The following is a 57,671-nucleotide window of genomic DNA, read 5'->3' as shown; positions in this document are numbered from 1 at the left end:
AGCGACAAAAAGATCAGGTAAATCACTGCGGAAAACGCTTGCGCGCCTGGTTTAATGAAAAATGAGATGGTGCAGCACTATAAAGTAGACCAGATGGTCAAAATTTACATTTCAGTAACGTTAAAACGCCAAAAGAGATAGATATTTAGAGACTTAAACAAAAATACGCTATAAAACAGACAAAATAAAAGGGCAATAAAATATTGCCCTATGCAATCAAACAATTACGACTGCAATAACCACATCACGATGGGTAATAATGCTTACAAATTGTTGAGATCGAGCACATCTCGCATATCAAAAAGGCCGTTTTTCTTGTTTTTAAGCCACAAAGCAGAGCGTACGGCGCCGTTGGCAAACGTCATTCGGCTGGAGGCTTTATGCGTAATTTCGACACGTTCACCAATATCGGCGAACATCGCCGTATGTTCGCCGACGATGTCACCCGCTCGCACGGTTGCAAAGCCAATAGTGCCCGGCACGCGTTCGCCGGTGTAACCTTCGCGGGTATAGACCGCGCAGTCTTTTAAGTCTTTATCAAGTGCATGAGCAATCGCTTCGCCCATCGCCAGCGCCGTACCCGATGGCGCATCAACCTTGTAACGGTGGTGAGCTTCTACGATCTCAATATCGGTATAGTTGCCCATCACCTTCGCGGCCTTCTCCAGCAGCTTCAGCATGACGTTAACGCCCACGCTGAAGTTTGCCGCGAAGACAATCGCAATCTCTTTTGATGCATCCTGGATAGCCTGCTTGCCCGCATCGTCAAAACCGGTGGTGCCGATCACCATCCCCTTGCCGTGCTGACGACAAAACGCCAGATGCGTGAGCGTCCCTTCCGGGCGGGTAAAATCGATGAATACATCGAAGTCCTCTTTTACCGCCTCCAGGCTGCTTTGCACGGTAACGCCCGTGTGGCCTGCGCCCGCCAGCTCACCGGCATCGGTTCCCAGAAGCGACGAACCTTCACGCTCCAGTGCCGCGCCAAGCGCGACGCCATCCATCTGAAGTGCCGCCTGAATAAGCTGACGGCCCATACGTCCACCCGCGCCCGCAATGGCGACACGGATCTGTGCATCATGCATAGTTATTCTCTTACGTTAAAATGATGTAAACCGTTTTCAGATTAACCAGCCTTGAGAAGCACTGCCAACTGAAAACACCGATAATTAGAATTTAACGTGAAACCGACTTAAATATCAGTAAAAGACATGATTTTGTCGTCACGATAAAGTAACGGGTAAAAAAAAGGCCAGCACAGGAGGTGCTGGCCTTTCATCAGAAAAAGGTCTATTCGACTTCGCGGGCGTCGATGCGCAGTTCTTTCGGGACTTCGAAAACGATGTTCTCTTCACGTCCTTCCAGCGGCACCGCTTCGCCACCGCCCAGCTCCTGCAGACGGGAAATGACGTTCTGTACCAGAATATCTGGCGCAGACGCCCCGGCCGTCACGCCGACACAGGCCGCGTGTTTAACCCACTCTTCCTGAATATCCGACGCGTCATCAATCAGAAAAGCCATTTTCCCCATACGCTGCGCCAGTTCGGCCAGACGGTTGGAGTTAGACGAGTTTTTGGAGCCGACCACCAGCACCACGTCCGCCTGTTCAGCCAGTGCGCGCACCGCTTCCTGACGGTTAGTGGTCGCGTAGCAGATATCATCCTTACGCGGACCGACGATTTTCGGGAAGCGCTGGCGCAGGGCGTCAATCACGTCTGAGGTATCGTCTACGGAGAGCGTCGTCTGGGTCATAAACGACAGACGGGCTTCATTTTTCACGTTCAGCGTTAACACATCTTCAGGCGACTCAACCAGATACATACCCCCTTCCGGGTTGCTGTACTGGCCCATGGTGCCTTCGACTTCCGGATGCCCGGCATGGCCAATCAGAATCGACTCTTCACCACGACGGCTGGCGCGCGCCACTTCCATATGCACTTTTGTCACCAGCGGACAGGTGGCATCGAATACGGTCAGGTCGCGGCTTTTTGCTTCGTTACGTACCGCCTGAGAGACGCCGTGCGCGGAGAAGATCAGGATCGCACCGTCCGGCACTTCGCTGATTTGTTCAATGAAGATGGCGCCGCGCTCGCGCAGGCTGTCGACCACGTAGCGGTTGTGCACCACTTCGTGACGTACATAAATCGGCGCGCCGTAAATCTCCAGCGCGTTTTCAACAATGCTGATAGCGCGGTCTACACCGGCGCAGAAGCCGCGCGGGTTAGCCAACAGGATCTGCATTTCAGGCCTCCAGTGCAGGATCGATTTCCAGCACTTCAACATCAAAATGAACGGTACGCCCGGCAAGCGGATGGTTGAAGTCAACGGTAATAGAGTCGCCGTTGATCTCGCGGATCACGCCAGGCATTTCGCTGCCGTCCATAGCGGTAAAGAGCATAATCGCTCCGATCTCCGGTTCACCCGCGTCCATAAACTCGCGGCGCGAGAAATACTGGATCAGGTCCGGACTCGGCACGCCAAACGCGGCATCCGGCTCCAGCGAAAAGGCTTTTTTCTCACCCTCTTTCAGGCCCAGAAGCTGCTGCTCAAGACCTTCAGACAGGGAGGTATCGCCAAGACGAAACAGGGCCGGTTTGCCGTTATTGCGGGTGGATTCGGCCGTGGAGCCGTCATCCAGCTTCAGCGTGAAGTGAACGAGAACCGCGCTGTTGCTCTGTACGGATTTAGACATGCAAATTGCTCGCTTGTTTTGCCCGGTAGCATTACGCCACCGGGCGAGTGTGTTACGCCTGCTCTTTCGCGGCCGGTTTAGGCAAGAAGCCTTCCAGCACGATTAACGCCGCGCCGATACAAATTGCCGTATCGGCAAGGTTAAAGGTCGCGAAGTGCCAGTCGCCGACGTAGAAGTCGATCATATCAACCACAAAGCCGTGCCACAGGCGGTCAAACAGGTTGCCCAGCGCGCCGCCAATGATCAGCGCGTAGGCAATGTTATTCAGCTTTTGCGTGGCCTTCGAGCGGTACATCAGCACCGCGAGGATCACGCAGATACCGAGAGCGATACCCGCAAAGAACCAGCGCTGCCAGCCACCGCTGTCGGCAAGGAAACTAAACGCTGCGCCGTAGTTACGCGCGTAGTGCAGGTTAAGCGACGGGAACAGCGGAACCGTCTCCCCCAGAGCAAAATTCTGGAGGATCAGGAACTTGCTGCCCAGATCGATAATCAGCACCACCACAACCAGCCACAGCCAGCGCAGTCCTGTTGAACAGAGAGTTTTACTCATCAGGCAAACTTACGTTTTTCGCCGTCACCGGCGACGTTGCTTACACAGCGTCCGCAGATGTCTGCGTGTTCCGCCACCTGGCCAACATCGGTGGTGTAATGCCAGCAACGCGGGCATTTCTCACCGTCGGCTTTGCTCAGCGCGACTTTCAGTCCTTTGAGCAGCTCGCTCTGCTGAGCATCAGCAGAAGCATCGGCATAATCCGCAACTTTCGCACCGGAGGTCAACAGGACAAATCGTAATTCATCGCCCAGCGCCGTCAGCTTCGCCGCCAGCTCCGGTTCGGCATACAGCGTAACTGCCGCTTCCAGAGAGCCGCCGACTTTCTTGTCCGCGCGCGCCTGCTCGATAACCTTGTTCACTTCGCCACGCACTTTGAGCAGCTCGTCCCAGAAGGCATCGTTCATCGCTTCGGTGCTGGAGAGATCGAACAGACCTTCGTACCACTCGCCCGTGAACACATACTTCTCACGGTCGCCCGGCAGGTAGCCCCAGATTTCATCCGCGGTGAAGGACATGATCGGCGCCATCCAGCGCACCAGCGCTTCTGCGATGTGGAACAGCGCGGTCTGGCAGCTACGACGCGCCACGCTGTCCGCTTTCGCGGTGTACTGGCGGTCTTTGATGATGTCGAGGTAGAACGAGCCCATCTCGATGGAGCAGAAGCGCATCAGGCGCTGCACCACTTCGTGGAAGTCGTAAGACTCATAGGCTTTCAGAATATCTTCCTGCGCCGCTTTCGCGCAGCCTACCGCCCAGCGGTCCAGCACCACCATCTCTTCCGGTTTCACCATGTCTTTTGCCGGATCGAACCCGTTCAGGTTCGCCAGCAGGAAGCGCGCGGTGTTACGGATACGACGATAGCTGTCGGCAGCACGCTTCAGGATCTCGTCAGACACCGCCATTTCGCCGGTGTAATCGGTAGAGGCCACCCACAGACGCAGAATGTCTGCGCCCAGCTTGTTCATCACATCCTGCGGAGAAACGGTGTTACCGATAGATTTGGACATCTTACGGCCCTGACCATCCACGGTGAAGCCGTGAGTCAGTACCTGACGGTAAGGCGCTTTCCCCTTCATGGCGGTGGAGATCATCAGAGATGACATGAACCAGCCGCGGTGTTGGTCAGACCCTTCCAGATACATATCGGCAGCGTGACCGGCAAATTCCGGACGCACGTCAACCACGGAGGAGTGGGTAGACCCGGAGTCGAACCACACGTCCAGGGTATCCGGCACTTTCTCGTAGTTGTCTGCGTCAGTGCCCAGGATGTCGCGGGAGTCGAGATCCCACCACGCCTGAATGCCGTCAACTTCGACGCGCTTCGCCACTTCTTCCATCAGTTCCAGAGTGTTCGGGTGCAGCTCCTGCGTCTCTTTATGTACGAACAGAGACATCGGCACGCCCCAGGTACGCTGACGGGAGATACACCAGTCAGGACGATTAGCCACCATGGATTCGATACGCGCCTGGCCCCAGTCAGGGATCCACTGCACGCCTTTGATCTCTTTCAGAGACTGCTCGCGCAGGCCTTTCTGATCCATGCTGACGAACCACTGCGGGGTCGCACGGAAGATGATCGGCGTCTTATGACGCCAGCAGCACGGATAGCTGTGCTGCATTTTTTCAACGTGCAGCAGCGCGCCGCTGGTGCGCAGCATGTCGACGATGATGTCGTTCGCCTTGAAGACGTTGATACCGTCCAGCGCCGGATAGGTACCTGGCAGGTAAGATCCGTCCGGGCCAACAGGGTTAGCGATTTCCAGACCGTACTTCAGGCTGATGTTGTAGTCATCAGGACCGTGGCCACCGGCGGTATGCACCGCACCGGTACCCGCTTCCAGCGTCACGTGGTCGCCCAGGATCGCCGGAACGTCGAAGTCCAGGAACGGGTGCTTGAAGCGCATCAGCTCCAGCGCGTCGCCTTTCACGGTGCCCAGCACGGTGTAGTCGGTGATATGCGCGCGCTTCAGCACGCTCTCAACCAGATCTTTCGCCAGGATAACCGCCTGACCGTCAATCTGAACCAGCGCGTATTCGAACTCACCGGACAGGGAGATTGCACGGTTCGCTGGCAGGGTCCACGGGGTGGTGGTCCAGATCACCAGAGAGATCGGGCCGTTTACCGAGGAGACGCCAAATTTAGCCTTCACCGCATCCTGATCGACAGCGTTGAACGCCACGTCGATAGACGGAGAGGTTTTGTCGTAATACTCAACTTCCGCTTCTGCCAGCGCAGAGCGGCAGTCCACGCACCAGTGCACCGGCTTAGCGCCTTTGTGCAGGTGGCCGTTACCGATGATTTTACCCAGCGCACGGATGATGTTGGCTTCAGTTTTGAAATCCATGGTCAGGTACGGGTGCGACCAGTCGCCCAGCACGCCCAGACGGATGAAGTCAGCGCGCTGACCGTCAACCTGCGTGGCTGCGTATTCGCGGCACTTCGCACGGAACTCGGCGGCGGTGAACTTCTCACCCGGCTTGCCGAACTCTTGCTCCACTTTCAGCTCGATTGGCAGACCGTGGCAGTCCCAGCCCGGAACATAAGGCGAGTCGTATCCCGTGAGGCCTTTGGACTTCACGATAATGTCTTTCAGAATCTTGTTAACCGAGTGACCAATATGAATGCTGCCATTCGCATATGGAGGGCCATCATGCAGAATGAAGGTTTTTTTGCCTTTTTTGGCTGCACGAATGATGCCGTACAGGTCATCATCGGTCCAACGCGCCAGCATTCCCGGTTCGCGCTTGGCGAGATCGCCGCGCATCGGGAACCCTGTTTCCGGCAAATTCAGGGTTGATTTATAGTCACTCATCAGATTCTCGGTTCCGTATTTATCACGTAGGCAGTTAAGCCGGGTTCAAAGCCCAAAAAACTCGCGGGCCGTCAATTCATCTCGCGCAATTTGCGCTTTTAGTTCATCCAGCGAACCAAATCGCTGCTCGTTGCGTATTTTTTTACGCAGTATCACATCTATATGGCGACCATAGAGGTCCATTACAACGTCCAGCAGGTGCACTTCTAACTGTTGACGCACACCGGCGACGGTCGGACGCGTACCAATGTTGGCGACGCCGTAGAACGGCTTATCGCCCAGTCCTGCCACTTCCACCGCATACACCCCTTTAACCGGGGAAACCTGACGACGCAGCGGTATATTCGCCGTCGGGAAGCCTATCGTGCGGCCCAGCGCATCGCCATGGACCACGCGGCCAGAGATGGTGAACGGATGCCCCAGCAGGGTTTCTGCCGTGTCCAGGTCATCATTAGCCAGCGCCTGACGCACCGCCGTGCTGCTGACGCGCACGCCGCCTTCGCAGAAGGTCATCGCGCTGGTGACGTCAAATCCATACTCCAGACCAGCCTTCTGTAATAGCAAGAAATCGCCCTGACGACCAGCGCCAAAGCGGAAATCATCGCCCACGGCAAGAAACTGTACGCCAAGACGCTTAACCAGCAGGTCGCTGACGAAATTTTGTGCTGTCAGCGCGGCAAAGCGACGATCGAAACGTAAACACAATACATAGTCCACGCCGGACTCCGCCAGATAGCGCAATTTCTCGCGCAGGCGAGTGAGTCGGGCGGGAGATTTATCGCCCGCGAACAATTCCAGCGGCTGCGGCTCGAAAATCATCACTACAACGGGCAGGCCACGGGCCTCCCCTTCTTTCCGCAATCCCTGCAACAGCGCCTGATGACCACGATGCACGCCGTCGAAATTACCAATAGTCAGCACGCACCCGTGTGGCGCGCTGCTGAGATTATGTATGCCGCGTATCAGCTTCATGTCTGGCTCAAAACAGTGAAAATCGCCAAAGTATACCTTGTACAGCGGTTAAGGTTAACCGGCGATTGTTCGCGCAAAACAGAAAGCCGTAATGATTTCATCAGGCTGACCTTTCGCAGCGAAAAAATCTGCTCTTGAACTGCGATTTTTATGCCGAAAGGCTGTATTCAGGGAAGACAAGCTGGTAGAATCCTGCGCCATCACTACGTAACGTAGCGTCGCTAATTAACGGCGCTTATTTGCACAAATCCATTGACAAAAGAAGGCAAAGAGGGCATATTCCTCGGCCTTTGAATTGTCCACATAGAACATATTTGGGAGTTGGACTTGGCTAATATCAAATCAGCTAAGAAACGTGCCGTTCAGTCTGAAAAGGCTCGTAAGCACAACGCAAGCCGTCGCTCTATGATGCGTACTTTCATCAAGAAAGTATACGCAGCAATCGAAGCAGGCGACAAAGCTGCAGCGCAGAACGCATTTAACGAAATGCAACCAATCGTGGATCGTCAGGCTGCTAAAGGTCTGATCCACAAAAACAAAGCAGCGCGTCATAAAGCAAACCTGACCGCGCAGATCAACAAACTGGCTTAATCGCTACTTGTTGTTGCTTGTTTAAAGAACCCGCTTAACGCGGGTTTTTTTATGCCTTCAGATTGCCGGTGGCGTAAACAGCGCCGAGTAGTCACGGTTGCAGATTCGCTGCACCGCCGGGTGCTGAATCATTCTTTCGGCAAATATGGCGTGGTACTCCTCCATCACGTTATCCACTCTGCCTATCTCCGTAATCTTGTCGTCCGAATAGAGATCGTGCGCGTACAGCGTCGGCGCAACGAAGATCGCATTATGCGCTTCGCCAAAGGCTTTCATCAGCGCCGCATCGTCGAACTCACCGAGGATTTCTACCTTAAGCCCCTGCGAATTAAACCAGTTCAGCAGCTTGCGTCCGAGCATTGAGCGTCGCCCAGGCACCAGCAGGCGACGCTCTTCCAGGCAGGCCGGGAAGGGTTTCTCCGGCGGCGGGTTGATACACCAGAAGCTCACGCCACATTCGCCAATCTTCACCGAGAACAGCCCTTCCTGCTGGGTGGAGTCAATCGGGCAGTCCGAGATAATCATATCCAGCTTGTGCTGGCTCAGCTGTTCCAGCAGCATCTCGTGGGTGGATTCAAAGCAGCGCAGGTGAATTTGCTCGTCTTCAACTACCGCCGCATCCAGCACGCCGCTCACCAGCCGCTTGGACAGCGCATCCGCCACGCCAACGTCAAAGAGCAGGTTCGACTCTTTGCGGTAGTTGACGATATCCAGCATCTCCTGGCTCAGGGTGAACATTTTGTCCGCATAGCGGAACACCAGTTCACCCAGTTCGCTGGGTTCAATCCCACGCCCCTTACGCTTGAACAGCTTCCCCTGCAGACGCTCTTCCAGGGCCTTGATTTGCCCGGTGATGGTTTGCGGCGTCAGGTAGAGCGCCTCTGCCGCCCCCACCACCGAGCCCTGTTTGTAGACGTGCCAGAAGTAGTACAGATGGTTGTAATTTAAATGAGACATCGCGTCTTCTCTCCCTGAGTGTGTATCGGGAGAAGGATTACCTCCTCCCGGTGTTCCGTTATGCCTGGACGGCCTGTCCGGATAACTTCACCTTCAACAAGGTATAACCGATTACCGCGGCCAGTAATGACCCGATGAGAATGCCGAGTTTAGCCCAGACGATAAGCTCAGGCGCATGCGTACCAAACGCCAGCGTCGAAATAAAGATCGACATCGTAAACCCAATTCCACACAGCACGCCGACGGCCATAATTTGCGAAAACGTGGTGCCATGCGGCAATGACGCCAGCTTCAGCTTCGTCGCCAGCCAGCAGAAGAGGCTAATGCCCAGCGGCTTACCGATAAACAGCCCGGCAATAATGCCCAGCGGCAGCACTGAGGTCAGCCCGTCCAGCGTCACGCCGCCGAGGGAAACGCCCGCGTTGGCAAACGCAAACAGCGGCAGGATCATAAAGGCAACCCAAGGGTGCAACACGTGCTCCAGCTGTTTGGCAGGCGACTTGCCGTCCTGCGGTTTTAGCGGCACGAAGAAGCCCACAATCACGCCTGCCAGCGTGGCGTGCACGCCGGATTTCAGCACCGCCGTCCACAGCACCATCCCCACCAGGATATAGATACCGATGCGGCGAACATTGAAGATGTTCAGCAGCGCCAGCACCGCAATCGCCCCGGCGGCGACGCTCAGGGACAGGATCGACAGATCGCTGGTGTAGAACAGCGCGATAATCACAATGGCGCCCAGGTCATCGATGATCGCCAGCGCCATCAGAAAGATTTTCAGGGCCACCGGCACGCGGCTACCGAGCAAGGCTAAGACACCGAGCGCAAAGGCGATATCCGTCGCGGCCGGGATCGCCCAGCCGTCACGCGCAACAGGATCCTGCCAGGTGAACGCCAGGAAGAGCAACGCCGGAACGACCATTCCGCCGATGGCTGCGATCACAGGAAACGCCGCGCGCTGGCGGCTGGCAAGCGAGCCCAGAACCAGCTCACGCTTAACCTCAAGACCCACCAGCAGGAAGAACACCGCCATTAGCGCATCGTTGATCCACAGCAGCATGTTCTTGTTAATTTCCAGCGCCCCGACCTTCAGCTCAACGGGCGTTTCCAGAAATGCATGGTAGAGATCCTGCGTGATGCCAAGGTTAGCCAGCACCATCGCGGCCGCTGCGGCAATAATCAGGATCACGCCACCGGACGCCTCACTGCTAAAGAAACGGTGTAGTAATTTCATTTACGTTCTCTCTTTTACAACAATACCTCGATAAAACCATAATACCAAGCCAAATAGCTCGGCAAAAACAGATTAATGTTGAGTATAGACTCAGTTTAACCGAGCTATACGCGCAAATAAAAAAGCCCGGAATCGCTTCCGGGCTTTGAGAAGATGAAAACCAGCTAACAGATTAACGGGTCAAATCATCGAAGAATTTTTTGACGCCATCGAAGAAGCTTTTGGAACGCGGGCTGTTTTTCTCACCCGTCGGACCGCCAAAGCTCTCCTGCAGTTCTTTCAGCAGCTGTTTCTGCTTGTCGTTCAGGCCAACCGGCGTTTCCACGACGACGCGGCACAGCAGGTCGCCCTGGGCGCCACCGCGAACGGATTTAACGCCTTTTCCGCGCATGCGGAACAGCTTGCCGGTCTGGGTTTCCCCAGGCACTTTCAGGTTCACGCGACCGTCCAGCGTTGGCACTTCGATTTCGCCACCGAGTGCCGCCATCGCGAAGTTGATCGGCACTTCGCAGTACAGGTTATTACCTTCACGCTCGAAGATGGCGTGCTGTTTCACCTGCACCTGAACGTACAGATCGCCTGCCGGTGCGCCGTGCTCGCCTGCTTCGCCCTCACCTGCCAGACGGATGCGGTCGCCCGTATCGACGCCAGCCGGGATCTTAACGGACAGAGTTTTGGTTTTCTCAACGCGACCGTGCCCGTGGCATTTGGTGCATGGATCTTTAATCAGCGTGCCGCGACCATGACAGTGAGGACAGGCCTGCTGTACCGCGAAGAAGCCCTGACGCATCTGTACCTGACCAGAGCCGTGACAGGTTGGACAGGTCTGAGGCTGTGTGCCCGCTTTCGCGCCGCTGCCGTGGCAAACGTCACACTCTTCCAGCGTCGGGATACGGATCTCTTTGGTTACGCCGCGAACGGCCTCTTCCAGCGTCAGCTCCATGTTGTAGCGCAGGTCCGCGCCGCGCGCCGCTCGCTGACGACCACGGCCGCCGCCGAAGATGTCGCCAAATACATCGCCAAAGATATCGCTGAAGTCAGCGCCGCCGCTAAAGCCGCCGCCACCGAATCCACCGCCGCCCATGCCGCCCTGTTCAAAGGCTGCATGACCGTACTGGTCATAGGCCGCACGTTTTTGTGCATCGGTCAGGACTTCGTAGGCTTCTTTGATCTCTTTAAATTTGGCTTCAGCCTCTTTGTCACCCTGGTTACGGTCCGGGTGGAATTTCATGGCCAGGCGCTTATACGCCTTTTTGATTTCACGCTCTTCCGCAGTTTTCGGAACGCCTAAAATCTCGTAATAGTCTTGCTTTGCCATTGGTTTTTTTAAGCCCCTTAACATGCGAGCACGGGCGTGGAGAGTTCTCCTACGCCCGTGCCGATTAATTACCCTGCATCAGGGCGATTATTTTTTATCTTTAACTTCTTCGAACTCAGCGTCGACAACGTCGTCGTCTTTCGCGTTGTTCGCCGAAGCGTCAGCGCCCGCCTGCTGTTGAGCGTGCTGCTGCTGAGCGATTTCCATCAGCTTCTGAGAAGCCTGCGCCAGTTCCTGCATCTTCGCTTCGATGTCCGCTTTATCTTCACCTTTCAGTGAGGATTCCAGCGCGCTCAGTGCAGCTTCGATAGCAGTCTTGTCTTCCGCTGGCAGTTTATCGCCTGCTTCTTCAACCTGCTTACGGGTGCTGTGCAGCAGATGGTCACCCTGGTTACGGGTCTGAACCAGCTCTTCGAACTTACGGTCGGATTCCGCGTTAGCTTCGGCATCGCGAACCATTTTTTCGATTTCCGCTTCGTTCAGACCAGAAGATGCCTTGATGGTGATCTTCTGCTCTTTACCGCTGTTTTTGTCTTTCGCAGACACGTGCAGGATACCGTCAGCATCGATGTCGAAGGTGACTTCGATCTGCGGCATGCCGCGCGGTGCCGGGTTAATACCGTCCAGGTTGAACTGACCCAGAGATTTGTTATCCGCCGCACGCTTACGCTCACCCTGAATCACATGGATGGTTACCGCAGACTGGTTGTCTTCAGCGGTAGAGAACACCTGGCTGTGTTTCGTTGGGATGGTGGTGTTTTTGTTGATGAGCGCAGTCATCACACCGCCCATGGTTTCGATACCCAGAGACAGCGGGGTAACGTCCAGCAGCAGTACGTCTTTAACTTCACCGGTCAGTACGCCACCCTGAACCGCAGCGCCGATTGCGACCGCTTCGTCCGGGTTAACGTCTTTACGTGGCTCTTTACCAAAGAACTCAGCCACTTTCTTCTGAACCATTGGCATACGGGTCTGACCACCGACCAGGATAACGTCCTGGATATCGGATACGGACAGGCCAGCGTCCTGCAGGGCAACTTTCAGCGGCTCGATTGAACGGTTCACCAGGTCTTCTACCAGGCTTTCCAGTTTCGCACGGGTCACTTTGATATTCATGTGTTTAGGACCGGTCGCGTCTGCAGTGATGTACGGCAAGTTCACGTCGGTCTGCTGAGCGGAAGAAAGTTCGATCTTCGCTTTCTCAGCGGCTTCTTTCAGGCGCTGCATGGCCAGCGGGTCGTTACGCAGGTCAATGCCCTGATCTTTCTTGAACTCGTCAACGAGGTAGTTGATCAGACGGGTATCGAAGTCTTCACCACCCAGGTGGGTATCACCGTTGGTTGCCAGAACTTCGAAGGTTTTTTCGCCGTCAACTTCGTCGATTTCGATAATAGAGATATCGAAAGTACCACCACCCAGGTCGTAAACCGCGATAGTACGGTTGCCAACTTCTTTATCCAGACCGTAAGCCAGGGCAGCAGCGGTTGGTTCGTTGATGATACGTTTTACTTCCAGACCTGCGATACGGCCAGCATCTTTGGTTGCCTGACGCTGAGCATCGTTGAAGTACGCAGGAACGGTAATAACAGCTTCAGTTACCGGTTCACCCAGATAATCTTCAGCGGTTTTCTTCATTTTTTTCAGCACTTCAGCAGAAATCTGCGGTGGTGCAGTTTTGGTGCCTTTCACATCAAGCCATGCATCGCCGTTATCTGCCGCGATGATTTTGTAAGGCATGATGGAAACGTCACGCTGAACTTCTTCGTCCTGGAAGCGGCGGCCGATCAGGCGTTTAATCGCAAACAGGGTGTTTTGCGGGTTTGTCACTGCCTGACGTTTAGCCGGCTGACCAACCAGAGTTTCACCATCCTGGGTATAAGCAATGATAGAAGGCGTGGTGCGATCGCCCTCGGCGTTCTCCAGCACGCGTGCAGTAGTGCCATCCATAATCGCTACACAAGAGTTGGTAGTACCCAGGTCGATACCAATAATTTTACCCATCTAAACGTCTCCACTAAAAATTCAGTCAACATGTGGTTGTGTACCTGTAATAAGGGCAGAACGTGCTTTTTCAACTGCCCAGATTTGATTTTTTTCAGGTCCACACACTGCGGTTGACTACAAGATGGGGTCGCGACGGCATCCATCAAGGGGCAAGCATAAAAAAAATTTTAATTTCACCCTGATGAGATCATAGACGCCACCGATTGCGCCCATTATGATGCCGCGCCCAGTCAGGGAGAACTGACGCGGGTTTAACCATTTCACCATATTAATGATGATTTTTTTGAGGACTTATGGGCAACACTAAGTTGGCTAATCCGGCTCCGCTGGGCCTGATGGGTTTTGGCATGACTACTATCCTGCTGAACCTGCACAATATCGGGATGTTCCCGATGGATGGCATCATCCTGGCGATGGGCATTTTTTACGGCGGTATCGCGCAAATCTTCGCGGGCCTGCTGGAATATAAGAAAGGCAATACCTTCGGCTTAACCGCCTTCACCTCTTACGGTTCTTTCTGGCTGACCCTGGTTGCCATTCTGCTGCTGCCTAAAATGGGCATGGCAGACGCGGCAAACGCCCACTTCCTGGGCGTTTACCTGGGCCTGTGGGGCGTCTTCACCCTGTTCATGTTCTTCGGTACCCTGAAAGGTAACCGCATGCTGCAGTTCGTTTTCCTGAGCCTGACCGTGCTGTTCGCCCTGCTGGCGATCGGTCACCTGGTGGATAACGAAGGCATCGTTCATGTTGCAGGCTGGATTGGTCTGGTTTGCGGCGCAAGCGCTATCTACCTCGCAATGGGTGAAGTGCTGAACGAGCAGTTTGACCGCACCGTTCTACCGATTGGTGAAAAACACTGATCCCTCTGTCGTGTCCGCTTCGCGGGCACGACATCCCCTCATCTGCCCCAGCCAAATTCCTAATACCAGCCCCATCAGCGAGAGCGCGAGCACATACCAGGCTGGCGCCATCGGCGAAACACCCATCAGCACCGTCACCGCAATCGGCGTCAGCCCGCCGAAAATGGCATACGACACGTTGTAGGAAAATGAGATCCCGGTGAAGCGTACTTCCGGCGGGAAAGCTCGCACCATGACGTAAGGCACAGCACCCACTACGCCCACGCACAGCCCCACCACGCCGTACAGCAGGAACAGCTGTTCAGGATGGCTGCCTGCCAGATGGTAAAACGCCCAGCTTGATGCGGCCAGTAACAGGCTGCCGACGATAAAGGTAACGCTGGCGCCGAAACGATCTGCCGCCAGCCCGGCGGCCAGACAGCCAAAGCAGAGCATGATTGTCGCGATACTGTTCGCCTGTAACGTCACGGCAGGGGCGAAACCGTACTGCTTTTGCAGCCACACCGGGGACATCAATATCACCACCACAATGCCCGCCGAAAGCAGCCAGGTGAGCAGCATCGACACCACCACCGCTTTTTTATGACGTACCACGACCGCCTTCACCGGCAGCTCCTGCGCCAGCGCTTTGCGCTGCTGCATCTCGAGGAAAATCGGCGTCTCCTGCAGCCAGCGGCGCAGGTACATCGCGACCAGACCAAACGCGCCGCCCAGCAGGAACGGAATACGCCAGCCCCAGTCGTGCACGGCCTGCTGCGTCATGCTGGTGTTTACAATTGTCGCGACGACGGAACCGAGCAAAATCCCTACCGTTAAGCCCGCGGTTAAGGTTCCACAGGCGATTCCAATGCGGCGCGCCGGAACATGCTCCGCGACAAACACCCACGCGCCCGGCACTTCACCGCCAATCGCCGCGCCCTGAAGAACGCGCATCAGCAACAGCAGCAACGGAGCGAAAATACCCATCGAGGCATAGGTGGGCAGCAGACCAATAGCCAGCGTCGGCACGGCCATCAGCAGGATGCTAAGGGTAAACATCTTCTTACGCCCGACCAGATCGCCAAAGTGGGCCATGATAATGCCGCCCAGCGGACGCGCCAGATACCCGGCGGCAAAAATGCCGAAGGTTTGCACCTGGCGCAGCCATTCCGGGATATCCGCCGGGAAGAAGAGCTCTCCCACCACGGCGGCGAAGAAGACGAAGATGATAAAGTCGTAAAACTCCAGCGCGCCGCCTAAGGCCGCGAGCGTGAGGGTTTTGTAGTCCTGTCGATTCAGAGGTCGGGTGTTATGTGACATAGCGAACCATTATGCGTGTGTTGTGGATTTATTTTTACAGCAATCGTAAAGAAAAAATTACTATACCGTAAAAGCTTTACCACGCCATCGCCGCTTCAGCTAATGTCACATATTGGTTAATTTCAGGAGATTGTTTCGCGACGTGCGTTTTTCGGGCGAAAAGCTGCTACCACTTTCTCATCGGTTTCCACATACGGACCGTCAAGGAGCTGTATACAATACGGTACACTTGCAAAGATGCCGTGAACGAGGACGCTGCCATCTTCCGCTTTCAGCCCTTCCAGCGTCTCTTTGATCGACTTCGGCTGCCCCGGCAGGTTCAGAATCAATGCCTGTTTGCGGATTACGCCCACCTGACGGGAAAGAATGGCCGTCGGGACAAAGTGTAGACTTATCTGGCGCATCTGCTCGCCAAAGCCCGGCATTTCACGATCGGCAATCGCCAGCGTTGCGTCCGGCGTCACGTCGCGGCGCGCGGGGCCGGTTCCGCCCGTCGTCAGAACAAGGTGGCAGCTCATCTCATCCACCAGCTCGCAGAGCGTCTGCTCGATGATCGGCTGTTCGTCAGGGATCAGGCGGGTCTGAATGTCAAAGGGGGTGGTCAGCGCGCTGCCAAGCCACTCTTCCAGAGCGGGGATGCCTTTATCCTGGTAAACGCCGCTGGAGGCGCGGTCAGAAATCGACACTAGGCCGATGCGTAAGGTATTCATATCCATTCCATTCAAAAAGTACTGATTAAAGGGAATGATACACGCAGAGAGGAGATTCAGACAGGGTACGAAAGAAGTCGCGTGACCGGGAGCCCGGTCACGCAGAATGATTACAGCAGGTCGCCGATCATTTTTTCCAGTTTGCCCTGGTCAACAGCAAACTTACGGATACCGTCCGCCAGCTTATCTACAGCCATTGGATCCTGGTTGTGCTGCCACAGAAACTCGGATTCAGTGATGCGCTCTGGGCGCGCTTTCACTTCACCGGTGTAAGACAGCTTACGCTCGATGGTACCTTCGCTTTCTGCCAGCTCTTTCAGCAGCGCAGGGGCGATGGTCAGGCGGTCACAGCCAGCCAGCTCGATGATTTCACCGACGTTACGGAAGCTTGCGCCCATAACTACAGTCTCATAGCCGTGCTGTTTGTAGTATTCGTAGATTTCAGTAACAGAAACCACGCCTGGATCTTCAGCCGGCGCGTACTCTTTCTTATCGGTGTTGGCTTTGTACCAGTCCAGAATACGGCCCACGAACGGAGAAATCAGGTATACGCCTGCTTCTGCACATGCACGCGCCTGGGCGAAGGAGAACAGCAGGGTCAGGTTACAGTTGATACCGTCTTTTTCCAGCTGCTCTGCCGCGCGGATACCCTGCCAGGTAGAAGCCAGTTTGATCAGGATACGGTCGTTGCTGATGCCTGCATCGTTGTACATTTTGATCAGGCGTTTCGCTTTGGCGATAGACGCTTCGGTGTCGTAGGAGAGACGTGCATCCACTTCGGTAGAGATACGGCCAGGAACCAGCTTCAGGATTTCCAGACCGATGTTCACTGCCAGTTTGTCGGTGGCATCCACAACCTGCTGCGCGCGGTCGTTGCTCTGTGCTTTCGCCCAGGTCACTGCGTCGTCAATCAGTTTGCGATACTCAGGGATCTGTGCGGCGTTAAGGATCAGAGAAGGGTTAGTTGTGGCATCCTGCGGCTGGTACAGCTTCATTGCCGCGATATCTCCGGTGTCAGCTACGACAGTGGTGAACTGACGAAGGGAGGTCAATTTATCCGTCATGATAGTGTTTCTCTTTTAACGTGCCCTGGATAATTCACGCTACCGACAGCATGCCTGCAGCGGAAAAATGACAGGTTTACTTGTTAGGGGGATGTAACCGGTCTGCCCTGATGATAACACGACGGAGGGGTAGCGCAACCGCAGACAGTGCGCTTAGGTAGAGTATGGTAAACTCGGAAGATTAACAGGCTGCTAAGCAACAGCATGCCCAATCAGTGGTAGCGCTTACATATTCACTTTGGCATCAACAAGAGGGACGTTAATGCCTGATTTCTTTTTCTTTATTAACGAAGTCCTGTGGGGTTCGATAATGATTTACCTGCTTCTGGGAGCAGGTATTTGGTTTACGCTACGCAGTGGGTTTATCCAGTTTCGTTATATTCGCAAGTTTGGCAGAAGTCTGAAAAACAGCGTTACGCCCCAGCCGGGCGGATTAACGTCGTTTCAGGCACTGTGTACCAGCCTGGCGGCACGCCTCGGCAGCGGGAATCTGGCGGGCGTTGCGCTGGCAATCAGCGCCGGCGGGCCAGGCGCGGTCTTCTGGATGTGGGTGACGGCGCTACTCGGGATGGCCACCTCCTTTGCCGAAAGTTCGCTCGCCCAGCTGTATAAAGAGAAAGATAAAAACGGCCAGTTTCGCGGCGGTCCCGCGTGGTACATGGCGCGTGGCTTGGGGATGCGCTGGATGGGCGTTCTGTTCTCGCTTTTTTTACTGCTCGCATACGGTCTTATTTTTAATACCGTCCAGGCAAATTCTGTCGCCAATGCCCTGCGCTATGCCTTCTCCTGCCCGGAGTGGGTCGCCGGTATTGCTTTAGCCCTCGTCGTTCTGCTCACCATTTCTGCCGGTTTCAGGGGCGTTGCCCGCCTGATGCAGTGGCTGGTTCCCGTTATGGCGCTGCTTTGGGTTGTCGCGAGCCTGTTCGTCGCCGCCCTGCATATCGACCAGGTGCCTGGCGTGATTGCGACCATCGTCAAAAGCGCTTTTGGCTGGCGCGAGGTGGCCTCCGGGGCGCTGGGCTATACCTTTAGCCAGGCGCTGATGGCGGGTTTTCAGCGGGGCATGTTCTCCAATGAAGCCGGAATGGGGTCAACCCCCAACGCGGCCGCGGCCGCCTCTTCCTGGCCGCCGCACCCGGCCGCACAGGGCATTGTGCAGATGATTGGCGTCTTTACCGATACCATTATCATCTGCTCCGCCAGCGCCATGATTTTGCTGCTGGCAGGCCCCGTCCCGCACTCCTCAGGAACCGCCGGGATACAGCTTCTCCAGCAGGCGCTGGTGAACCTGACCGGCGGCTGGGGAGCAGGATTTGTCTCGCTCGTCCTGGTACTGTTTGCCTTCAGTTCGATTGTGGTGAATTACCTCTACGCCGAAAATAACCTTATTTTCCTGAAGCTCGACTCTCGTACCGCAATCGGAGCCCTGCGGCTCGCGGTCATTCTGATGATCATCGCTGGCTCCTTCCTCAGTATGCCGCTGGTCTGGCAGCTGGCCGATATCATTATGGCGCTAATGGCGATCACGAACCTCACCGCTATCCTGCTGCTCTCGCCCGTTGTGACCCTGATTGCCAGAGACTATCTGCGTCAGCGCAAACTCGGCGTTCCGCCGGTATTTGATCCCGCCCGCTATCCCGATATTAAGGCGCAGCTTGCCCCCGGCACGTGGGATGATTTGCCGCGGCAATAACAGCTATCGATCAATTCAGGGCGATTTTTTGCTAAAGTCGCTCTAAATTTCCTGCAAGGACTGGATATGCTGATTCTGATTTCACCTGCAAAAACGCTCGACTACCAGAGCCCGCTCGCCACCGAGCGCTATACCCAGCCTGAACTGCTGGACTACTCGCAACAGCTGATCCGCGAAGCGCGTAAGCTCTCTGCGCCGCAAATCGCCTCGCTGATGAGCATCAGCGACAAGCTGGCCGATCTTAACGCGACCCGCTTTCACGAGTGGCACCCGGATTTCACCCCGGCTAACGCTCGCCAGGCGATTCTGGCGTTTAAAGGTGATGTCTACACCGGCCTGCAGGCGGAAGATTTTAGCGAAGCCGATTTCGATTTTGCCCAGCAGCATCTGCGCATGCTGTCGGGTCTGTACGGCGTACTGCGCCCGCTGGATCTGATGCAGCCGTATCGTCTGGAGATGGGGATTCGCCTGGAAAATGCCAAAGGCAAAGACCTGTATCATTTCTGGGGCGATATCATTACCGACAAGCTGAACGCGGCGCTGCACGCTCAGGGCGATAACGTGGTGATTAACCTGGCATCCGACGAATACTACAAGTCGGTGAAGCCGAAAAAGCTGGATGCGGAGATTATCAAACCGGTGTTCCTCGACGAGAAGAACGGTAAGTTCAAAGTGATCAGCTTCTACGCCAAGAAAGCGCGAGGCCTGATGAGCCGCTACATCATCCAGAACCGCCTGACGAAGCCGGAGCAGTTAACCAAATTTAACAGCGAAGGCTATTTCTTTGACGAGGCGTCGTCGGGGAAAGGCGAGCTGGTGTTTAAGCGCCACGAGCAATAAAAACAAACCCCGCCAGCTGGCGGGGTTTTGCATTAATGGCGTTTCCAGTCCGGGCCGCGATCGTCGCGGCGGTCATCGTGGTGATGGTCATCGTGACGATCGTCGTGTTTACGATGCTCATCATGTGGACGCCAGTGGTTATCACGCCAGTCTTAATGCGCCTTCCACCAGTCGTGGTCGCGCCAGCGGCCGCCGTCCCAGTAATGACCGTTGTTATCCTGGTCGCCAATCTGCAGTTTGACCGCCGGTACGAGGGTAATTTCAGATGCCTGAACCGCCATGGGGGCGGCCAGCACCAGTGAAAGCGCGATGAGTGCAGGTTTCAGTCTAGACACAGGTGACTCCTTATTCTTCTTGCCCAACGTGGGCCGATGTAAGGAGAGTACGCGAGGGGAACGGGGGATGTTATTCTCTGCAATCCTAAACGCTAAGTGACCGCATTTATTGGGAATTTCTGCTTTTTTCCTGCTTTTTCTCTCCTTAATTTCTCCACAAAAAAGCCGGGTGGCGGCTTCGCCTTACCCGGCATAGAGATCGGTGTTGCGATTGCCGGGTGGCGCTGCGCTTACCCGGCCTACGATTAGGTCATCGTGGTCGTTGTAGGCCCGGTAAGGCGTAGCCGCCACCGGGCAACACAATCACGCGCGCGTCATCATCAGCTTACGCAGCGCGGCAAAATCCGCGGGCAGCTCATGTGACAGCAGCGGCAGGTCGGCGCGCTCGGCCAGCTCTTTCGGCAGCGGCAGCGTTTCGCCCAGGATCGCTTCCACGCTCTCTTTGAACTTCGCCGGATGCGCGGTGCCCAGGAACAGGCCATATTCACCCGGGTTAAGCTGGTCGCGCAGCGCGCGGTAGGCAATCGCCGCGTGCGGTTCAGAGATATACCCCACCGCTTTCATCTCGCGCATGGTCTCTTTGGTGGTTTCATCCGTCACCGCGGCGTAACCCAGGTCACCCAGACGCCAGATCTTACGGCGGAACAGCTCTTCCACGCGCGGCCAGTTGTTCGGCTGTGACACATCCATCGCGTTGGAGAGCGTCGCCTGCGTGGCGTTCGGCGCCCACTTCCCGTCTTTCAGGAAGCGCGGCACGGTGTCGTTGGCGTTGGTCGCCGCGATAAAGCGTTTCACCGGCAGACCCAGGGATTTCGCCAGCAGACCTGCCGTCAGGTCACCGAAGTTACCGCTCGGCACGGAGATCACCAGCTGGTTGCGCGCTTCCTGCGGCAGCTGCGCCACCGCTTCGAAGTAGTAGCAGATCTGCGCCAGCAGACGGCTGATGTTGATGGAGTTGGCAGAGTTCAGACCCAGAGCCACCTTCAGCTCTTCGTCGTCGAAGGCCTGCTTGACCAGCGCCTGGCAGGCATCGAAATCGCCGTCGATCGCCACGGTTTCAATGTTGCCGCCGAGCGTACAGAACAGTTTTTCCTGCAGCGGGCTGATTTTGCCTTTCGGATAGAGGATCACCACGCGGACGTTTTTCAGTCCGTAGAAGGCATGCGCCACCGCCGCACCGGTATCGCCGGAGGTCGCGGTCAGGATGGTCACCGGTTTGTCGCCGCTGATGTGGGTCAGCATCTGCGCCATAAAGCGGCCGCCGAAGTCTTTAAACGCCAGGGTCGGACCGTGGAACAGCTCCAGGCAGCCAACGTCAGGCTCAACCTGCTTAACCGGCGCCGGGAAAGCGAACGCCGCACGCACGCGCTCTTCCAGAAGCTCCTGCGGAATTTCGTCGCCGATAAACGCAGACAGAATTTTGGTGCTGCGGGTGACGAAGTCCTGCTTCAGCAGCTCGTCGATCTCGGTCAGCTGGAATTCCGGCAGGTCATGCGGGAAGAACAGCCCCTGATTTTTGCCCAGCCCCTGAGTTACCGCCTGCGCGAAGCTGACCTGCTCGTTATGATCTTTAAGGTTATAGAGTTTCATTAATTATCCCAGTACTCGTGCGCCAGCCGTGTCCAGACGGCAAATGTGAACAAAGCCTTCCTGATTTTGCAGGTAGTGTTTAGAGAGCCAGTCCGCCACGCGCTGCGCGGTGTCAGGCTTGTCGCACAGGGCGAACAGCGTCGGGCCGGAGCCGGAGATGCCGCACGCCTGCGCGCCGATATCCATCGATGCCTGTCGCGCCTCGTTAAAGCCGGGCAGCAGCTTCGTGCGGTACGGCTCGGCAATGACGTCCTTCATCAGCTTCGCCGCCAGCTGCGGCTGACGGGTGTAGCAGGCGTGAATAAAGCCCGCCAGATGACGCCCGTGGGCGATACAGTCCTGGCGACGATACTGCGCGGGCAGGATCGCACGCGCTTCTGCGGTAGAGACCTTAATGCCCGGATAGGCCAGCACCCACAGCCACTCATCAAACCCTGGCACCTGCTGGCTGATGATGCCATTTTCTTCGATCATCAGCTGCATGCCGCCGAGGAAGCACGGCGCCACGTTGTCATAGTGAATGCTGCCGGAGATGCGCCCTTCCAGCTCGCCCATCAACCCCAGCAGGCGGTTGTTGTTCAGCGGCTTGCCGCAGTGCTCGTTCATCGCCACCAGCGCGGCGACCACCGAACAAGCGCTGGAACCCAGCCCCGAGCCAATCGGCATACTTTTTTCAAGCGTCATGGCAACCGGCACGTTTTTGCCGATCTCCTGACAGAAGCGTTCCCAGCACTGATAGACGATATTTTCGCGCGGCTCAGACGGCAGTTTGCTGGCGAAGCGGCCCACATTGTTCAGGCTGAAGCTGTCTGCCGCTTCCACCGTGACCGTATCGCCCAGCAGTGAACCATCCACCGGCGTCACCGCCGCGCCCAGCACGTCAAATCCGACGCTCATATTCGCGCTGGAAGCCGGGGCATAAACTTTGACCATGTTAAACTCCTAACTTCCATGACAGGGTACGCAGCAGATCGGCAAACACACCCGCCGCCGTAACATCGTTCCCTGCGCCATAGCCGCGAAGCACCAGCGGCAATGGCTGATAATAGTGGCTGTAAAACGCGAGGGCGTTTTCGCCGTTTTTAACTTTGTACAGCGGATCGTTGCCATCCACTTCGGCAATCTTCACCCGGCACACGCCATCTTCTTCAATGTTGCCAACATAGCGCAATACCTTACCTTCATCACGGGCTTTCGCAACGCGCGCGGCAAAAGCATCGTCAAGCTGCGGCAAATTTGCCATGAATGCAGCGACATCACCGCTGCTGTCAAATTCTGCCGGCAGGACCGGTTCAATCACGATATCAGAAAGCTCAAGCTCACGGCCCGTTTCACGTGCCAGAATCAGCAGCTTACGCGCCACGTCCATACCAGAGAGATCGTCACGCGGATCCGGCTCGGTATAGCCCAGCTCGCGTGCGGCGCGGGTCGCGTCCGAGAGGCTCATCCCCTCATCCAGCTTGCCGAAGATAAACGACAGCGAGCCGGAAAGAATGCCGGAGAAACGCTGTAGTTCGTCGCCCGCGTTCAGCAGGTTCTGCAGGTTCTCGATAACCGGCAGGCCCGCGCCCACGTTGGTATCGTACAAGAACTTGCGGCGCGACTTGCTCGCCGCCAGACGCAGCTGGTGATAGTAATCCATCGACGAGGTGTTGGCCTTTTTGTTCGGCGTCACCACGTGGAACCCTTCGCGCAGGAAGTCGGCGTACTGGTCGGCCACCGCCTGGTTCGAGGTACAGTCGACAATCACCGGGTTAAGCAGATGATACTCTTTCACCAGACGGATCAGGCGGCCCAGGTTGAACGGCTCTTTCGCCTCGTTCATCTCGGCCTGCCAGTTTTCCAGGTTCAGACCGTGAACGTTGGTGAGTAGCGCTCTGGAGTTGGCGATCCCGCAGACGCGCAGATCGATATGTTTCTTCTTCAGCCACTCCTGCTGACGCTTCACCTGCTCCAGCAGCGCGCCGCCCACGCCGCCGACGCCAATCAGGAACAGCTCGATGACCTGATCGGTGTTGAACAGCATCTGGTGAACCACGCGTACGCCGGTGGTCGCGTCATCGTTGTCCACGACAACAGAAATTGAACGCTCTGACGAGCCCTGGGCAATCGCCACGATATTGATATTGGCGCGCGCCAGCGCGGCAAAGAACTTGGCGGAAATACCACGCAACGTACGCATGCCGTCGCCAACCACAGAGATAATCGCCAGACGCTCCTGAATGGCGAGCGGCTCCAGCAGCTCTTCTTTGAGTTCCAGATAGAACTCCTCCTCCAGCGCGCGACGGGCGCGCAGGCAGTCAGCCTGCGGCACGCAGAAGCTGATGCTGTATTCGGAAGAAGACTGGGTAATCAGCACCACCGAGATACCGTTGCGGGACATAGCCGCAAACACGCGCGCCGCCATGCCGACCATCCCCTTCATCCCCGGGCCGGAGACGCTGAACATCGCCATGTTGTTCAGGTTGGAGATGCCTTTGACCGGCAGACCGTCTTCATCGGTACTCGCGCCAATCAGCGTACCCGGCGCCTGCGGGTTACCGGTGTTTTTAATCAGGCAAGGGATCTGGAACTGGGCAATCGGGGAGATGGTACGCGGATGAAGCACTTTGGCGCCGAAGTAGGAAAGCTCCATCGCTTCCTGGTACGACATCGACTTCAGCAGTCTGGCGTCCGGAACCTGGCGCGGGTCACAGGTATAAACGCCGTCGACGTCAGTCCAGATTTCACAACAGTCCGCGCGTAAACAGGCGGCCAGCACGGCGGCGGAGTAGTCGGAGCCGTTACGGCCCAGCACCACCAGCTCGCCCTTCTCGTTACCGGCGGTGAAGCCTGCCATCAGGATCATATGGTCAGACGGGATTTTGCTTGCGGCGATACGGCGGGTTGATTCGGCAATATCAACGGTGGATTCGAGGTAGTGGCCCACCGCCAGCAGTTTTTCAACCGGGTCGATCACGGTCACGCTATGGCCGCGCGCTTCCAGCACGCCGGCCATGATGGCGATAGAGAGTTTTTCGCCCCGGCAGATCAGCGCCGCGTTGACGCTGTCCGGGCACTGGCCGAGAAGGCTGATGCCGTGCAGGACATGTTTGATTTGCGCGAATTCTTGCTCAACGAAGGACTTCAGCTGAGCGTGCGGGAAGCCAGGCAGCGCCTCTGCCAGCCCTTGCAGTAAGTCAGCGAAGATACGCTCTGCGTCGCTGATGTTCGGGAGTGCATCCTGGCCACCGATGGTTTTTTCAATCATCGCCACCAGATGGTTCGTGATTTTTGCCGGGGCAGAGAGCACGGTAGCAACCTGCCCCTGCCTGGCGTTGCTTTCCAGGATATCGGCAACACGCAGAAAACGTTCTGCATTTGCCACTGATGTACCGCCGAACTTCAACACTCGCATGGTTCTACCTCGTTTCCTTTAGCCGAAAAAAAAGCCCGCACTGTTCAGGTGCGGGCTTTTTTTTGTTTTTCCTGTACGCGTCAGCCCGCATCGTTACCTGTGGTAATGATGATGGTTGTAGTAATGGTGGTGATGCTGATGCGTTTCATGGATGTTGTGTACTCTGTCATTATTATCTGTCTGTCCTGTATTCTTTTAGGGTTAAAGGATCGGGCACCTTAAGTCAACGAATTTTTAATTTGATCACAATTCAGGAGACTCTCACGTCCCGCTGTTTGCAGATTTATTTTCATCCGATTCGCCCAAGTGCAACCCATCAGTACAGACTTATTCACCATAGTAAAAACTTATGACAGGATTTTACTCCGCCAATTTTTTTTCAATATCGTGCAGCAAACGGTGCAGCATTGCGGTGTCCCGCTGCTCAAGACGCCCAAGACGCTGCTGCAGCCAGTCAGCCATTTTTTGATCGTCCGCCACACCCAACTGAGACAACAGTTGCTCAACGCGAGCGCGCAGCGCAGCCAGCTGATTTTCATTTGCCCCTTCTGCCGGAGGCTGGGGGATTTGTATTAGGGAGGCTAATTGATAGCAATAAACCATGACCGCCTGGCCTAAATTCAGGGAGGGATAATCGGCGACCATCGGCGCACCGGTAAGAACGTCCGCCAGCTCCAGCTCTTCGTTGGTTAATCCGGAATCTTCACGACCAAACACCAGCGCGGCTTTATCCAGCCACTGGCTTTTCTCGCTCAGCATCGGCACCAGCTCCGCTGGCGTGGCATAGTAATGGAACTTCGCACGGCTGCGCGCGGTGGTCGCAACGGTAAACGAAATGTCGTGCAGCGCATCAGCAAGCGTCGCGTAAGTGGTTATATTATCGAGGATATCGCCCGATCCGTGCGCGACCCAACGAGCCGCAGGCTCCAGGTGGGCAGCGCTGTCCACGATACGTAAATCGGTGAATCCCATGGTCTTCATGGCGCGCGCGGCAGCGCCTATATTTTCGGCTCTGGCTGGGGCAACCAGTACAATCGACAGATGCATTTATGCTCTCTTTTTAATCAGTTAGCGGGCAAAAATGTGATGCACTTCAACATATTACGCGGCGCGAATTTACAAAAATGCAACACAAATCACCGAAATAGCGTTTCATAACAAATTAAAAACGCTAAACTATTCCTTGTCTGAACAATCAGTTAGAATGTTAACAGAACACTATTATCCCTATGTTTTATAATGATAATAGCGACATGAATACCCTATTCTGATTGGATTCGCTTCGTTTATAAATCAATGCCCGCAACTAGTTGGTTTATTGAAAAATTGTGACAAAGGCTAGCATTCGGCTACGATGATTTCATCAAACTGTTAACGTGCTACAATTGAACTTGATATATGTCAACGAAGCGTAGTTTTATTGGGTGTCTGGTGTCACTTAGCCTGTTATGTTGCTGTTAAAATGGTTAGGATGACAGCCGTTTTTGACACTGTCGGGTCCAAAGGGAAAGTACCCAAGACCAAGCTAATGATGTTGTTGACGTTGATGGAAAGTGCATCAAGAACGCAATTACGTACTTTAGTCACGTTAAGCCGATCATGTTAATTTGCGACATGCATCAGGCAGGTCAGGGACTTTTGTACTTCCTGTTTCGATTTAGTTGGCAATTTAGGTAGCAAACATGCAGACCCCGCACATTCTTATCGTTGAAGACGAGTTGGTAACACGCAACACGTTAAAGAGCATTTTCGAAGCAGAAGGCTACGATGTCTTTGAAGCGACCGATGGCGCAGAGATGCATCAGATCCTTTCTGAAAATGATATCAACCTGGTGATCATGGATATTAACCTGCCGGGCAAAAACGGTCTTCTTCTGGCGCGCGAACTGCGCGAGCAGGCGAACGTCGCGTTAATGTTCCTGACGGGCCGTGATAACGAAGTTGATAAAATTCTTGGCCTGGAAATCGGTGCGGATGACTACATCACCAAGCCGTTCAATCCTCGCGAGTTAACCATTCGTGCACGCAACCTGCTGTCCCGCACCATGAACCTGGGTACGGTCAGCGAAGAGCGTCGTAGCGTAGACAGCTACAAATTCAACGGCTGGGAACTTGATATCAATAGCCGTTCGCTGATTAGCCCGAACGGTGAGCAGTATAAACTGCCGCGCAGTGAATTCCGCGCGATGCTGCACTTCTGCGAAAACCCGGGCAAAATTCAGTCCCGTGCAGAGCTGCTGAAGAAAATGACCGGCCGTGAGCTGAAACCGCACGACCGTACCGTAGACGTGACCATTCGTCGTATTCGTAAGCATTTCGAATCTACGCCAGATACGCCGGAAATCATCGCCACGATCCACGGCGAAGGGTATCGTTTCTGCGGCGATCTGCAGGAGTAATCCCGCAGTTAACGCATTAAAAAACGGCGCATTTGCGCCGTTTTTTTATTTCCAGATCCGCATCGTATCGTTATCAGATGCTGCGGGTGGCTCTGGTCGCTTCGGCTGAGAGAGCGAGTACCAGTCGAAATGCCGGGTCAGGTACATCACCGCGAACAGCGCCAGGGCAAGAACAGCAGAGCCCAGTAGCAATGCGCTGTCCTCCGAGCGCAGCAGGAACCACATCACGACATCCAGTCCGAGGAGTGCCAGCACAAACAGCCCGCTGCGTTTCCAGCTTTTCAGCACGGCCTGCAGGTACATTCCGTTCATCGCTGCGCCAACCAGACTTGCAACAATCCAGGCTGGCGTAAACCCGACGTGTTCAGACAGCGCCAGCAGCACCAGATAGAACAGGACCAGCGACAGCCCCACCAGCAGATACTGCATCGGATGAAGGCGTAATCCGGTTAAGGTTTCGAAGACAAAGAAAGCCATAAACGTCAGCGCAATAAGCAAAATAGCGTATTTAATTGCCCGGTCGGTCAATTGATACTGGTCGGCTGGCGTCGCTACCGTCACGCTAAAGGCCGGGAGCGCCTCCCACTCCGGCGACTCCTTGCCGTAGAACCAGCTCTCAAGGTTATTTGCAAACCAGCTGCTCTGCCAGTTCGCCTGGAAACCAGACTCGCCTATTTGATGCTTAACGGGGAGATAATCGCCCATAAAGCCCGGATGCGGCCAGTTGCTGTTGAGCGTCATCTCGCTATTACGCCCTACCGGTACCACCGCAAAACTGCCGGTTCCCGCCAGGCTGAGGGACATCTCAAGCGCAAACGTTTTGGCTTCCAGCGCTTTGTCGGTCAGCAGGATATGGATCCCAGCAAGCGCACCGTAGACGCCTGAACCGGGTTCCACGCTTAGGGTCTCACCATTGATTTTAGAGATACTGACCGTGCCAATACCCCGCGCGTCGCCAACGCCCGTCACGATAAACGGCTGCCCTGTCGCGATCGTTTCCCCTTTCAACTGCTTCAGCTCTTCGGTATTAAACTGCGCTTTTATCTTCAGGTCCGTGTTCCAGATCTGCCCGTCATAGATACCAATATTTCTCGACTCAACGCGCTGGTTCCCTTCAACAACCAGAGATTCCGGCAGAATGAAATGCATGTAGCTTTTCTTGTATTCGACCTTCTTCTCGTCCTCTAACTTGTAGAAGATCTCCGTCATCGGAATCGCAATCATCGGGCCGACCAGTTTTTGCGGTCCGCTAGTACTCTGGCGAAGCGTATTTTCGACATCATTGCGGTAGCTCTCCCGCTCTGATATCAGGTTACTGACCATAAAAAGCGGGACTAACAGCAGCAGGATGCACCCCAGCAGGGTGCTAATTTTCCAGAACAGTGGGGATTTCATCATTACGTCTCCTTTGTGATGAGGAGAGCGTAACCAGGCCGTGTGGGGTCAGTTTGAAGTTATGTGAAGGGACGGTGAAGTATCAGCGTGGCCATCACGCCACCTTCATCACGATTACGTAATGTAATCTCTCCCTGATGCAGACGCGCCACCTCCTGAACAAACGCCAGCCCGAGCCCGCTGCTCTTCAATCCGTTCTCCCGCGGCAGAGAATAAAAGCGCTCAAAAATACGATCCAGCGCGTAATCCGGGATCCCGCTTCCGCTGTCGGTGACGATCAGCTGTATCTGCCCCTGCACTTCCCGGGCCGCCAGTTCAATGGCGCCGCCCTGCGGCGTAAAATCGATAGCGTTATCCAGTAAATTACCGAGTGCCTGTTCGAGAAGGTCGGGATCGCCTTCAACATGAATCGAAGCGGGCTGAAGGGTCAGTACAATCTCTTTTGCTGCCAACAGCGCCGAGCGCGCGTCGGCAAGACGCGTAAACAGCAGGTCGACACGGACGATCTGAGGCGTAATTTCGACCCGATTTTCAAGACGCGACTGAGTGAGCAGTTTTTCAACCAGCGACTGCATACGCGCGTTTTGCACCAGAATATTATCGATAAACCGCGCGGCCACCTGCGGCGGCGGCTGCTCGGCGAGAATTTCCGCCGCGCCGCGTATGGCGGCGATGGGGCTTTTCAGCTCGTGGGTCAGCGCATGGACATAGTGTTCAATGTAGTTTTTCCCTTCCAGGCGAATGCGCATACTCTCCAGCGCCAATGCCAGCTTGTGCAGTTCGCTACTGCCAGGATTAGGCAGCGGGAGAGGCGTATCCGTGGTCACCGAGTCGGCATAGCGCGATAACGTCGCGATAGATCGATTGATCCACCACGCCACAACGAGGCCAATCAGCAGGGCAATGCCGAGCAGCGCCCCGCCTGCCCACAGGATCCGCCGCTCGCTGCGATGGATAACCGGTGCCATCGCGCTGTTAGGTTTCCCGACCGACACCACGCCGATAATCTTGTCCTGCTCCACAACCGGCGCGGCAACATACATCACCGTGCTTTCCGGATCGTCGGGATGGCTTTGCGTACTGCGCGCGCCGTATTCGCCGCGAAGCGTCAGCCAGACATCGTTCCAGCGCGAGTAATCTTGGCCCACGGCCAGACCGGCGGAATCAAACACGACGCGGCCCTGCGCATCGGTCATGTAGACGTGGTACTCGTTACGCACTTTATGGATCCCGCCGATATTGGCGCGGAAAGGGCGCTGATGTATCTGAGAAAAGGCCTGCGCCAGTTTGCCCTGCTGCGCATGGCCCGAAAGCAAATCATCACGCCCAATTTCAGCCAGCAGGGTCGCGGTATCGATTAACGTGCCCTCGGTTGCCCTGCGCACGCCGGGCTTCACTTCCTGAACAAAGATCGACAGCACGAACCACGCGGCGATGGCCACGATCAGGAAATACCCCAGCAGCAGACGCATCCCAATGCGCATTAATACAGCCCCAGGCTATAGCCCATACCGCGATGGGTGCTGATGGGTGACAGTTCCTCGTTCACCGCCCGCAGCTTGGCGCGCAGGGTTTTGATGTGGGTGTCCACGGTACGATCGAAGCTGTCGCCGTCTTCACCCCACACCTTGTCCATGAGCTGCTGACGAGAAAAGACCCGCCCGGGGGCCTGCAACAAGGTTTTGAGCAGCAAGAATTCGTAGCGGGTGAGGGGCAATACTTCACCGCACCAGCTAATTCGCGCGGCAGGCTCGTTCAGTTCAAACTGCCCGATACGCAACGTTGCTGATGGTGCGGCGGATTTCTGCATGCGCCGTAAAATAGTCCGCACCCGGGCGCAGACTTCACGAGGGGAGAAAGGTTTCGCAACGTAGTCGTCAGCCCCCATTTCCAGGCCAAGCAGTTTGTCTACCTCATCACTGCGTGCCGTCAGAAACAGCACGGGCAGTGAGGGATGCTGCGCCAGCAGCTGGCGGCAAAGCTCAAATCCACTGATGTCCGGCAGCCCGACGTCCAGAATGGCGAGCGCCGGAACCTGCCGCCGCGCCGCCTCCAGCACGGGTAAACCGCGTTCAAACGCCTTTACCGCGAATCCTTCCTGCTGAAGCATGTAGATCAGCGTATCGGCGATACTGGTTTCGTCTTCAACCAGCCAGACCACAGGTTGTTGCATGATTCATCCCTGAATTAATGCCACGGCATAATCGGCACCGCGCTGATCGCGTTTTTCGGCGAGCCTTCCACCACTTTGTCAGAGTAGGCAAGGTACGCCAGAGTGTTGCGTTTGGCATCATAGAAACGCACCACCTGCAGTTTTTTGAACACCAGCGAAGTCCGTTTCTGGAACACCACGTCGCCCTGCGCTTTGCCGTTTTTAATTTTATCACTCAATTCAACTGGCCCCACCTGCTGACAAGAAATCGCCGCATCGGAGGTATCTTCCGCCAGTCCCAGCCCGCCTTTGATACCACCCGTTTTCGCGCGGCTGACGTAGCAGGTGACGTTTTTCACGTCCGGATCGTCAAACGCCTCCACCACGATTTTGTGGTCCGGGCCGAACATTTTGAACACGGTATCGACGGAGCCAATCTGTTCTGCCTGCGCCACGCGCCCAACCATCAACATCAACGCGGTGAAGATCAAAGTCTTGTATTTCATATTGTTACCATTCTTTAAAATTACACTGAGCGATTATTCAACACTTTAGACAAAAATGTAGCAAGATCACAGGATTAGAATATATCTGCCTGTAATGTGCTCTAAAAAGCATGAATGCGCAAAAAAAACACTGAATGCTAAAACATCAAAAAATGCTATTATCCGCTAACCTGTTATCAGGCACCTGCTGTTTTAAGGATGAGGATAGTATATGGATCAGGCTGGAATTATTCGCGACCTGCTCACCTGGCTGGAAGGTCATCTCGACCAGCCTTTGTCACTGGATAATGTGGCGGCTAAAGCAGGCTATTCCAAGTGGCATCTGCAAAGGATGTTCAAGGATGTCACCGGTCATGCTATCGGGGCCTATATTCGCGCACGTCGTTTATCAAAATCTGCTGTGGCATTGCGCCTGACCGCGCGGCCTATTCTGGATATTGCCCTGCAATATCGTTTCGATTCACAGCAGACCTTCACCCGCGCCTTCAAAAAACAGTTCTCGTTGACGCCAGCGCTTTATCGTCGCTCGCCTGACTGGAGCTCGTTTGGCATGCGTCCGCCGCTGCGTCTGGGCGAATTCGCAATGCCGAAATATGAAATTGTCGCGCTGCCGGAAACCCATCTGATCGGCACGACACAAAGCTACTCCTGTTCACTGGAGCAGATTTCAGAGTTCCGTCATCAGATGCGCGTCCAGTTCTGGCGCGACTTCCTGAGCCACGCACCGACGATCCCGCCAATCCTGTATGGCCTCAACGAAACGCACCCAAGCCAGGAAAAAGACGACGAGCAGGAGGTGTTCTACACCACCGCGCTGACGCCAGAGATGGCCAATGGGTATATTCAGGGTTCGAAGCCAGTCGTGCTGGAAGGCGGCGAATACGTGATGTTCGCCTATGAAGGGCTGGGAACGGGGGTTCAGGAGTTTATCCTGACCGTTTACGGAACCTGCATGCCGATGCTGAATCTGAATCGCCGTAAAGGTCAGGACATTGAGCGCTACTACCCGGCGCAGGATGCCAAGCCGGAAGAAGGCCCAATCAATCTGCGTATGGAATTCTTGATTCCGATACGTCGTTAACGCTGCAGTTCGTCAAGCGCAGGGGCATCAAGATGCGAAATGTCCCCTGCCATCTCTACTACCCAGCCCGACGCCAGCCACGCGCTTTCCTGATAATCAATCCGGGAAATGGAGCAGTTGCGCAGGCGCAAACGGCGCTCAGCGTAAGCCGGTAACCCCAGAATGGTGCTCACCAGGCAACCCAACGCAATCCCGTGACTCACCAGCAGCGGACGGCTTCCCGCCGGCAGCCTCAGGCATTCCGCCAGGGCGGCATGCATGCGTACGCTGAGCTCCTGCATGGATTCGCCTTCAGGAATTCGACCATCTTCGGTACCGTTCACCAGCGTGCGGCGCCAGCCCTCCTCCGCTTCCGTCAGCGTATCGATATGGCGTTTTTCCAGCACGCCCATATCCAGCTCGCGCAGGCGCGGCTCCAGCATGACGTCACAGCCGCAGGCATCTGCGATGATGCGCGCCGTCTGCTGTGTGCGACCTAAATCGCTGGTGATCACGTGGGTAATGCCCAGCGTTCTGGCGCGTTCCGCCACCTGCCACGCTTGCTGCACACCCTTCTCGGTGAGAGGACTGTCTGACTGGCCTTGAATACGTCGCTCGGCGTTCCACTGCGTTTCACCGTGGCGAACAAGGTATACCTGTAACATGCTTTTTTTCCGTTATACTGCGATGAGTTTTTTTTGAATCGAGCTTAATTATGCACCATGTTGTCTCTGCTACCACTAATCCTGCCAAAATTCAGGCAATTCTAAGGGCATTTGACGAGATCTTCGGCGCAGGATCCTGCCATATTGAGGCCATCGGCGTCGAGAGCGGCGTTCCTGAACAGCCGTTTGGCAGCGAGGAAACGCGCGCTGGCGCACGAAATCGCGTGGCAAACGCAAAGGCCGCGGCACCGGATGCTGACTTTTGGGTAGCGATTGAAGCAGGTATCGACGAAGGCGCAACCTTTAGCTGGGTGGTCATCGAAAGCCGCGAGCAGCGCGGTGAAGCACGTTCGGCCACCCTGCCGCTGCCGGAGATCATTCTGGAAAAAGTCCGTGCGGGTGAAGCGCTCGGGCCGGTGATGTCGCAGTACACCGGCATCGATGAGATTGGCCGTAAAGAAGGGGCGATTGGCGTCTTTACCGCAGGCGCGCTGACGCGTTCAGGCGTTTATCATCAGGCCGTGATTCTGGCCTTAAGCCCGTTCCATAACGCGATTTATCGGTAAGTTTGTAGGCCGGATAAGGCGTAGCCGTCATCCGGCGTTTTTCAACAACACCGCTTCCAGCCACTGGCGCAGCTCAACCGGGGCCGACTTCAGGCTGTTCGAGCCGCGGGTGATCGTTGCAATACCCGCGCCGAGCTCATTTTTCAGCTCGCGCTGGCTCATCTCGCCGCGCAGCAGCTCTTCAATGATCCGCACGCGGGTACCCAGCGCCTCGCGCTCGTCCGGCGTGAGCATCAGCTGCATAAGGGGTAAATGCAGATCCTGTTCGTATGACTGACGCAGCAGCTCCACAAAACGAAGCCACTCCAGATGACGTTGTTCGGCCATTGCCGAGGAATACGGGGAATGCTGGGTCATGTTATGCTGCCTCTTGTACTCTTTAGCGAGTACAGCATAACACAACCCACGCCGATCAGTAACGTCTCTGCCACTCGGCATCGCTCATCAGGGTATCTTTCTGCCCCATGAAGTAGCGATAGTAAGCGTCATAGGCCAGCACGTTCTTCACGTAGCCGCGCGTTTCCGAGAACGGAATGCTCTCCACAAAAGCCACGGCGTCGATGCGTCCGGCGCTGTTGCCGAGCCAGGTCCGCACGCGCCCAGGACCCGCGTTATACGCCGCAGAAGAGAAGATGCGGTTATTGCCGAACTGCTGATACACGTACTGGAGATAGCTGGTACCGATGTTGATGTTGGTATCCGGATCCAGAAGCTGCGACGGACTGCTGTAGCCCGGAATATTAAACATCTTCACCGTGTGCGTCGCCGTGCCCGGCATAATCTGCATCAGGCCGCTGGCGCCCACCGGGGAACGGACTTTCGGGTTCCACGCGCTCTCCTGACGGGCAATCGCCATCGCGTAGCTTTGCGGGATATCTTTGCCGCTGGTGTAGCGATCGAACAGATCTTTGTACGCCAGCGGGAAACGTTCTTCCAGATGATCCCAAAGCTTGCCGGCTATCGTCGCCTGCACGCTGAGATCCCACCAGTGATTATCAAACGCATAGCGGGCAAGCTGGGCTTTCTCATCGGTGGTGCGACTGGTCACCAGATTCGCCCACTCGCTGCGCGCGGTGTTATCCATATTCCAGTACATCAGCTCGCGAACGCGCGCCATTTCTGGCCCCTGCGTCAGCGCCGGGTTCGCGTTGGCAGGCGCTTTATCTATACGGAAGGTGTATTCCTCACCCAGACGCTGCGCGGCAGCCATTGGGTAAAACCCGCGCTGCTGCATCAGCGTATGGAGGATCTCTTTGGCCTCATCATCACGGCCGCGCTCCATCAGCAGATCGGCCTGCCAGTAGCGCCATTCGTCTTTCTCTTTGGCCTCCATAGGCAACCGCGCGAGCCAGGTATTCAGCCCACGGCGATCGCCCGTGCCCAGCGCCATGCGCACGCGGCGTTCCACCAGCGACGTGGAGTTCGAACGCATAATGGCATCGTCACGCCAGCGCGCCTGTTCATCGGTCACATCGGTGCCCATCAGTCGCCACGCCACGATGTCGCGCAGCTCCTGGGTTTGCTCCTCATTGAGCTGCTGCGCCTGCACCAGCTGCGGGATCATCAGCCGCGCGTTTTCCACATCGTCACGCGCCACGCTGGCAAAGGCCACCGCCGCCATCTGGCGGGTAAAATCGGTCGCACCCGTACTGCGGGCAAAGGTCAGGACGCTGTTTGGATCGTTAGCCAGCGAGATAACCGCCGTGGAGATCGTCTGGTAATCGGACGGCATCTGCCCCGCCAGCGTGGTCACCAGACGCGTGTTACCGGCTTTCATCGCCAGACGGATGCGTTCAAGGTAGGAGAGCGGATCCTGCTTGCCGGAAGCACGCCACGCGCTAAACAGAGAATCACAGGCGTTCGGCTGGTTTTTTCCGGTCAGCCAGAGCTCTTTCGCTCCGGCCCAGGCCTCTTCCTGCTGGCCGGTCGCCCATTTTGCGTAGTAATAGTTACACTGGGCTTCGGTGGCGTTCGGCTTTTCCGGGCTAAACGCCAGCAGTCCGCGCCAGTCTTCGCGACGCGCCAGCTCATTCACAAAGCGAGACTGCAGATTTCGGGCTGGCGGCAGGGTTGGGTTCGCCTGAATGAAGTTATTCACGGTGACGGTAGGCTGGTTCATCAGATCGTCGGTTATCTGGCGATACTCCAGATACGGATACAGCGGATAATCCTTTAGCGTCGGCATCAGCGCCTGCACGGTATCCATCTGCTTGTTGTCCCACGCCTGTTTAATCTGGGCGTAGCGGTTACGTTGTTCATCCAGTGAATCGGCATGCACCGCCTGGCTTACCGCCATTACGCATACGCTGGCAGCCAGCAGACGCCAGACCACCCGTTTGGCTTTTTCCACAAGCTCTTCCTCATTGTTTTTTCGTCAATTGCAGCGTCTTGCCACGTCAAAGTCTAATTAACTTATGCTAACCAGGCATTCTTCAACGCGCCACGTCATGGACACTTTTTTACCTTTCTTGCGCGTTTTAACACTCCCGACGTTCCTGGCTGGGATTAGGACGTGAAAAAGGCTACACTTCGAGGCTGAAATTCCTTCTCATTACGATAAAAGAGGCGAAGTCCAACGTGGCTCAATTCGTTTATACCATGCATCGTGTCGGCAAAGTTGTCCCGCCGAAACGTCATATTCTTAAAAATATCTCGCTGAGCTTCTTCCCGGGCGCAAAAATCGGTGTTCTGGGTCTCAACGGTGCCGGTAAGTCCACCCTGCTGCGCATCATGGCCGGCATTGATACAGACATCGAAGGTGAAGCCCGTCCGCAGCCTGGCATCAAGATTGGTTACCTGCCGCAGGAACCTCAGCTGAACCCGGAACACACCGTTCGCGAATCCGTTGAAGAAGCGGTATCCGAAGTGGTTAACGCGCTGAAAGGTCTGGATGAAGTGTATGCCAAATACGCTGAGCCGGATGCGGACTTCGACAAGCTGGCCGCGCAGCAGGGCAAGTATGAAGAGATCATCCAGGCGCACGACGGTCACAACCTGAACGTGCAGCTGGAGCGCGCGGCTGATGCCCTGCGTCTGCCGGACTGGGATGCGAAAATCGCGAACCTCTCCGGGGGTGAACGCCGCCGCGTGGCGCTGTGCCGCCTGCTGCTGGAAAAACCAGACATGCTGCTGCTCGACGAACCGACTAACCACCTGGATGCAGAATCCGTGGCGTGGCTGGAGCGCTTCCTGCACGACTTCGAAGGCACCGTTGTGGCGATTACCCACGACCGTTACTTCCTCGACAACGTCGCCGGCTGGATCCTGGAGCTGGACCGCGGTGAAGGTATTCCGTGGGAAGGCAACTACTCTTCCTGGCTGGAGCAGAAAGATCAGCGTCTGGCGCAGGAAGCTTCTCAGGAAGCGGCGCGTCGTAAGTCTATCGAGAAAGAGCTGGAGTGGGTGCGTCAGGGCGCGAAAGGCCGTCAGTCTAAGGGCAAAGCCCGTCTGGCACGCTTCGAAGAGCTGAACAACACCGAATACCAGAAACGTAACGAAACCAACGAACTGTTTATTCCACCTGGAGCACGTCTGGGGGATAAAGTGGTTGAAGTGACCAACCTGCGTAAGTCCTACGGCGACCGTCTGCTGATCGACGACCTGACCTTCTCCGTACCGAAAGGCGCTATCGTTGGTATCATCGGTCCGAACGGCGCGGGTAAATCGACCCTGTTCCGCATGATGTCCGGTCAGGAACAGCCTGACAGCGGCTCTATCACCCTGGGTGAAACCGTGAAGCTGGCCTCCGTTGACCAGTTCCGTGACGCAATGGATAACAGCAAAACCGTGTGGGAAGAAGTCTCCGGCGGTCTGGATATCATGCGTATCGGCAACACCGAGATGCCAAGCCGCGCCTATGTTGGCCGCTTTAACTTCAAAGGCACCGACCAGGGCAAACGCGTGGGCGAGCTGTCCGGCGGTGAGCGCGGTCGTCTGCACCTGGCGAAGCTGCTGCAGGTGGGCGGAAACGTTCTGCTGCTCGATGAACCAACAAACGACCTGGATATCGAAACCCTGCGCGCGCTGGAAAACGCCCTGCTGGAGTTCCCGGGCTGCGCGATGGTTATCTCGCACGACCGCTGGTTCCTGGACCGTATCGCGACCCACATCCTGGACTACCAGGACGAAGGCAAGGTGGAGTTCTTCGAAGGTAACTTCACCGAATACGAAGAGTACAAGAAACGCACGCTGGGCGCCGACGCGCTGGAGCCGAAGCGTATTAAGTACAAGCGTATTGCGAAATAAAAGCAAAACGGCAACTTCGGTTGCCGTTTTTTATGTTTATTCCCTCTCCCCGCGGGAGAGGGTCAGGGTGAGGGCATCAGGCTGCGCACTTTGTAGGCCGGGTAAGGCGAAGCCGCCACCCGGCTTTTTTTATTTGCCCACGTAATACCGCTTCACCTCATCAAACTGCATTGCAAACTCGATATAGCTCATTAGCGCGGGCGAATTCAGCTTGCGGCTTGGGTAGGCCAGCCACAGATCGTTACCTTCAACATTCCACTCCGGCAGCACCTGAACCAGCGCCCCTTTTTCAATTTTATCTTCTACCAGGAAGGCGGGAAGCAGCGTGATCCCCGCACCGGCAATCGCACATTCGCGGGCGTAGACCAGATTATCGGTCATGTGCGCGTTATCCGGCAGGTAGCGGTAATCCTCGCTCTCGCTTCGCAGAAGCCACTCCGACCACGCCCGGTGCGTAATGCAGCGGTGCTCCACCAGCTGACGGGGATGCGTCAGCGGATCCCGACGCGCCAGATAGTCCGGTGAGGCCAGCATGTAGCGCGGGCAGTGCCCGATCATCCGGCCAATCAGGGAGGAGTCCTGCGGCTTACCGGTACGCAGCGCTACGTCAAAACCGGCCTCGACCAGATCCACCACGTCATCAGAGATCGACACATCCAGCGAAACGTCAGGATAGCGAAGCTGAAACTCGGCATTCATGTGCGCCAGCAGCGTCGCCCCAATTCCCGCCGGACAGGTGATCCGCAGCCGCCCGCTCGGGTTTTCGCGCAGCCGCTGAATGGCGTACTCGGCCCGCTCGCTGGCCGCCAGCATCTCGCGACAGTGCACCAGATAGTGCTCGCCCGCAAATGTGAGGCTGATCCTGCGCGTGGTGCGGTTCAGAAGGCGGATACCCACCTGCTGCTCCAGCTGGCTAATTCGCTGGCTAACGCTGGATTTTGGCAGGTCCGCCTTCTGCGCCGCCGCGGTAAAGCTGCCCATCTCCGCCACCAGCGCGAACAGCGCCATATCCTGCAGCTGCTTAAACATGATTGTTCACCCTGTACGAACGCTGAGTTCTTGATTGTCCATCTTATCACGCAACTGTCCACTTTATAGACTAGCCTCAACAAAACGCATGCCATTGAGGAGCACACCATGTCTGTTAAAGCTATTGCCGTTAACCCAGAAAATCCGTCCACCTTCATTGAAATCACCCCGCCAATGCCGCAGCCCGGCGAGCACGATCTGCTGGTAGAGGTGAAGGCCGTCTCTGTTAACCCGGTCGATACCAAAGTCCACGCGGGCATTGCTAAAAACGGGCTGAGCGAGCCGCGTATTCTCGGGTGGGACGCCAGCGGGATCGTCAAAGCCGTGGGGGCTGGCGTGACCGGATTCAAACCGGGTGACGAGGTCTGGTACGCGGGCGACATCACCCGCCCGGGCAGCAACACCACGCACCAGCTGATTGATGCACGCATAGTCGGCCACAAGCCTGCCAGCCTCGGCTGGGCGGCTGCCGCTGCACTGCCGTTGACCGCGCTCACCGCGTGGGAAGGTCTGTTTGAACGCCTGAACATTCAGGATGCCGGGGCGGACAAAACGCTGCTGATCATCGGCGGCGCTGGCGGCGTGGGATCGCTGGCGATCCCCTTTGCGAAGCACAACAGCAAGGTGAAGATCGTCGCAACGGCTTCACGAGAAGATTCCGCCCGGTGGTGCCGCGATCGCGGGGCTGATATTGTCGTCAACTACCGCGATCTGAAAGGCGAGCTGGCGAAACAGGGGCTCACCTTTGTGGATTACATTTTCATCCTCAACGACACCGACGGGCACTGGGATGCGGTCAGCGAACTGATTGCGCCGCAGGGGCATATCTGTTCCATCGTTGAAAATGAACATCCGCTGAACCAGGACAAGCTGAAGTCCAAATCCGCCGCCCTGCACTGGGAGTTTATGTACACCCGCAGCATGTACCAGACCGCGGATATGGCGCGTCAGGGGGAGATCCTCAATGAGGTGGCAAAACTGGTGGATAACGGCGTGGTTGAAAGTTCGCTCAGCGAAACGCTGCACGGGCTGAGCGTGGAAAGCATTACCGAGGCGCACCGTAAAGTGCTTGAGGGACATATGCGTGGGAAAGTGGTGATTGAGTTCTGAGTGGCTTGATGCCCTCACCCCGGCCCTCTCCCACAGGGAGAGGGAGGTTAAAGTCCCCTCTCCCTGTGGGAGAGGGTTAGGGTGAGGGGTAAGTTTTTACCCCTGCTCCCCCATCATCTCCTTCACCAGCTCGACGCAGCGCAGGAAACGGGAGTCGTAGTCAGACTCTTCCACATGGACAAACTCAACGTTGTTTTCGTTGAGCATCTCCACCAGCATGGTCTGAAACTCTCGCCTGTCCACGGAGCTGCCGAGACTGCGCATGCCGTCGGCCACCCATGGGGTGTTGTTTTCCAGCAGGATCACCAGGTCAAAGCGGTATTCGTCAATCAGCGCCTGCACGAACGGGTGCTCGCGCCCTTCATATTTTTTACAGAACGCCTGTGTGGTCACGAAATCGGTATCGATAAACGCCACTTTGTTGGCGTATTTGACCGCAAAATCAATGTACTGGGCATGACCGAGCGCGATTTTGTCGTAGTCGGAATACTGCAGCGCCATCTCGTCGCCGCCAAGGTGCGAGAAGACATAATCGCGGCCGTACTCCCACGCGCTGGTGGTGTTGAAGATATTCGCCAGCTTGTTGACCAGCGTTGATTTACCGCTCGACTCGCCGCCCAGGATCGCGACGGTACGCACGAAGAACGGCTTCACTTCGGTCGGGATGTAATCCCAGTAGCGGAACGGGTTCTCGCGGATCTGCGCTCCGCTGATGTTCATAAAGGTGCGTTTCGGGTCGATCAGCACCGTCTCGATGCCCAGATGCTCGCGGAACTGCGGCGCGTCGGACTCTTCAGAGGTGTAGATCCAGTTAGGCGCAATGCCCTTCTCTTCCATAAACGCTTTGATGCCGTTGCTCCACACGTCCCAGCCGTGCGGATACGGCTCCATGCCCTCTTCGTTAAAGGCATGAATACGAATATTTTTCTGGTACTTAAAGGTCTGGAGCAGCCAGCGCAGGCGGTCCGGCACGGTCGGCTGCTGCGACATGGCGCTGTCTTCAAATAGCTGACGGTCACGGGTTTCGTCGTAGCCCATGATGATGTGCAGCTCGTCAACCTGGCTACAGGCGCGCTGGATCAGATAGATATGCCCGGTATGCAGCGGGTAAAACTTGCCGAACACCACGCCGATGTTCTTTTGCATACGCGGGAACTCCAGCCCCAGAAAGCGGTGCAGCGCTTCCAGCTTCTGCGCGCTGGGGCTTTTGATTTTGGCGTTCAGCAGCTGGCTCAGGTAGCCTTTGGTCATGCCGCTGGCGTCCGCCACCTGCTGCAGCGTGCAGCCCTTCTGGCGGATTGCGGTCTTGATGTAGTCAAATGATGACATAAATTACGGTGCCTCCTGCAAAATCAAATTTACGTAATTATAAGTCGTCAAAGACATTTAACGCATCTGCGAGTTTTTTCACGCCAAATACCTGCATCCCTTCCGGGATCTTTTTCGGCACGTTGGCGGCGGGAACTATCGCCCGGCGGAAACCGTGTTTTGCCGCCTCGGAGATACGCTCCTGGCCGCTGGGTACCGGACGGATTTCCCCGGCGAGGCCCACTTCGCCGAAGACCACCAGATCCTGCGGCAGCGGTCTGTCGCGCAGGCTGGAGACCATCGCCAGCAGCAGCGCCAGGTCTGCGCTGGTCTCCGTGACTTTGACGCCGCCGACCACGTTAACGAAGACGTCCTGATCCGCCATCTGCAGCCCGCCGTGACGGTGCAGCACCGCCAGCAGGATCGCCAGACGGTTCTGTTCCAGACCGACCGCCACGCGCCGCGGGTTGCCCATCATCGACACGTCCACCAGCGCCTGAATTTCAACAAGCAGCGGGCGCGTTCCCTCCCACAGCACCATCACCGAGCTGCCGGAGGTGATCTCATCGCCGCGGCTCAGGAAGATGGCCGACGGGTTGCTGACTTCGCGCAGCCCCTGTTCGGTCATGGCAAACACGCCCAGTTCGTTCACCGCGCCAAAGCGGTTCTTGTGGCTGCGCAGGGTACGGAAGCGAGAATCCGCGTCGCCGTCGAGCATTACGGAGCAGTCGATACAGTGTTCAAGCACCTTCGGTCCGGCCAGCGAGCCGTCTTTGGTCACGTGGCCGACCATTACAATCGCCACGCCGCGCGTTTTGGCAAAGCGCGTCAGGTAAGCCGCGGTTTCACGCACCTGCGCGACGCTGCCCGGCGAGGACTGAATGTCCGCCATGTGCATCACCTGAATGGAGTCGATCACCATCAGCTTCGGCTGCTCTTCTTCGGCAATCATGCAGATCTGCTCGATGCTGGTTTCGGAGAGCATGTTCAGGTTGCCGGTCGGCAGGCCGAGGCGGTGAGCGCGCATCGCCACCTGCTGTAGAGACTCTTCGCCCGTGACGTACAGGGTTTTCATCTGTTCGGCGAGCTTGCAGAGCGTTTGCAGCAGCAGGGTCGATTTACCCGCGCCCGGGTTACCGCCGATCAGGATCGCGCTACCCGGCACCACGCCGCCGCCGAGCACGCGGTCAAACTCTTTGAACCCGGTGGAGAAGCGCGGCAGCTCTTCGAGGCTGATGTCCGAAAGTTTTTGCACCTTCGCCACGCCCGCGTTACCGGCATAGCCGCTCAGGCGCTCATTGCGCGCCACGCTCGGCGAAGCCGCCACACCACGCACTTCGGTGATGGTGTTCCAGGCATGACAGGCGCTGCATTGCCCCTGCCAGCGCGGATAATCCGCACCACATTCATTACAGACAAATGCGCGTTTTGGAGCTTTCGCCACGGTTTACCTCGTTATTTCTGATTAATGCTGCCGGAGAGAATGCAGAACACCCCCATCAGGTCAGCGTGACGGATAGTGACTTCCGTCTTTTCATTCACTTTTGGCTTGGCATGGTAGGCAATGCCCAGACCGGCGGCTTTGATCATCGGCAGGTCGTTCGCGCCATCGCCGATGGCGACGGTCTGGACGACCGGAATTTCATATTTTTCCGCCAGACGCGTCAGCGTATTGGCTTTGTACTGGGCATCAACGATATCGCCGATCACCTGGCCGGTCAGCTTGCCGTCCATGATCTCCAGCTCATTGGCCACCACGGTGGTCAGATGCAGTTTTTCCCGCAGGTAATCCGCGAAGAAGGTGAAGCCACCGGAAGCAATCGCCACTTTCCAGCCGAGGGATTGCAGCTTCAGCACCAGCTGCGTCAGCCCTGGCATCAGCGGCAGCACGTCGCGCACCTGACGCAGAATGTTGGCATCGGCCCCTTTCAGGGTCGCCACGCGCTGGCGCAGGCTGGCGGTGAAGTCCAGCTCGCCGCGCATCGCACGTTCGGTGACTTCCGCCACCAGCTCGCCGCTGCCCGCCAGCTTCGCAATCTCGTCAATACACTCGATCTGAATGGCGGTTGAGTCCATGTCCATGACCAGCAGGCCCGGGGTTTTCAGATGCGGAATTTTGCCCAGCGGCGCGACGTCCAGCCCGGCGTCATGCGCCAGACGCGTTGCGCGCTGCGTCAGGGAACCCGCCAGGCGAATAACCTGGTAGTCTTCCACGCACCAGGCGGCGACGATGACCATCGCCGCACCCAGCTTGCTTTGATACTGGGTCAGGCGTTGCTTATCCAGACCGCGTCCGTAGAGGAGCCAGCCGCTACGACCGGCGTGGTAATCCAGAGGCATCACCTCATCGCCACTTAAAGAGAGCGGCAATCCTGGCCATAAAGAGACATCCGTTGGCAGGTCACACCAGGTAATGTTCGGCATTAAAGCTCCTGTAATTTCGTTCGCGCCGGAAGGTTGCAGAGGGAAAATAACGCATGAGGCTACCCTGTAACCATCACTTCTGGCAACATTAAGCCGTAAATTTTCAGCAGGTGGAATATGGCTCGCGCAAAACTGAAATTCCGGCTCCATCGCGCCGTGATTGTCCTTTCCTGTCTCGCACTATTAGTGGTGCTGATGCAAGGGGCATCGTGGTTTAGCCAGAACCATCAACGGCAACGCAACCCGCAGTTTGAAGAGCTGGCCCGCACGCTGGCGCGCCAGGTGACGCTCAACGTCGCGCCGTCCATGCGTACCGAAACGCCGGACGAGAAGCGGATAGGCCAGGTTTTACGCCTGCTCACGGAGAATAGCCGCATTCTTGATGCCGGCGTCTATGATGAGCAAGGCAACCTGATTGCCCGCGCGGGCGAGCACGTCGACGTGCGCGACAGGCTGGCGCTGGACGGGAAAAAAGCCGGGGGCTACTTTAACCAGCAGATTGTCGAACCTATTCAGGGGAAGAATGGCCCACTGGGCTATCTGCGCCTGACCCTCGATACCCACACCCTGCCTACTGAAGCCAAACAGGTCGATAATACCACCAATATTCTGCGCCTGATGCTGCTGCTTTCACTCGCCATCGGCGTTGTGCTGGCGCGTACCCTGCTTCGCGGCAAGCGCTCGCGCTGGCAGCAATCCCCGTTCCTGCTGACCGCCAGCAAATCCGTCCCCGAAGACGAAGAGAGCGAGAAGAAAGATTAGTGATAAAGTAGGCGAACGATTCGGAAAAGGAACTTTGCCATGACGACGTTACGCCTGCTTATCTCTGACTCTTACGATCCCTGGTTTAATCTCGCGGTAGAAGAGTGCATCTTCCGCCAGATGCCCGCCACCCAGCGCGTACTGTTTCTCTGGCGGAACGCCGATACGGTGGTCATCGGCCGCGCGCAAAACCCGTGGAAAGAGTGCAATACGCGGCGTATGGAAGAGGACAACGTCCGTCTCGCGCGCCGCAGCAGCGGCGGCGGCGCGGTGTTTCACGATCTGGGCAATACCTGCTTTACCTTTATGGCGGGTAAACCGGAGTACGACAAAACCATCTCAACGTCCATCGTCCTCAACGCGCTCAATTCACTCGGCGTGACGGCGGAAGCCTCCGGGCGTAACGATCTGGTGGTGAAAACCCCCGAGGGCGACCGGAAAGTCTCCGGCTCCGCCTATCGCGAAACGATGGATCGCGGGTTCCACCACGGCACCCTGTTGCTGAACGCTGACCTGAGCCGTCTGGCTAACTACCTGAATCCGGATAAAAAAAAGCTCCAGGCCAAAGGAATTACCTCCGTGCGCGGCCGCGTGGCAAATCTGGTGGAACTGCTGCCGGGAATTACTCACGAGCAGATTTGCGATGCGATCCGTGACGCGTTCTTTGAACATTACGGCGAGCGCGTGGAAGCAGAAGTCATCTCCCCTGACAAAACCCCGGACCTGCCCAACTTCGCCGAAACCTTCGCCCGCCAGAGCAGCTGGGAATGGAACTTCGGTCAGGCTCCTGCCTTTTCCCATCTGCTGGACGAGCGTTTCACCTGGGGCGGCGTGGAGCTGCATTTTGACGTGGAGAAAGGCCATATCACCCGCACGCAGGTGTTTACAGATAGCCTGAACCCGGCACCGTTAGAGGCGCTGGCGGCACGTTTGCAGGGCTGTTTGTACAGGGCGGATATGCTGCAGCAGGAATGCGACACGATGATTGGGGATTTCCCGGAGCAGGAAAAAGAGCTGCGGGAGCTGTCGGCGTGGATTGCACAGGCAGTGCGCTAGATGCGGTCTGGTGCCCTCACCCCGGCCCTCTCCCGCAGGGAGAGGGAGGGAAGAGAAAGAATTACTCTTTATCGCCCAGCAGAACGGATTCCAGCGCGATTTTGATCATGTCGTTGAAGGTGGTCTGACGCTCGGCAGCGGTGGTCTGCTCGTGGGTACGGATGTGGTCAGACACGGTGCAGATGGTCAGCGCTTTCGCACCAAACTCAGCCGCGACGCCGTAGATACCTGCCGCTTCCATTTCCACGCCCAGGATGCCGTATTTCTCCATCACGTCGAACATCTCGCCGCCGTCCGGGGCATAGAACAGGTCAGCAGAGAAGATGTTACCCACGCGCGCTTCAACGCCCAGCGCTTTTGCCGCGTCAACCGCGTCACGCACCATGCCGAAGTCAGCAATCGCCGCGAAGTCATGGTCTTTGAAACGCATGCGGTTAACTTTGGAATCGGTGCAGGCACCCATACCGATAACGATGTCGCGCAGCTTAACGTCCATACGGACCGCGCCGCAGGAGCCAACGCGGATGATTTTCTTCACGCCGAAGTCGGTGATCAGCTCTTTGGTGTAGATAGAGCAGGATGGGATACCCATGCCGTGGCCCATAACGGAAATTTTGCGGCCTTTATAGGTACCGGTGAAGCCCAGCATGCCGCGAACGTTGTTCACTTCACGCACGTCTTCCAGGAAGGTTTCTGCAATGTGCTTCGCGCGCAGCGGGTCGCCCGGCATCAATACGACGTCAGCGAAATCACCCATTTCTGCGTTAATGTGAGGAGTTGCCATCTTCAGTTCCTTTTACATTGTTGTTTTTGCCGGGTGGCGGCTACGCCTGACCCGGCCTACATTCTGTTCTCCCTCTCCTTGTGGGAGAGGGTCGGGGTGAGGGCATCAGGCCGCACCCAATCCGTTTAGAACATGGCCTTGCCATATTCCATGTCAGACGTACCAAAGTATTTCGCCAGGGTCTGGCCGATGTCCGCGAAGGTTTCACGGTGACCGAGCGAGCCCGGCTTCACTTTCGGGCCGTACACCAGCACCGGAATGTGCTCACGGGTGTGGTCGGTACCGGTCCAGGTTGGGTCACAGCCGTGGTCCGCGGTCAGGATCAGAATGTCATCTTCGCCCACCAGCTCCATCAGCTCCGGCAGACGGCGGTCGAACAGCTCAAGACCCGCTGCATAGCCCGCAACGTCGCGACGGTGGCCCCAGGAGGAGTCGAAGTCCACGAAGTTGGTGAAGACAATGGTCTTGTCGCCCGCTTCTTTCATCTCTTTGATGGTGGCATCGAACAGCGCATCCAGACCGGTGGCTTTCACTTTTTTGGTGATGCCGCAGTTGGCGTAGATATCCGCGATTTTACCCACGGACACCACGTGGCCGTCTTTCTCTTCAACCAGCTTCTGCAGCACGGTTGGCGCCGGTGGCTCAACCGCCAGGTCGTGACGGTTACCGGTACGCTGGAAGTTACCCGCTTTGTCGCCCACAAACGGACGCGCGATCACGCGGCCGATGTTGTAGCCGCCTTCGGTCAGCTCTTCACGGGCGATTTCGCACAGCTCGTAGAGTTTATCCAGGCCAAACGTCTCTTCATGGCACGCAATCTGGAACACGGAGTCAGCAGAGGTGTAGAAAATCGGCTTGCCGGTTTTCATGTGCTCTTCGCCGAGCTCATCCAGAATCACGGTACCGGAAGAGTGGCAGTTACCGAGGTAGCCCGGCAGGTTGGCACGCTTCACCAGCTTATCGAGCAGCTCCTGCGGGAAGCTGTTTTCGTGATCGGAGAAATAACCCCAGTCGAACAGCACCGGCACACCGGCGATTTCCCAGTGGCCAGACGGGGTGTCTTTACCGGAGGAGAGCTCGTGAGCCCAGGCGTAGGCGCCCACGACTTCCGCGTTGCCGTCCATACCGGCTGCGATTTTACCGGTAGAACCTTCATGCGCTTTCACCAGACCGAGGCGGGTCAGGTTAGGTAGAGTCAGAGGGCCTTTACGACCGTTGTCCGCTTCGCCTTTTGCACAGGCTTCCGCGATGTGGCCCATGGTATCGGAACCCACGTCACCAAAACGTTCTGCATCTTCGGTTGCGCCGATGCCGAATGAGTCCAGCACCATAATAAATGCACGTTTCATAATTGTTCTCCGTACGTAGTGCTTCAAAAATTATCGATCAGATCAGTATACCGCTATTCGGTGATACGGCGATAGACAGTCGGTGTGGTTTCCGGCGCTTTATCGTCAAGCGTAATTGCCGCTTTCACCGCTTTAGCCGCTTCCTGCCAGCTGGCTTCGTCTTTCGCGTGGATCACCGCCAGCGGACGTTGACCGTCAACGCTGTCGCCCAGACGGGCCATATCGGTAAAGCCGACGCTGTAATCAATGGTGTCTGACGCCTGACGACGGCCGCCGCCCATCGAGACTACTGCCATACCCAGCGCACGGGTGTCCATTGCAGAGACAAACCCTTCGCTATCGGCATACACCGCTTTGCTGAGCGTCGCGGTTGGCAGGTATTTCGCGTAGTTTTCGACGAAATCGGTCGGGCCTTTCTGGGCTGCGACCATGCGGCCGAAAATATCCGCCGCTTTGCCGTTATCCAGCACCGCCTGCAGTTTCGCTCGGGCTTCTGCGTCGTCTTTGGCCAGCTTGCCGGAGATTAACATCTCAACGCACAGCGCCATGGTGACGTCGAACAGACGCGGGTTACGGTATTCACCGGTGAGGAACTGTACCGCTTCACGCACTTCGACGGCGTTACCGGCGCTGGAGGCCAGCACCTGGTTCATGTCGGTGAGCAGCGCGGTGGTGCGCACGCCCGCGCCGTTGGAGACGCCAACGATCGCTTCGGCAAGCGCAGCAGAAAGTTCATAGGTCGGCATAAACGCGCCGCTGCCCACCTTCACGTCCATCACCAGCGCGTCCAGCCCTTCTGCCAGTTTCTTCGCCAGGATAGAGGCGGTGATCAGCGGGATGGAGTCAACGGTCGCGGTGATGTCGCGGGTGGCGTAGAAACGCTTGTCTGCCGGAGCAAGAGAGCTGGTCTGGCCGATAATCGCCACACCAACGTCTTTAATAATGTCGCGGAAGCGGTTGTCGTCCGGGAAGATATCGAAGCCCGGAATGGCTTCCAGTTTGTCGAGCGTACCGCCGGTGTGGCCCAGGCCGCGCCCGGAGATCATCGGGATGTAACCGCCACAGGCTGCCACCATAGGGCCGAGCATCAGAGACGTCACGTCACCCACGCCGCCGGTGGAGTGCTTATCCACAATCGGGCCGTTAAGGTTGAGGCTTTTCCAGTCCAGAACGGTTCCTGAATCTCGCATCGCCATGGTCAGCGACACGCGCTCAGGCATCGACATATCGTGGAAGAAAATGGTCATCGCCAGAGCCGCAATTTGCCCTTCTGAGACGGTGTTATCACGAATGCCGTTGATGAAGAAGCGGATCTCTTCATCGCTTAATGCATGACCATCACGTTTTTTACGAATAATTTCTTGTGCGAGAAACACGGTAACCTCCATGCGGAATCGGGGGAGTTGTGGCGGGTGGCGCTACGCTTACCCGCCCTACGATCCTGTCGACCGGATGAGCGAAGCGTCATCCGGCATTGTCTGGCAATCAGTAGCTGCTTGCGCTCTTACCGTCGCCATGACCCAGCGCTTTCAGCAGGCTGGCCAGCAGGCTGGACGCACCGAAGCGGTAGTGACGGGAATCGGCCCAGTCGGCGCCAAACAGTTCGTCGGCAATCGCCAGGAACTGCTGCGCGTCTTCAGCAGTACGCACGCCGCCCGCAGGTTTGAAACCAACGGTTTTGGATACGCCCATGTCGCGGATCACTTCCATCATGATGCGCGCGCTTTCCGGGGTCGCATTCACCGGCACTTTACCGGTAGAGGTTTTAATGAAATCCGCACCGGCTTTGATGGAGATTTCAGATGCTTTACGAATCAGCGCTTCTTCTTTGAGCTCGCCGGTTTCGATGATCACTTTCAGCAGCACGTTTGCCGCCGCGCACGCGTCTTTACAGGCTTTCACCAGGTCAAAACCGACCTGCTCGTTGCCGGCGATCAGCGCGCGGTACGGGAACACCACGTCAACTTCGTCTGCGCCGTAAGCAATCGCCGCGCGGGTTTCTGCCAGCGCGATCTCGATATCGTCGTTGCCATGCGGGAAGTTAGTTACGGTTGCAATGCGCACGTCCGGCGTACCCTGCTCTTTCAGCGTCTTACGGGCAATCGGGATAAAGCGCGGGTAGATACAGATGGCTGCGGTGTTACCCACCGGCGTTTTCGCCTGATGGCACAGGGCGATGACTTTTTCATTGGTGTCGTCATCGTTCAGGGTGGTCAGGTCCATCAGTTTCAACGCGCGCAGGCTGCTTGCAGTTAAATCGGTCATAACATTCTCCAACGGCAGTGCCGTATAAATTTTACCTTGCGGGTCTGTGAGTATTCTAACATTCACCCGCATCCACACTTCGACATTCATCACAGTTAATGAAAACTGCATACAAATTTGCATTACTGTAATGAGATCTTCTTCAAACTTTAGCGCGTAAATTGCCGACTAAAGCAGCGATACCCCCTGTCGGATCAAAAGCCCCGACAGGCTGGCTTCCTACAATCCGCTCATCATCCGCAGAACACTCAAGGAAGCGACTATGCCCCACTCCAGCCCCGACGCCCTGCAACAACGTTGCCAGCACATTGTCACAAGCCCGGTGTTAACCCCGGAACAAAAACGTCATTTTCTGGCGCTGGAAGCGGAAAACAACCTGCCTTACCCGGCACTTCCTGAGGCCGCACGAGCCGCACTGGACGAAGGGTTTATCTGCGACATGTTCGAAGGCCATTCGCCTTACAAACCCCGTTACGTTCTGCCGGATTACGCAAAATTTCTGGCTAACGGTTCAGAGTGGCTGGAGCTGGAAGGCGCGAAAGATCTCGACGACGCCCTCTCGCTGTTAACCATCCTCTACCATCATGTTCCGTCCGTCACATCGATGCCGGTCTATCTCGGTCAGCTTGATGCGATATTAACTCCATATGTTAGAATTCTAACACAAGAAGAGATCGATAGCCGAATAAAACGTTTCTGGCGCTATCTCGACCGTACGCTGCCGGATGCGTTTATGCACGCAAACATCGGGCCTGAAGATACGCCCGTCACGCGCGCCATTCTGCGTGCCGATGCAGAGCTGAAGCAGGTCGCGCCGAACCTGACCTTTATCTACGATCCCGATATCACCCCAGATGATTTGCTGCTTGAGGTGGCGAAAAACATTTGTGAATGCAGCAAACCGCATATTTCTAATGGCCCGATGAATGATAAAATTTTCACAAAAGGCCGTTATGGTGTGGTGAGCTGTTACAACTCCCTGCCGCTTGCAGGCGGCGGCAGCACCCTGGTGCGCCTTAACCTCAAAGCCATTGCTGAACGCAGCGCATCCATTGACGACTTCTTCACCCGCACGCTCCCGCACTACTGCCAGCAGCAAATTGCCATCATCGATGCACGCTGCGGTTTCCTTTACGAGCAATCTGGCTTCTTTGAGAATAGCTTCCTGGTAAAAGAGGGGCTGATTGATGCGGAACGGTTTGTACCCATGTTTGGCATGTACGGCCTGGCGGAAGCGGTAAACGCGCTCTGTGAGAAAGCAGGAATAGCGGGACGCTACGGAAAGGATGAACAGGCCAACGCGCTGGGCTATCGCATCAGCGAACAGCTTGCAGCGTTCGTTGAAAGCACGCCGGTGAAACACGGCTGGAAGCATCGCGCGATGCTGCACGCGCAGTCGGGGATCAGCTCCGACTCCGGCACCACGCCGGGCGCGCGCCTGCCTTACGGCGACGAGCCGGATCCCATCAGCCATCTGCTGGCCGTTGCGCCGCATCACAAACACTATCACTCCGGAATCAGCGATATTCTCACCCTGGAGGAGACGGTCAAACGCAACCCGCAGGCGGTGGTTCAACTTTGCCTGGGCGCGTTCAGGGCCGGTATGCGTGAATTTACCGCCAACGTAGCGGGTAACGATCTGGTCCGCGTGACCGGCTACATGGTTCGCTTGTCGGACCTGGAGAAATACCGGGAAGCCGGATCGCGCATCAATACCACGTGGCTGGGAGAAGAGGCCGCACGCAATACCCGTATTCTGGAACGTCAGCCGCGCGTGGTTAGCCATGAACAGCAGATGCGCTTTAGTTAGTCAGGTCATTCCTTTTTCCTGCGTGGACGGGCCGGGCAGCCGCCTGGCGCTGTTCCTGCAGGGCTGCAACCTGCGCTGTAAAACCTGCCACAACCCGTGGACGATCGGCCGCTGCAACGACTGCGGGGACTGTGTGCCCCACTGCCCGCACGACGCGCTAACGATTCAGGCCGGACGCGTCTGGTGGCAGGAGAGTGACTGCCAGCAGTGCGACACCTGCCTGCACCTGTGCCAGCAGCAGGCAACGCCTATGGCGCACCGCTTCAGCGTGGAAGAGATCCTCACTCAGGTCCGCAAATCCGCACCGTTTATCGAAGGGATCACCGTCAGCGGCGGCGAAGCCACAACGCAATTACCGTTTTTGATTGCCCTGTTTACCGCGATCAAAGCCGATCCCGCCCTGCGCCACCTCACCTGCCTGGTAGACAGCAACGGTCTGTTAGGCGAAACCGGCTGGCAAAAGCTGCTGCCGGTACTGGATGGCGCAATGCTGGATCTGAAGGCGTGGGGGAACGAGCATCACCGTTTCCTGACCGGACGCGAAAACCCGCAGATCAAGCAGAGCATCCGCTGGCTGGCAGATCGTCACCGTTTGACGGAACTCCGCCTGCTGGTGATTCCGGAGCTGTGTGATTATCTGGAACACCTCAAACCGCTAACAACCTTTATCCACGGGCTTGGGAATGTTCCGGTGCGTATCAACGCGTTTCATGCGCAGGGCGTTTACGGTGAGGCTGCGTCGTGGCGCAGCGCCACGCCCGAGGACGTTGAACCGCTGGCGCGGGCGCTGGAAAAACAGAAGATAACGGTGATTCGTCCGGCACTTTACCTATAGCGTGATGCCAAATACCGAACGGGTATTTTCCAGCAGCGCATCGGCAATCACCTCTTCAGGCTCTTTTCGCAGTTCACACAGGGTGGTAAACACGCGCGCCGCCTGTTCCGGGCGATTCGGCTGGCCCTGAAAACCATTCAGCGGCATATCCGGCGCGTCGGTTTCCAGCAGGAGCGCCGACAGCGGCAGCTGTGCCATCACGTCCCGGGTTTTACTGGCGCGCGGATAGGTGATGGTGCCACCGACGCCAATTTTATAGCCCAGTTCAATAAAACGCTGCGCCTGCTGCAGGCTGCCGGAGAAACCGTGCACGGCCCCTTTTCGCGGCAGATCGATGCGTTTCAGGTGCATCGCCAGCTTATCGTGCGTGCGTCTTGAGTGGAGGATCACCGGCAGATCGTGGCGCTTCGCCAGCCTGAGCTGCGCGTCGAGGATCGTCTGCTGGCGCTCAAACTGTGGATCCTCACGATAAAGATCGAGACCGATCTCACCGATGGCGACAAGTTTGTCTCCTGCGGTCTGCACGACCTCATCAAGCCTCTCAATGTGCTCATCAAGATGCCGTTCAATCACAATCGGATGCAGGCCGAGCGCGGCATAGAGCGCAGGGTGCTGTGTGGAAAGATCCAGCACTCGGGAAAAATAGGCCGCTTCCACTGCCGGCACAATGATAGCCTGAACGCCTGCTTCGGCCGCTTTCGCTATGCTTTGCGCTTCATCCCCCGTAAACGGCGGAAAATCAAAGTGGCAGTGGGTATCGACAAAGCGGAGCGTCACGCCAGATCCTCGTTATCCAGTAAAGCGTCATTCGCCTGCGGAATATCCACCAGCGGCATCGTCAGGGCGTCGTTGGCGACAATCGCAGGCGGCAAAATAATGCGTTTATGGCGATGAAGCGGCGGTTGCTCCGCCAGCATTTTCCCCACCGTCGCCAGGAAGTAACGCCCGCACAGCCGCCCCGTTTTGTAATCCATGCGCAGCGCAGGGACGCGGCTGCCCAGGGCCATGCTCAGCAGCGGCTTAGGCGGATAGATTTCAAAAATACGCAGCTTGCCCGGCGGTTTTTCAATGAAGCGCTGCATCGCGCCGTAGGTGGTTTCATGCTGCTTCGCGATGTTCACCAGCGGCTGCAGGCTGCTGTCGCCCAACCAGCGCTCCATCCGTTTGAACCACTGGGGCGTGTAATACATTTGCGACGGTACGGTACGGATCACCACAATGGTTTTCGCCCCGCGCCGGGCGGCTTCCTGCACCGGCACCGCGTCACTGATCCCCCCGTCCAGATAGCTAATACCGTCCAGCAGGGCACCGGTACGATAAAAGCCGGGGATCGCGCTGGAGGCGCGGATGATGTCCAGCCAGTTCTCCTTCTGAGGAGAAAAATAGCCCGGTGAATAGTCATCGCCCCGGCTGGCGCACATCCAGAACTCTTTGCCGCTATCAAACAGACGGGCAGCGGTATCCATGGCCAGCGGCATCTGGCTGGAGGTCGATTCCAGCAGCCAGTCGAGATCGATCAGGTTGCCGCCGCGCACAAAACGCACCGGATTAAAAAATTCTTTCGCCGTGGTGTAGCGCATGATGACCTTTCGCGCATAGCCAGGCTGGTTACACACATAGGCAGAGAGGTTCTGCGCCCCGGCAGAGGTGCCGAAGTAAAGGTCAAACGGGTTGAAGTGCGCGCGCATAAATTCATCCAGCACGCCGGCGGTGAAAATGCCGCGCTGTCCTCCACCCTCGCAGACCAGCGCGAGTTGACCTGCGCGAAACGGTTTTAACGTCAGCGGCGCAATATTGCCGAGCGTAACGGGAATTCGTTGCCCCACCTCTGCTTTCCTGTTTTGATTATTTTATAACACCACAGTAACGCACCCGACCTGTTCCGCAAATAAGAAAAAGCCAGTCACAGTGACTGGCTTTATTTTGTTGAAGGAATATTGCGTTTGCTACGGACGTCTACGACCCGTAAACAGGCTGACCAGGAACAGAATAATACCCACAACGAAGACAATTTTAGCTGCCCATGCCGCTGTACCTGCCAGTCCACCAAAGCCCAATGCGGCGGCAATTAACGCGATAACCAGAAATATAATGCCCCAACGAAACATAAGCTTCTCCTTTACCATAGTTAATGTCGGCCGCTAAACGTGAGCGCTCAGGTCACTCACCGGCGTTTTTCCAGAGTCGTTCTTATTTCGCCCGCAGGTTTTAACCAGACGGGCGAATGGTCCAGATTTACTTCGTTTTCAGATCGTTTTTAACGCTTTTCACACCGTCAATCGCTTTCGCGATGGACTCGGCGCGTTCGCTTTGCGCCTGCGAATCTACCGTACCGGAGAGCTGAACCACACCATCGGTGGTTTCCACTTTCACCTTGCGGGACGGCACGATGTCATCTGCTAAAAGTTTAGCTTTGATTTCGCTGGTGGTGGCTGCATCACCGGCATAACCTTTCACCGACGCGTTTTTACCGTCACGTACGTGCAGCTTATCGCTGACGGACGCAACGCCTTCAACGCCTTTCGCGACTTTCACCGCCTGTTCGGCCTGAGCCTGGCTTTCCACGAAGCCGCTCAGCGTGACCACTTTCTTGTCGGTCTTCACGGAAATATCGGTACTTTTGATGGCTTCATCATCCACCAGTGCGGCTTTCACTTTTGCTGTGATTGAGCTGTCGTCCATGAAGTTGCCGACTTTATTCATAGAGCTATCGATTTTTTGCCCTGCGGTATCGGCCGTGGACTGGGCTTTATCCATTGTGCTGCTTTCCGCCAGAGCGGAACCGCTCATCAGAACGCTACCCAGGGTTACAGCCAGCAGAGTTTTCGAAATCTTCAGTCTTGTCATATTCATCGATCTATTCCTGTGTTTACCCGTTATTCGGGCTACATACTTCCTTAGTAGTTTTATATATTGCGAATAAACACACGGGCAAAATGGACAACCTAAAGTCATGCATTGAACAGTTAATTTATCCACGCCCGGTGTTAAACACTGAGTTAAATATAGATCACTCTCACAGAGCCGCTTTCAGAATTGGGTAAAAAACGCGCGAATAGCGTGAAATTGCGTTGAATTAAGAACATTCCGCAAGGGATTAATAAGACAGGAATTAAAGAAGAGCACGGCGGGAGCCGTGCTCTGAGAGGGATTAGTGCTCGCGGGTTTTACGGAACTGAACGTCAGGGTAACGTTCCTGCGTCAGGTTCAGGTTCACCATGGTTGGCGCGATATAGGTCAGGTTATCGCCGCCATCCAGCGCCAGCTGAATTTCGTTCTTACGCTTAAATTCTTCAAATTTCTTCACGTCAGAACACTCAACCCAGCGCGCGGTCGCGACGTTCACGGACTCGTAAATCGCTTCCACGTTGTACTCGCTCTTCAGACGCGCGACAACCACGTCGAACTGCAGCACGCCGACCGCACCCACGATCAGGTCGTTGTTCGCGATTGGGCGGAACACCTGCACGGCGCCCTCTTCGGAGAGCTGAACCAGGCCTTTCAGCAGCTGTTTCTGCTTCAGCGGATCGCGCAGACGAATACGACGGAACAGCTCCGGTGCGAAGTTCGGAATACCGGTGAACTTCATCATTTCACCCTGGGTGAAGGTATCGCCGATCTGAATCGTGCCGTGGTTGTGCAGACCGATGATGTCGCCCGGATACGCCTCTTCAACGTGCGAACGGTCGCCCGCCATAAAGGTCAGCGCATCGGAGATCACCACGTCTTTCCCGGTACGCACCTGGCGCAGCTTCATGCCCTTTTCATACTTACCGGACACCACGCGCATAAAGGCCACGCGGTCGCGGTGTTTCGGGTCCATGTTGGCCTGAATTTTGAACACGAAGCCGGTGAATTTCTCTTCCTTCGCTTCCACTTCACGGGTGTCGGTTTTACGCGGCATCGGACGCGGCGCCCACTCCACCAGACCGTCCAGCATGTGGTCAACGCCGAAGTTACCCAGCGCGGTACCGAAGAAGACCGGGGTGATTTCACCGCTCAGGAACAGCTCTTTATCGAACTCGTGAGACGCCCCCTTCACCAGCTCCAGCTCGTCGCGCAGCTGCGCGGCCAGCTCTTCGCCGACTGCCGCGTCCAGCTCAGGGTTATCCAGACCTTTCACCACGCGAACTTCCTGAATGGTGTGGCCTTTACCGGTCTGATACAGGTAGGTTTCGTCTTTATAGAGGTGATACACCCCTTTGAACAGCTTGCCGCAGCCAATTGGCCAGGTGATTGGCGCACAGGCGATTTTCAGCTCGCTTTCCACTTCGTCCATCACTTCCATCGGGTCACGGATGTCACGGTCGAGTTTGTTCATAAAGGTGAGGATCGGCGTATCGCGCAGACGGGTGACTTCCATCAGCTTACGGGTCCGGTCTTCTACACCTTTCGCGGCGTCGATCACCATCAGACAGCAGTCCACCGCCGTCAGGGTACGGTAGGTATCTTCGGAGAAGTCTTCGTGGCCCGGGGTATCCAGCAGGTTCACGAGGCAGTCGTGATACGGGAACTGCATCACGGAGGTGGTAATCGAAATACCACGCTGCTTTTCCATCTCCATCCAGTCGGATTTTGCATGCTGGCTGGAGCCACGGCCTTTAACGGTACCGGCAGTCTGGATCGCCTGTCCGAATAGCAACACCTTCTCAGTGATGGTCGTTTTACCGGCATCCGGGTGAGAGATAATGGCAAAAGTGCGGCGCTTGGCCACCTCTTGCAGATAAGGAGACAACGTCATAATTAAATCTTCTTTTATAAGCGCGGCAGCACGCCACGCATCATGGAATACAAAATTGCGGCTATTTTACCCATCAATGGGGGGCAGGCAATCATTGTTTACACAGGAGTTGCTCCAGTTCGTTCAACGACGTCACGGTCCAGGTCGGCTCGATGCCTTCAGGCTTCACGCGGCCATGCGCGTTGAGCCAGACGGTCGACAAACCTGACTTCATGCCGCCCAGGATATCTGACTCTGCCGTATCACCCACCATCAGGACGCGATCGCGGTCAGGATGACCGGCCT

At 56.3% G+C, this 57,671-nt stretch carries 53 protein-coding genes, 2 pseudogenes and 1 other annotated feature (1 of these 56 only partly in view); of the genes and pseudogenes, 13 read left to right on the top strand and 42 right to left on the bottom strand.

Going from position 1 to position 57,671, the window contains the following annotated elements:
- Positions 1-263: 263 nt before the first annotated feature.
- The 7 genes and pseudogenes from dapB to UR289_RS12335 all read right to left on the bottom strand — a co-directional run bounded on the left by dapB (position 264) and on the right by UR289_RS12335 (position 7,259).
- Positions 264-1,085 (bottom strand): 4-hydroxy-tetrahydrodipicolinate reductase, encoded by an 822-nt coding sequence (gene dapB, locus UR289_RS12365; RefSeq protein WP_033144604.1) that lies wholly within the window; start codon positions 1,083-1,085, stop codon positions 264-266.
- A gap of 205 nt (positions 1,086-1,290) precedes the next feature.
- Positions 1,291-2,241: a 4-hydroxy-3-methylbut-2-enyl diphosphate reductase gene (ispH, locus tag UR289_RS12360; protein WP_159515494.1), complete on the bottom strand. Its 951-nt coding sequence runs from the start codon at positions 2,239-2,241 to the stop codon at positions 1,291-1,293.
- 1 nt (position 2,242) lies between these two features.
- On the bottom strand, positions 2,243-2,692 hold the full coding sequence (gene fkpB, locus UR289_RS12355) for an FKBP-type peptidyl-prolyl cis-trans isomerase (protein WP_003856450.1): 450 nt from the start codon (positions 2,690-2,692) through the stop codon (positions 2,243-2,245).
- Positions 2,693-2,744: 52 nt separating this feature from the next.
- A complete protein-coding gene (gene lspA, locus UR289_RS12350) occupies positions 2,745-3,245 on the bottom strand; it encodes a signal peptidase II (RefSeq protein ID WP_033144602.1) in 501 nt (166 codons plus the stop codon).
- On the bottom strand, positions 3,245-6,061 hold the full coding sequence (ileS, locus tag UR289_RS12345; protein ID WP_069303651.1) for an isoleucine--tRNA ligase: 2,817 nt from the start codon (positions 6,059-6,061) through the stop codon (positions 3,245-3,247). Before ileS ends, lspA begins: the two co-directional genes overlap by 1 nt.
- Positions 6,062-6,106: 45 nt before the next feature.
- Complete coding sequence (gene ribF / locus UR289_RS12340) at positions 6,107-7,033, bottom strand: bifunctional riboflavin kinase/FAD synthetase (protein ID WP_023310350.1); 927 nt, start codon at positions 7,031-7,033, stop codon at positions 6,107-6,109.
- A 7-nt stretch (positions 7,034-7,040) separates the two neighbouring features.
- Positions 7,041-7,259: pseudogene (locus UR289_RS12335) on the bottom strand (DUF2575 domain-containing protein).
- 101 nt (positions 7,260-7,360) lie between these two features.
- Between UR289_RS12335 and rpsT the strand changes: the two are divergent.
- Positions 7,361-7,624, top strand: coding sequence for a 30S ribosomal protein S20 (rpsT, locus tag UR289_RS12330; RefSeq protein ID WP_003856458.1), 264 nt, complete (start codon positions 7,361-7,363; stop codon positions 7,622-7,624).
- A 57-nt stretch (positions 7,625-7,681) separates the two neighbouring features.
- Here the strand turns inward: rpsT and nhaR are convergent, their stop codons facing one another.
- The 4 genes from nhaR to dnaK all read right to left on the bottom strand — a co-directional run bounded on the left by nhaR (position 7,682) and on the right by dnaK (position 13,134).
- Positions 7,682-8,581: a transcriptional activator NhaR gene (nhaR, locus tag UR289_RS12325; protein WP_032660752.1), complete on the bottom strand. Its 900-nt coding sequence runs from the start codon at positions 8,579-8,581 to the stop codon at positions 7,682-7,684.
- Between the two features lie 58 nt (positions 8,582-8,639).
- Positions 8,640-9,815 (bottom strand): Na+/H+ antiporter NhaA, encoded by a 1,176-nt coding sequence (nhaA, locus tag UR289_RS12320; RefSeq protein ID WP_039260856.1) that lies wholly within the window; start codon positions 9,813-9,815, stop codon positions 8,640-8,642.
- Positions 9,816-9,987: 172 nt separating this feature from the next.
- Positions 9,988-11,133, bottom strand: coding sequence for a molecular chaperone DnaJ (gene dnaJ, locus UR289_RS12315; RefSeq protein WP_320710263.1), 1,146 nt, complete (start codon positions 11,131-11,133; stop codon positions 9,988-9,990).
- Between the two features lie 87 nt (positions 11,134-11,220).
- Positions 11,221-13,134, bottom strand: coding sequence for a molecular chaperone DnaK (gene dnaK, locus UR289_RS12310; RefSeq protein WP_023310346.1), 1,914 nt, complete (start codon positions 13,132-13,134; stop codon positions 11,221-11,223).
- 296 nt (positions 13,135-13,430) lie between these two features.
- Between dnaK and satP the strand changes: the two genes are divergently transcribed.
- Positions 13,431-13,997, top strand: coding sequence for an acetate uptake transporter (satP, locus tag UR289_RS12305; RefSeq protein WP_008502042.1), 567 nt, complete (start codon positions 13,431-13,433; stop codon positions 13,995-13,997).
- On the opposite strand, the gene UR289_RS12300 is transcribed toward satP, so the two are convergent.
- The 3 genes from UR289_RS12300 to tal form a co-directional block, all read right to left on the bottom strand.
- Entirely contained in the window at positions 13,974-15,296 is a 1,323-nt protein-coding gene (locus UR289_RS12300) for an MFS transporter (protein WP_320710260.1), read from the bottom strand. The two genes, satP and UR289_RS12300, sit on opposite strands and share 24 nt — an antisense overlap.
- A 122-nt stretch (positions 15,297-15,418) precedes the next feature.
- The gene (gene mog, locus UR289_RS12295) at positions 15,419-16,006 is read right to left on the bottom strand and encodes a molybdopterin adenylyltransferase (RefSeq protein WP_023310343.1); all 588 of its coding nucleotides are present in this window, start codon (positions 16,004-16,006) and stop codon (positions 15,419-15,421) included.
- A 110-nt stretch (positions 16,007-16,116) separates the two neighbouring features.
- Positions 16,117-17,070: a transaldolase gene (tal, locus tag UR289_RS12290; protein ID WP_023310342.1), complete on the bottom strand. Its 954-nt coding sequence runs from the start codon at positions 17,068-17,070 to the stop codon at positions 16,117-16,119.
- A gap of 262 nt (positions 17,071-17,332) precedes the next feature.
- Between tal and UR289_RS12285 the strand changes: the two genes are divergently transcribed.
- Both UR289_RS12285 and yaaA read left to right on the top strand, forming a co-directional pair.
- Positions 17,333-18,763, top strand: coding sequence for a sodium:alanine symporter family protein (locus tag UR289_RS12285; protein ID WP_320710257.1), 1,431 nt, complete (start codon positions 17,333-17,335; stop codon positions 18,761-18,763).
- A gap of 66 nt (positions 18,764-18,829) precedes the next feature.
- Positions 18,830-19,603, top strand: a complete 774-nt coding sequence (gene yaaA / locus UR289_RS12280; RefSeq protein ID WP_039260860.1) for a peroxide stress protein YaaA — start codon at positions 18,830-18,832, stop codon at positions 19,601-19,603.
- Positions 19,604-19,635: 32 nt separating this feature from the next.
- On the opposite strand, the pseudogene UR289_RS12275 reads toward yaaA, so the two are convergent.
- From UR289_RS12275 to yjjY, 7 genes and pseudogenes are all read right to left on the bottom strand, one after another.
- Positions 19,636-19,938: pseudogene (locus UR289_RS12275) on the bottom strand (DUF2502 domain-containing protein).
- Between the two features lie 303 nt (positions 19,939-20,241).
- Complete coding sequence (thrC, locus tag UR289_RS12270) at positions 20,242-21,528, bottom strand: threonine synthase (RefSeq protein WP_064673211.1); 1,287 nt, start codon at positions 21,526-21,528, stop codon at positions 20,242-20,244.
- Between the two features lie 3 nt (positions 21,529-21,531).
- Positions 21,532-22,461 carry a homoserine kinase gene (gene thrB, locus UR289_RS12265; protein WP_032660770.1) on the bottom strand — a complete coding sequence of 310 codons (930 nt, stop codon included), beginning with the start codon at positions 22,459-22,461 and terminating at the stop codon, positions 21,532-21,534.
- Between the two features lies 1 nt (position 22,462).
- Complete coding sequence (gene thrA / locus UR289_RS12260) at positions 22,463-24,925, bottom strand: bifunctional aspartate kinase/homoserine dehydrogenase I (protein ID WP_039260867.1); 2,463 nt, start codon at positions 24,923-24,925, stop codon at positions 22,463-22,465.
- Between the two features lie 24 nt (positions 24,926-24,949).
- Positions 24,950-25,067, bottom strand: a sequence feature (Thr leader region).
- A complete protein-coding gene (gene thrL / locus UR289_RS12255; RefSeq protein WP_015572623.1) occupies positions 25,006-25,074 on the bottom strand; it encodes a thr operon leader peptide in 69 nt (22 codons plus the stop codon). It overlaps the preceding feature by 62 nt.
- Before the next feature lie 211 nt (positions 25,075-25,285).
- Entirely contained in the window at positions 25,286-25,972 is a 687-nt protein-coding gene (locus UR289_RS12250) for a tRNA/rRNA methyltransferase (RefSeq protein ID WP_033144591.1), read from the bottom strand.
- Between the two features lie 399 nt (positions 25,973-26,371).
- Entirely contained in the window at positions 26,372-26,512 is a 141-nt protein-coding gene (yjjY, locus tag UR289_RS12245) for a protein YjjY (protein ID WP_085928893.1), read from the bottom strand.
- A 95-nt stretch (positions 26,513-26,607) separates the two neighbouring features.
- Between yjjY and arcA the strand changes: the two genes are divergently transcribed.
- Complete coding sequence (arcA, locus tag UR289_RS12240) at positions 26,608-27,324, top strand: two-component system response regulator ArcA (protein ID WP_003856501.1); 717 nt, start codon at positions 26,608-26,610, stop codon at positions 27,322-27,324.
- A gap of 45 nt (positions 27,325-27,369) precedes the next feature.
- Here the strand turns inward: arcA and creD are convergent, their stop codons facing one another.
- From creD to creA, 4 genes are read right to left on the bottom strand one after another with little or no spacing between them, the layout of a single operon-like run.
- Positions 27,370-28,722: a cell envelope integrity protein CreD gene (creD, locus tag UR289_RS12235; RefSeq protein WP_320710251.1), complete on the bottom strand. Its 1,353-nt coding sequence runs from the start codon at positions 28,720-28,722 to the stop codon at positions 27,370-27,372.
- A 56-nt stretch (positions 28,723-28,778) separates the two neighbouring features.
- Entirely contained in the window at positions 28,779-30,203 is a 1,425-nt protein-coding gene (gene creC, locus UR289_RS12230; protein WP_320710250.1) for a two-component system sensor histidine kinase CreC, read from the bottom strand.
- Positions 30,203-30,892 (bottom strand): two-component system response regulator CreB, encoded by a 690-nt coding sequence (gene creB / locus UR289_RS12225; RefSeq protein ID WP_221702794.1) that lies wholly within the window; start codon positions 30,890-30,892, stop codon positions 30,203-30,205. Before creB ends, creC begins: the two co-directional genes overlap by 1 nt.
- A 14-nt stretch (positions 30,893-30,906) precedes the next feature.
- Positions 30,907-31,377, bottom strand: coding sequence for a protein CreA (gene creA, locus UR289_RS12220; RefSeq protein ID WP_023334448.1), 471 nt, complete (start codon positions 31,375-31,377; stop codon positions 30,907-30,909).
- A 211-nt stretch (positions 31,378-31,588) separates the two neighbouring features.
- Here creA and robA point away from each other — a divergent pair, with 211 nt between their 5' ends.
- Entirely contained in the window at positions 31,589-32,458 is an 870-nt protein-coding gene (gene robA / locus UR289_RS12215; protein WP_023310333.1) for an MDR efflux pump AcrAB transcriptional activator RobA, read from the top strand.
- On the opposite strand, the gene gpmB is transcribed toward robA, so the two are convergent.
- Positions 32,455-33,102 (bottom strand): 2,3-diphosphoglycerate-dependent phosphoglycerate mutase GpmB, encoded by a 648-nt coding sequence (gene gpmB, locus UR289_RS12210; protein ID WP_320710246.1) that lies wholly within the window; start codon positions 33,100-33,102, stop codon positions 32,455-32,457. The genes robA and gpmB overlap by 4 nt on opposite strands.
- Positions 33,103-33,152: 50 nt before the next feature.
- Here gpmB and yjjX point away from each other — a divergent pair, with 50 nt between their 5' ends.
- Entirely contained in the window at positions 33,153-33,668 is a 516-nt protein-coding gene (gene yjjX / locus UR289_RS12205; protein WP_032649880.1) for an inosine/xanthosine triphosphatase, read from the top strand.
- A gap of 27 nt (positions 33,669-33,695) precedes the next feature.
- Here the strand turns inward: yjjX and trpR are convergent, their stop codons facing one another.
- Positions 33,696-34,025, bottom strand: coding sequence for a trp operon repressor (gene trpR, locus UR289_RS12200; RefSeq protein ID WP_023310330.1), 330 nt, complete (start codon positions 34,023-34,025; stop codon positions 33,696-33,698).
- 55 nt (positions 34,026-34,080) lie between these two features.
- Positions 34,081-36,018 carry a murein transglycosylase gene (sltY, locus tag UR289_RS12195; RefSeq protein WP_029740849.1) on the bottom strand — a complete coding sequence of 646 codons (1,938 nt, stop codon included), beginning with the start codon at positions 36,016-36,018 and terminating at the stop codon, positions 34,081-34,083.
- Positions 36,019-36,245: 227 nt separating this feature from the next.
- Between sltY and ettA the strand changes: the two genes are divergently transcribed.
- Positions 36,246-37,913 carry an energy-dependent translational throttle protein EttA gene (gene ettA / locus UR289_RS12190; RefSeq protein WP_006810191.1) on the top strand — a complete coding sequence of 556 codons (1,668 nt, stop codon included), beginning with the start codon at positions 36,246-36,248 and terminating at the stop codon, positions 37,911-37,913.
- Positions 37,914-38,042: 129 nt separating this feature from the next.
- Here ettA and UR289_RS12185 read toward each other — a convergent pair whose 3' ends face one another.
- Entirely contained in the window at positions 38,043-38,942 is a 900-nt protein-coding gene (locus UR289_RS12185) for a LysR family transcriptional regulator (RefSeq protein WP_320710244.1), read from the bottom strand.
- A gap of 108 nt (positions 38,943-39,050) precedes the next feature.
- On the opposite strand from UR289_RS12185, the gene UR289_RS12180 reads away from it, so the two are divergent.
- Complete coding sequence (locus UR289_RS12180) at positions 39,051-40,052, top strand: zinc-binding alcohol dehydrogenase family protein (RefSeq protein ID WP_087823437.1); 1,002 nt, start codon at positions 39,051-39,053, stop codon at positions 40,050-40,052.
- Positions 40,053-40,148: 96 nt separating this feature from the next.
- On the opposite strand, the gene nadR is transcribed toward UR289_RS12180, so the two are convergent.
- The 3 genes from nadR to serB are packed head-to-tail and all read right to left on the bottom strand — an operon-like array spanning position 40,149 to position 43,784.
- A complete protein-coding gene (gene nadR / locus UR289_RS12175; RefSeq protein WP_015572616.1) occupies positions 40,149-41,381 on the bottom strand; it encodes a multifunctional transcriptional regulator/nicotinamide-nucleotide adenylyltransferase/ribosylnicotinamide kinase NadR in 1,233 nt (410 codons plus the stop codon).
- Positions 41,382-41,418: 37 nt separating this feature from the next.
- Entirely contained in the window at positions 41,419-42,804 is a 1,386-nt protein-coding gene (gene radA, locus UR289_RS12170; protein WP_014068810.1) for a DNA repair protein RadA, read from the bottom strand.
- A gap of 11 nt (positions 42,805-42,815) precedes the next feature.
- Positions 42,816-43,784, bottom strand: a complete 969-nt coding sequence (serB, locus tag UR289_RS12165) for a phosphoserine phosphatase (protein ID WP_023310325.1) — start codon at positions 43,782-43,784, stop codon at positions 42,816-42,818.
- 117 nt (positions 43,785-43,901) lie between these two features.
- Here serB and UR289_RS12160 point away from each other — a divergent pair, with 117 nt between their 5' ends.
- Both UR289_RS12160 and lplA read left to right on the top strand, forming a co-directional pair.
- Positions 43,902-44,546: a YtjB family periplasmic protein gene (locus UR289_RS12160; RefSeq protein WP_032660794.1), complete on the top strand. Its 645-nt coding sequence runs from the start codon at positions 43,902-43,904 to the stop codon at positions 44,544-44,546.
- 39 nt (positions 44,547-44,585) lie between these two features.
- Positions 44,586-45,602, top strand: coding sequence for a lipoate--protein ligase LplA (gene lplA / locus UR289_RS12155; protein ID WP_039260887.1), 1,017 nt, complete (start codon positions 44,586-44,588; stop codon positions 45,600-45,602).
- A 61-nt stretch (positions 45,603-45,663) separates the two neighbouring features.
- Here lplA and deoD read toward each other — a convergent pair whose 3' ends face one another.
- The 4 genes from deoD to deoC all read right to left on the bottom strand — a co-directional run bounded on the left by deoD (position 45,664) and on the right by deoC (position 50,000).
- On the bottom strand, positions 45,664-46,386 hold the full coding sequence (deoD, locus tag UR289_RS12150) for a purine-nucleoside phosphorylase (RefSeq protein WP_010427122.1): 723 nt from the start codon (positions 46,384-46,386) through the stop codon (positions 45,664-45,666).
- Positions 46,387-46,511: 125 nt separating this feature from the next.
- Complete coding sequence (deoB, locus tag UR289_RS12145) at positions 46,512-47,735, bottom strand: phosphopentomutase (protein ID WP_087823439.1); 1,224 nt, start codon at positions 47,733-47,735, stop codon at positions 46,512-46,514.
- Between the two features lie 53 nt (positions 47,736-47,788).
- Positions 47,789-49,111 carry a thymidine phosphorylase gene (deoA, locus tag UR289_RS12140; protein ID WP_047060215.1) on the bottom strand — a complete coding sequence of 441 codons (1,323 nt, stop codon included), beginning with the start codon at positions 49,109-49,111 and terminating at the stop codon, positions 47,789-47,791.
- Positions 49,112-49,220: 109 nt separating this feature from the next.
- Entirely contained in the window at positions 49,221-50,000 is a 780-nt protein-coding gene (deoC, locus tag UR289_RS12135; RefSeq protein ID WP_023310320.1) for a deoxyribose-phosphate aldolase, read from the bottom strand.
- A gap of 262 nt (positions 50,001-50,262) precedes the next feature.
- Here deoC and UR289_RS12130 point away from each other — a divergent pair, with 262 nt between their 5' ends.
- Positions 50,263-51,810, top strand: coding sequence for a YjjI family glycine radical enzyme (locus tag UR289_RS12130; RefSeq protein WP_214538719.1), 1,548 nt, complete (start codon positions 50,263-50,265; stop codon positions 51,808-51,810).
- Positions 51,785-52,645 (top strand): YjjW family glycine radical enzyme activase, encoded by an 861-nt coding sequence (locus UR289_RS12125; RefSeq protein ID WP_320710241.1) that lies wholly within the window; start codon positions 51,785-51,787, stop codon positions 52,643-52,645. Before UR289_RS12130 ends, UR289_RS12125 begins: the two co-directional genes overlap by 26 nt.
- Here the strand turns inward: UR289_RS12125 and UR289_RS12120 are convergent.
- The 6 genes from UR289_RS12120 to yjjG form a co-directional block, all read right to left on the bottom strand.
- A complete protein-coding gene (locus UR289_RS12120) occupies positions 52,640-53,422 on the bottom strand; it encodes a TatD family hydrolase (protein ID WP_320710239.1) in 783 nt (260 codons plus the stop codon). The two genes, UR289_RS12125 and UR289_RS12120, sit on opposite strands and share 6 nt — an antisense overlap.
- Entirely contained in the window at positions 53,419-54,471 is a 1,053-nt protein-coding gene (locus tag UR289_RS12115; RefSeq protein WP_320710237.1) for a patatin family protein, read from the bottom strand. The genes UR289_RS12120 and UR289_RS12115 overlap by 4 nt, the downstream gene beginning before the upstream one ends.
- A 120-nt stretch (positions 54,472-54,591) precedes the next feature.
- Positions 54,592-54,753: a DUF1328 domain-containing protein gene (locus tag UR289_RS12110; RefSeq protein WP_003856556.1), complete on the bottom strand. Its 162-nt coding sequence runs from the start codon at positions 54,751-54,753 to the stop codon at positions 54,592-54,594.
- 127 nt (positions 54,754-54,880) lie between these two features.
- A complete protein-coding gene (gene osmY, locus UR289_RS12105) occupies positions 54,881-55,498 on the bottom strand; it encodes a molecular chaperone OsmY (protein ID WP_069303640.1) in 618 nt (205 codons plus the stop codon).
- 298 nt (positions 55,499-55,796) lie between these two features.
- Complete coding sequence (prfC, locus tag UR289_RS12100; protein WP_087823447.1) at positions 55,797-57,386, bottom strand: peptide chain release factor 3; 1,590 nt, start codon at positions 57,384-57,386, stop codon at positions 55,797-55,799.
- A 91-nt stretch (positions 57,387-57,477) separates the two neighbouring features.
- Positions 57,478-57,671, bottom strand: the end of a protein-coding gene (gene yjjG / locus UR289_RS12095; protein WP_039260913.1) for a pyrimidine 5'-nucleotidase. The gene runs 484 nt beyond the window's last position; the window shows 194 of its 678 coding nt (coding positions 485-678); the start codon falls outside the window, past its right edge; it ends in the stop codon at positions 57,478-57,480.

The sequence above is a fragment of the Enterobacter sp. 302C9 genome (assembly GCF_034106085.1).
Lineage (GTDB): Bacteria > Pseudomonadota > Gammaproteobacteria > Enterobacterales > Enterobacteriaceae > Enterobacter > Enterobacter asburiae_B.
Note: the sequence above shows the minus strand (reverse complement) of the source record. Positions and strands in the feature narration are given on the sequence as shown.

Coding starts and splice junctions, on each gene's coding strand:
- dapB (WP_033144604.1), bottom strand. CDS start 1,085: ATGCATGATGCACAGATCCGTGTCGCCATTGCGGGCGCGGGTGGACGT.
- ispH (WP_159515494.1), bottom strand. CDS start 2,241: ATGCAGATCCTGTTGGCTAACCCGCGCGGCTTCTGCGCCGGTGTAGAC.
- fkpB (WP_003856450.1), bottom strand. CDS start 2,692: ATGTCTAAATCCGTACAGAGCAACAGCGCGGTTCTCGTTCACTTCACG.
- lspA (WP_033144602.1), bottom strand. CDS start 3,245: ATGAGTAAAACTCTCTGTTCAACAGGACTGCGCTGGCTGTGGCTGGTT.
- ileS (WP_069303651.1), bottom strand. CDS start 6,061: ATGAGTGACTATAAATCAACCCTGAATTTGCCGGAAACAGGGTTCCCG.
- ribF (WP_023310350.1), bottom strand. CDS start 7,033: ATGAAGCTGATACGCGGCATACATAATCTCAGCAGCGCGCCACACGGG.
- nhaR (WP_032660752.1), bottom strand. CDS start 8,581: ATGTCTCATTTAAATTACAACCATCTGTACTACTTCTGGCACGTCTAC.
- nhaA (WP_039260856.1), bottom strand. CDS start 9,815: ATGAAATTACTACACCGTTTCTTTAGCAGTGAGGCGTCCGGTGGCGTG.
- dnaJ (WP_320710263.1), bottom strand. CDS start 11,133: ATGGCAAAGCAAGACTATTACGAGATTTTAGGCGTTCCGAAAACTGCG.
- dnaK (WP_023310346.1), bottom strand. CDS start 13,134: ATGGGTAAAATTATTGGTATCGACCTGGGTACTACCAACTCTTGTGTA.
- satP (WP_008502042.1), top strand. CDS start 13,431: ATGGGCAACACTAAGTTGGCTAATCCGGCTCCGCTGGGCCTGATGGGT.
- UR289_RS12300 (WP_320710260.1), bottom strand. CDS start 15,296: ATGTCACATAACACCCGACCTCTGAATCGACAGGACTACAAAACCCTC.
- mog (WP_023310343.1), bottom strand. CDS start 16,006: ATGAATACCTTACGCATCGGCCTAGTGTCGATTTCTGACCGCGCCTCC.
- tal (WP_023310342.1), bottom strand. CDS start 17,070: ATGACGGATAAATTGACCTCCCTTCGTCAGTTCACCACTGTCGTAGCT.
- UR289_RS12285 (WP_320710257.1), top strand. CDS start 17,333: ATGCCTGATTTCTTTTTCTTTATTAACGAAGTCCTGTGGGGTTCGATA.
- yaaA (WP_039260860.1), top strand. CDS start 18,830: ATGCTGATTCTGATTTCACCTGCAAAAACGCTCGACTACCAGAGCCCG.
- thrC (WP_064673211.1), bottom strand. CDS start 21,528: ATGAAACTCTATAACCTTAAAGATCATAACGAGCAGGTCAGCTTCGCG.
- thrB (WP_032660770.1), bottom strand. CDS start 22,461: ATGGTCAAAGTTTATGCCCCGGCTTCCAGCGCGAATATGAGCGTCGGA.
- thrA (WP_039260867.1), bottom strand. CDS start 24,925: ATGCGAGTGTTGAAGTTCGGCGGTACATCAGTGGCAAATGCAGAACGT.
- UR289_RS12250 (WP_033144591.1), bottom strand. CDS start 25,972: ATGCATCTGTCGATTGTACTGGTTGCCCCAGCCAGAGCCGAAAATATA.
- arcA (WP_003856501.1), top strand. CDS start 26,608: ATGCAGACCCCGCACATTCTTATCGTTGAAGACGAGTTGGTAACACGC.
- creD (WP_320710251.1), bottom strand. CDS start 28,722: ATGATGAAATCCCCACTGTTCTGGAAAATTAGCACCCTGCTGGGGTGC.
- creC (WP_320710250.1), bottom strand. CDS start 30,203: ATGCGCATTGGGATGCGTCTGCTGCTGGGGTATTTCCTGATCGTGGCC.
- creB (WP_221702794.1), bottom strand. CDS start 30,892: ATGCAACAACCTGTGGTCTGGCTGGTTGAAGACGAAACCAGTATCGCC.
- creA (WP_023334448.1), bottom strand. CDS start 31,377: ATGAAATACAAGACTTTGATCTTCACCGCGTTGATGTTGATGGTTGGG.
- robA (WP_023310333.1), top strand. CDS start 31,589: ATGGATCAGGCTGGAATTATTCGCGACCTGCTCACCTGGCTGGAAGGT.
- gpmB (WP_320710246.1), bottom strand. CDS start 33,102: ATGTTACAGGTATACCTTGTTCGCCACGGTGAAACGCAGTGGAACGCC.
- yjjX (WP_032649880.1), top strand. CDS start 33,153: ATGCACCATGTTGTCTCTGCTACCACTAATCCTGCCAAAATTCAGGCA.
- trpR (WP_023310330.1), bottom strand. CDS start 34,025: ATGACCCAGCATTCCCCGTATTCCTCGGCAATGGCCGAACAACGTCAT.
- UR289_RS12185 (WP_320710244.1), bottom strand. CDS start 38,942: ATGTTTAAGCAGCTGCAGGATATGGCGCTGTTCGCGCTGGTGGCGGAG.
- UR289_RS12180 (WP_087823437.1), top strand. CDS start 39,051: ATGTCTGTTAAAGCTATTGCCGTTAACCCAGAAAATCCGTCCACCTTC.
- nadR (WP_015572616.1), bottom strand. CDS start 41,381: ATGTCATCATTTGACTACATCAAGACCGCAATCCGCCAGAAGGGCTGC.
- serB (WP_023310325.1), bottom strand. CDS start 43,784: ATGCCGAACATTACCTGGTGTGACCTGCCAACGGATGTCTCTTTATGG.
- UR289_RS12160 (WP_032660794.1), top strand. CDS start 43,902: ATGGCTCGCGCAAAACTGAAATTCCGGCTCCATCGCGCCGTGATTGTC.
- lplA (WP_039260887.1), top strand. CDS start 44,586: ATGACGACGTTACGCCTGCTTATCTCTGACTCTTACGATCCCTGGTTT.
- deoD (WP_010427122.1), bottom strand. CDS start 46,386: ATGGCAACTCCTCACATTAACGCAGAAATGGGTGATTTCGCTGACGTC.
- deoB (WP_087823439.1), bottom strand. CDS start 47,735: ATGAAACGTGCATTTATTATGGTGCTGGACTCATTCGGCATCGGCGCA.
- deoC (WP_023310320.1), bottom strand. CDS start 50,000: ATGACCGATTTAACTGCAAGCAGCCTGCGCGCGTTGAAACTGATGGAC.
- UR289_RS12130 (WP_214538719.1), top strand. CDS start 50,263: ATGCCCCACTCCAGCCCCGACGCCCTGCAACAACGTTGCCAGCACATT.
- UR289_RS12125 (WP_320710241.1), top strand. CDS start 51,785: ATGAACAGCAGATGCGCTTTAGTTAGTCAGGTCATTCCTTTTTCCTGC.
- UR289_RS12110 (WP_003856556.1), bottom strand. CDS start 54,753: ATGTTTCGTTGGGGCATTATATTTCTGGTTATCGCGTTAATTGCCGCC.
- osmY (WP_069303640.1), bottom strand. CDS start 55,498: ATGAATATGACAAGACTGAAGATTTCGAAAACTCTGCTGGCTGTAACC.
- prfC (WP_087823447.1), bottom strand. CDS start 57,386: ATGACGTTGTCTCCTTATCTGCAAGAGGTGGCCAAGCGCCGCACTTTT.